The organism is Novosphingobium sp. SG751A, from assembly GCF_013149295.1.
In the GTDB taxonomy this organism is placed as follows: Bacteria; Pseudomonadota; Alphaproteobacteria; order Sphingomonadales; family Sphingomonadaceae; genus Novosphingobium.
In genome coordinates, this window is sequence record NZ_JABGCB010000008.1 from 1 (window position 1) to 57,671 (window position 57,671).

Below are 57,671 nucleotides of genomic sequence, written 5' to 3' on the forward strand. Positions count from 1 at the left end.
ATCGTGACCGGCCCGCGGCGCCAATAGGCTCCGCGATAAAGATACTGCCAGATATCCTCGGAATTGCGCGGGTCCATGCCGATAAGGCACGGAATCACATGGTCTTCCAGATAGCTGACAACCGCCTTTTCGCGGCCGTTGAGCGTCGCGTCGCCGATGCCGTAGACGCCCTGATCGGTCTCGATCTTGAGCGTGACGAAGTTGCGACCCGGGCAGGTGACGATGACGCGGGCGGAGGTGATTTTCATGGGAGCGGTGCTCATGGGGATAATGTTCCCGAATTGGTCTGCTTGTGCTAGAGAAGACTCTTGACCAATTTGAGTTGGCCTGTCAATTTCTAATTAAGCGGTAAGGCCATTTCGCGGAAGGTGACCTCAATGAATGATACCAGTCCAGTGCAGGCCAGTCCCACACAGGAACGCCTCTATCAGGACCTTGCGCGGCGTTTGATGGATGAACTTGTCAGCGGCCGCTATGAAGTGGGCGACCGACTGCCGGCCGAGCGCGAATTATCAGCGCAATTCAACGTCTCACGCCCCACCGTGCGCGAAGCGGTGATCGCCTTGGAAGTGCAGGGGCTGGTTGAGGTCCGCGTGGGTTCGGGCGCCTATGTCAAGCGCCTGCCCGGCAAGGGCGACATCCCCGGCTTCAACATTTCCGCCTTCGAACTGACCGAGGCGCGCCTGTTGTTCGAGGGCGAGGCCGCCGCGCTGGCCGCGACCACCATCACCGAGGAAGGTCTGGCAGAACTGGCCGCATTGGTCGAGGAGATCGAGAGCGAGAACAGCAACCCGCATGGCACGGAAAAGGCCGACCGCGCGTTCCATCTGGCCATCGCGCGGGCCACGCGCAATGCGGCCGTGGCCGAGGCGGTCGAGCGCCTCTGGTCCTTGCGCGCGGATTCGCCCGAGAGCGCGCTGCTGCACGAAAAGGCCCGCAGCGCCAACATCAAGCCCGTGGTCGAGGAGCACACCGCCGTCCTCGAAGCCCTGCGCGCCCGCGATCCCGCCGCCGCCCGCGCCGCCATGCGCACCCACCTCGCCTCCGTCCTCGACAGCCTCCTCTTCGCCACCGAGGAAAAGGCCATCGCCGAAGCTCGTCGCGCATCTCAGGCGCGAAGAGATCGGTATACTAAAGCTACCAGTTGAGCGTTGCATTCGGGCGGGGTGATTGTACGATATATGGATAGTAATTCCATATATCGGAGGATTCGTGACTCATCCCAACCGGCGTGAAGCCATCGCGGGGCTGGCCTTGGTGCCTTTGCTGAGCGGGGCTGCGGCCCCCGCATTGCGCATGGAGCAGGTGAGTATAAAGGCGCCGTTTCCGATGGAGCCGATTGCAGTGCCGGATTTCACTGCGGCGCCGCGCTTTTCGATCACCCGGTTCGGCGCGCGTCCTGCCGACCGGCGGCGCAACACGCAGGCCATCGCTCGCGCCGTGGCAGCGGCGAATAAGGTGCGCGGCGGGCGTGTGGTGGTCCCCGCCGGGACGTGGGATGTGGGCGGCATCCGCCTGCTCAGCCATGTCGATCTGCATCTGGAGGAGGGAGCGACCTTGCTTTTCTCGCCCGATCCGGCCGATTATCTGCCCCCGGTGTCCAGCAGTTGGGAGGGTGTGGAATGCATGAATTATGCCCCGCTGATCTATGCTTATGACTGCGAAAACATTGCCATTTCCGGGCATGGCAAGGTGCAGGCGCGCATGGATGTGTGGCAGCAGTGGGCTGCGCGGCCCAAGGCGCATCTCGACGCGCTGATCGCGCTTTACCAGATGGCGCGTTCAGGCGTTCCGACCGAACAGCGCGACATGACCAAAGGCCAGGCTCATCTGCGCCCGCAATTCATCCAGTTCAACCGTTGCCGCCATGCGTTGATCGAGGATATTTCAATTGAAAACAGCCCCTTCTGGACTGTGCACCTCTATCTTTCGCGCGACGTCGTGCTGCGCCGGGCCAATATCCGCGCGCGCGGCCATAACAATGACGGATGCGATCCGGAGATGAGCCAGAACGTGCTGATCGAGGATTGCCGCTTTGATCAGGGCGACGATGCGGTCTCCGTCAAATCGGGGCGTGAGGATGATGCATGGCGTCTGGCCACGCCCGCGCGCAACATTGTGGTGCGGCGATGCCATGTGCGCAACGGGCATCAATTGATGGCCATCGGCAGCGAGTTGTCGGGCGGGGTGGAGAATGTCTGGGTGGACCAATGCCGTGTGTTTCAGGAGGTGCGCGGCGAAACCAACAGCGATTTCAATAATCTGCTTTATATCAAGACCAATGAGCGGCGGGGCGGTTTTGTGCGCGCAATCCATATGACCAATATTGCCGCAGGGGCGATCAAGGGCGGGGTGCTCTCTATTGAGACGGATGTGCTGTATCAATGGCGCACTTTGCTGCCCACCTATCAGCGTCGGTTGACGCCGATTGAGGGCGTGCATGTGTCGGGCGTCAAGGTAGCCGGCGCGGGTTTTCGCGTGAACATTAAGGCCGAGCGCGAAGCGCCGGTGCGCGATGTCACGCTGTCCGACATTGCCGTTGAAGGCGCGGCCGGGACCACGCTCGACAATGTTATGCATTTTTCAGACCATTAAGGCCGCCAGCCAATCGCCGCACTGACATCGTCGGCGCATTGTTTGACCTTGTCGGCCAGATCGCCTGCAATGTCATCGGTCAGATAATGGGCGGCGCTGGCGATGCTGATGGCCACGCAGATCGCACCGCGCGCATTGCGCACCGGGGCGGCGATGGAGCGCACACCGTCGCCCAATTCGCTGTCATGGCGCACAAGGCCTTCTTCCTTGTAGGCGCGCATCCTTGTCAGGAAATCCTCCAGATCGGCCTCGGTCCCGCTGTCAGCGTGGGCTTGTTTCCAGAGCTTTTTCCAGCTGGCTTCGCTGTCATCCAGCATCAGTGCCTTGCCAAGGCCCGTCTCCGCAATCGGGCGGCGGTCTCCCGGCGCTGTGGCCACGCGCAGGCGCTGGCGCCCGGTCACGCGTTCGAGATGGCGCGACCAATTGCCTTCGCGGTTGCCGATGAAGACGCAAAATCCGGTCTGGGCCGATAGTGCCTCCATGCGGGGGCGGGCGATGCGGACATAATCAGTCTGCTCGCTGGCCAGCACTCCCAACTGCAGCAATTTTGGCCCCAGTGCAAAGCCGTCAGGCGTCACGGCCAGATAGTCGCGCGTGCGCAGCGCATGGGCCAGACGATGCGCGGTGGTGCGGTTCATGCCCAGTTTACGCGCCAGATCGACCGCGCGGATCGGCCCGTCGATTACCTCGTCCAGGATGTCGAGCGCGCGCATCAGCGTTTGCGCACCCTTTACGGTGTTGCTGTCCGGTGTGGTTTCCTGAGTGTCGTCGTCGGCCATGGGCTGCTTTTAGATCCTTTTGGCGCGAAAGCAATGCGGTGTGCGCAATGTGAAACATGGGGGCGGTGTGTGCAAAATGCAACAGGGGCGGATTTCCGTAAAAATTCATAGCAATGTCCCGCAATATGAAATTTGCTTGCAATATATGGATTGACGCGCTCACATATCGGACTTATCCATCATGCCAACGGGACGCCCGTTGCCGTAAATCCGGCAAGCAGAGGCAGGGCCCGCACATGGGATGATGGAGGGTACTTTGGGGCAGATTTCAGCACACTTGCGTCTGGCGACATCCGGGTTGGCGATCATCGTAGCAGGGCTTGCCGCCGGCGCGCAGGCTCAAACGCCGACAACGCCCGCGCCCGCCAAGGGTGATGAACAGACGATCATCGTCACCGGTTTCCGCACCTCGCTGGCCGCCGCGCTGAATGAAAAGCGCGCGTCGGCCGCCGCCATCGACACGATCAAGGCCGAGGACGTGGGCAAGTTTCCCGACTCCAACCTTGCCGAATCCATGCAGCGGGTGCCCGGTATCGCACTGGCGCGCGGCGATGGCGGCGAGGGCAAGAACATCTCGGTGCGTGGCCTTGGGGCGGCCTTCACCCGCGTTCGCCTGAACGGCATGGAAGGCACCGCGCAAACCGGTTCGTCCGACATTTACGGCGCGGGCAATACGGGCCGCAGCTTCGACTTCAACGTCTTCCCGACCGAGATTTTCTCCGAACTGGCCGTGCGCAAGACACCCTCGGCCGATGTGGAAGAAGGCTCATTGGGCGCGACAGTTGACCTTAAGGCCCCCCATCCGCTCGATTTCCACAAGACCTTTGTCGCCACCGTTTCGGCCAAGGGCGTGTGGAATGAGGTCAGCAAAAAGCTCGATCCGCGCTTCTCTGTACTGCTGTCCAAGCAGAATGAGGAGGGTACGTTCGGCGTGCTCGCCACGGCCAGCTATAGCCACCGCAACATCCGCGAAGTGGGCTATTCGGCGGTCAACATCCTGCCCACCTACGTCAATGGCGGCTTCTGCTCGCCGGTTGGCTATGCCACGCAGAACCCGGCCACCAATGCGGCCAAGGGCACGGATGCGGCCAATTGTTCGACCGGCAATCCGCGCACGGGGTCCACGGCGGCCTATAATCTGATCCAGTCGCTGACCGGCCCTTCGGGGCAGGCGGGCGGCGGCGTGTTCCTGCCGCGCATCCCGCGCTATCTTAATTCGCGTCAGGATGCAGAGCGTATGGGCGGTTCGCTCGCCCTGCAATGGAAGCCCGACGATGCCACGGAAATCACCTTCGACGCACTGTTCTCGCGCTATAAGGTGACGCGCTGGGACAATTATATCGACGCGCTCTCCTTTGCGCGCAACAGCAGCAACAATGGGCAGCCGATGGTGTCGGTGGTCGATCTCTCGGTCAAGCCCAATGGTTCGCTGCTCTATGGCCTGTTCAACGGGGTGGACCTGCGCTCGGAAAGCCTGCGCGACAAATTCACCACCACCTTCGGCCAAGCCAATCTGAACATCCATCACAAGTTCACCGACCATCTGACCATTGATGTGATGGCGGGCTATTCCAAGTCGATCTTTGACAATCCCGAGCGTCTGACGGTCAATCTGGATGCCATCGACACGCCCGGATATTCGATTGACTTCCGCGGCGGCGGTTCGATCCCGGTCATGAAATATGGCATCGACGTGTCGAACCCGGCCAATTTCAACTATGCGCCGGGCCGCGCGGACGGCACCGTGCTGGGCAATTTCAACACGCGCAATTGGAAGGTGACGACCGACAACTATACGTTCGAGGCCAATTCCACCTATGAATTCAACGATGCGTTCAAGCTGAAGGGCGGGGCGCAATATCGCCAGAGCGCATTCAAGAACCGCGTGCTGGGCGTGGCTCCCGCCAATCAGGCAACCACGGCGCTGCCCGCCGGCGCCTCGGTGGCCGATTTCACCTATCAGATCACGGGCCTCAACAATCTGCTGATCCCCGGCGCGCTTTCCAGCTTTATTGCCACCGATATCGACAAGTGGAAGCAGACCGTCGGCTTCAACAATTTCGCCTTCTGCGGCGTGGAATGCGGCAATGGCTCGCCCGAAGTGCGCGAAGAGGAAAAGTCGGCCTTCCTGATGGGGCAATTCAACCTGCCCGACACGCTGCCGATCCCGATCCGGGGTGACATTGGCGTGCGCTTCGTCAACACCACCCAGCACACGGTTGGTTATGTGCCGACCAATGCGGCGGCCGGTTCGGCCTATCCCACGGTGGCGATCCCGGCGATTGTGGACCGCTCGTATAATGACTGGCTGCCCTCGGCCAATCTGGTGCTGGAATTCACGCCGCATCTGCTGGGCCGATTGTCCGCGGCCAAGGTGATGAGCCGTCCGGAACTGGGCGTGTTGCCCTCGGGCGGATCGGTCAATGCCGTCACGCGCACGGCCACCATCGGCAACCCCTATCTCGACCCGATCCGCGCAACGACCTATGACGCGGCGCTGGAATGGTATTTCCGCCCCGGCTCGCTGCTTTCGGTGGCCTATTTCCACAAGGATATCAGCACCTACATCCAGTCGGTCAGCAGCCTCGTGCCCTATAACACGCTGGGCCTGCCCAATTCGCTGCTGACCACGGCGGGCACACAGCCGACCGATCTGTTCACCGTGACGCGCTCGGTCAACACCAAGGGCGGGCCGCTCAACGGGTTCGAGGTCAATCTGCAATTGCCCTTCACCTTCCTGCGCGGTTTTGCCAAGGACTTCGGTCTGCTGGCCAATTACACCCATGTTTCGTCCAAGGTGAATTACGTGCTGCAATCGAGCGGCGGCGCAGCCACGCTTTCGACCACGGCCAATCTGGTCAACATGTCGCCCGATACGGCCAGCGGCACGCTCTATTACGAAAACCGCAAGTTCAGCATTCGCGGCACGATCAACTATCGCGGCCCCTTCATCCGCCAGATCCCCTCGGGCGCAAATGACAGCGACATTCTGGGCAATCACGCCACGACCTTTGTGGACGCCTCGTTCAGCTACAATCTGATGAAGGACATCAAGTTCACCATCGAAGGTCAGAACCTGACCGATGAGCATAACACGCTCTATATAGACAGCGGCCGTCAGGATCCTTTGTTCAACACCCGCACGGGCCGCACGATCACCGTGGGCGTGAACGCCAAGTTCTAACAGTTCCTCCCTACACGCTCCCCCGCGTGTTTCGGGGCCGCCGGACGAGGCATCCGGCGGCCCTTTTTTTAATTCCCCAGCGGGCGTTGCGAAGAAGTCAGCGCACTGGGCGGGATGGCGACATTTTCCGGGCGGGCAGGATCGAAAGGGGCCGATGTGATATGCGGGGCCAGCGCAGGAATAGCGGCGCGGATGCCATCGGCGATGATGCGCGCGGTCATCCATGCGCCCCATGCGTTGTAATGCGTTTTGTCGCGGCCTTCGTCATTGAACATGGCCGGTGCGCGATCCGGCCCCAACGCTTCGTACAGAGTGACGCTGGCGCGGTTGAGGTCGATCAGGGGAACATGCATATCGGCGGCCATTTCCCGCATCACGGCCGGATAGTCGCCCAGCGAAGGGATGATCCGCCCGCCCGCATCGAAATTGCGCCGCTCCGGGCTGGTGACCAGAACCGGTGTGGCCCCCCGCCGCCGCGCCTCGGCCATATAGGCGTTGAGGTAAGCGTGGTAGGTGGTCCTCGCCTCGGCATAGGTCTGGGGCCATTGGGACTTTTGGTCGTTATGGCCGAACTGGATGAACAGATAATCGCCCGGTCTGATCAGGCTCAGCACCTTGTCCAGCCGCAGGTCGGCGAGGAAGGATTTGAGCGTCGCCCCGCTTTCGGCATAATTGGCCACCGCTACCGTATCATCCAGCATCAGCGGCAGGATCTGGCCCCAACTGGCGGTGGGCTCACGCGGGTGATCGGCCACCATGGAATCGCCGACGAGGAAGATGGTCGGCCCCTGCGCGGGTTCGACTGTCACGGATCGCACGGCGCGCGCGCCCAGAAACTCCAGCGTCAGCCGGTCGTCCCAGTTGCGTTGCGCCGCCTGATCGGGACGCAGGCGGACATGATCGCCCCCCGGCGCATTTTCGGGCACCGCGCCAAGGCTCGCATTGTGAACATGGACGATAAAGCGCCGGGTCATGCTTTGCCCCCGTGCTGTGGCGACGTTCAGCACCATGAGGCGACGGTTCTCGGCCTTGACCGTGGTTTGGCCTGCGCTTTTGTCGCTGCCCAGATCGAGCGTGATGCGCCAGTTGCCCTCGGGCACAGGCAGGGACAGGGCGCCATCGCTTTCATAGCCGGCCCCATCATAACCATCGGCGCCGGGGGTATAGGGCGCGCCGGGCGCAATCGCGCTTTCCCCGCTGCGCGCCGGGCCGTCGAGGCGCCACACGCGCGCGGTTTGAGCATGGGCGGGCGGGGGCATCATGCCGGCGCCCATTGCGGCCAGAAGCAGGGACAATCGTGCCATGGAACAAACATCTCCTTACCCATCTTGATTTTCTATATGTGAAATCTATTCTCACAATGTACGTAACATAAAGGTCAGGGAGAGACCATGATTCGTCGTTCCATCCGCCTACTGGCGTCCGCTGCACTGATGTTGGTCACAACGCCCGCGCTTCATGCCCAAACCCCCGCCGCCCTGCATGGCGAGAGCGCTGGTCCCACCATCGATCCGCGCATCTTCAGTCAGTTTGCCGAACATCTGGGCTATGGCATTTATGGCGGGATCTGGGTCGGGCCGGAATCGAAAATTCCCAATATCAAGGGCTATCGCCGCGATGTGGTCGAGGCGCTGCGGGCGCTGCATGTGCCGCTGGTGCGCTGGCCGGGCGGGTGCTTTGCCGACGAATATCACTGGCGCGACGGGATCGGCCCGCGCGCGAAACGCCCGGTCAAGATCAACACCCACTGGGGCGGCGTGACCGAGCCCAACACATTCGGCACGCATGAATTCATGGACTTTGCCGAGCTGATCGGCGCCGAAGCCTATGTCTCGGGCAATGTGGGCAGCGCGCCCGCCGGAGAGATGGAGGAATGGGTGCAATATATCACTGCTCCACAAGGCACTCTGGCCGAGGAACGCGCGCGCAATGGGCGCAAGGAGCCGTGGAAGCTGCCCTATTTCGGCATCGGCAATGAACTCTGGGGCTGCGGCGGCAATATGAAGGCGGACTATGCCGCCGATGTCACGCGCCGCTATGCCACTTTCGTCAAAGTGCCCTTTGGCACCAAGATCCAGAAAATCGCCAGCGGCGCCAATGGCCCGGATTATAACTGGACCGAGGTGATGATGCGCGAGGCGGGCGGCCTGATCAACGGCATCGGCCTGCATTATTACACCATTCCGGGCGATTGGAAATCAAAGGGTTCGGCCAGCGATTTTACCGAAACCGACTATGCCCGCACCATGGCCAAGACGTGGAAGATGGAGGAATTGCTGACCAGGCACTCCGCCGTCATGGACAAATATGACCCGGCGCGGCGGGTCAATCTGGCGGTGGATGAATGGGGCATCTGGACCGATGTGGAGCCGGGCACCAATCCCGGTTTCCTCTATCAGCAGAACTCCTTGCGCGATGCCTTGCTGGCGGGGGTGAACATCAACCTGTTCATCCGCCATGCCGACCGCGTGCGCATGACCAACATTGCCCAGATGGTGAACGTGCTCCAGTCGATGATCCTGACCAAGGACGCGCAGATGGTGCTGACGCCCACCTATCATGTGTTCGACATGTATCGCGGATTTCAGGACGCGACCGCCCTGCCGCTCGATCTGCCCAAGGTTTGGTATGGGCGCGACGAATGGGTGTCGCCCGCGCTCCATGGCGCGGCGGCACGGGGCAAGGATGGGGCGGTGCATGTGGCTCTCGTCAACATCGATCCGGGCAAGGCGCAGCATCTGGAAATCGCGCTGTCCGGCGTCCAATCCACCCGCGTTTCGGGGCGCATCCTGACTTCCGAACGGGTTCAGGATGTGAACGATTTTGCCAATGGTGCGCGGGTGCATCCGGTGGCCTTTACCGGGGCCTCGGTTGCCAATGGAAAGCTGGTGGTCGATCTGCCCGCCAAATCGCTGGTCGTGCTGGACCTGCCGTGATCGCGGATCTGGGCGCTTTTGCCGATGGGCGCAGCCTTGCCCATGGCGCGATCAATGCTGCCATCGCCGCCATGCATCAGCGTGGCGGCGGGGTGGTGGAGCTGCCTGCGGGCCGCTTCCTCTGCTTCTCGATACGCCTGCTTTCCGGCGTCCGGCTGCATCTGGGTGAGGGGACGGTGATTGAGGCGGCCGACCCCGCGCGCCACGGCGGGGCCTATGATGCGCCGGAGGACAATGGGCCGCAGCTCTATCAGGATTTCGGCCACAGCCATTGGTGCAACAGCCTGATCTGGGCCATTGGCCAGCATGACATTGCCATCACCGGGCCGGGCCGGATCGAGGGGCGGGGCCTTACCCGCAACGGCCCCGGTTCGCTCTGGCGCGCGCAGGCGGGTGAAAGGCCGCTCTCGATGGCGGCGATGAGCGAGGCCGAAGTCGGTGCGCTGGAGCAGAGCCATGCCGCGATGCGCGGCCTCGGCAACAAGGCGATAGGGTTGCGTGAATGCCGCCATGTCGAACTGTCGGGCTTTACCATCGCGGGGGGCGGGCATTTCGCCGTGCTCGCCACCGGATGCACCGATATGGCGATCCGCCACCTGTCCATCGACACCGAGCGGGATGGGATCGACCTTGACTGCGTCTCGCGCTGCGTGGTCGAACATTGCCGGGTGAACAGCCCCAATGACGATGCCATCGTGGTCAAAACCAGCCTTGGCCTTGGGCGGATCACGCCATCGGAGGATATCTCCATCCGCCATTGCACGGTCTCGGGCTATGACCTTGGCACGATGCTGGACGGCACGCGCGCGCGCGCGCAAGAATTCGCTCCCGACCGCGACCGGGTGACAGGCCGGATCAAGATCGGCACCGAAACCAATGGCGACATTCGCCGTATCACCATCAAGGATTGCCTGTTTGAACGCAGCCGGGGGCTGGCCATCGAATGCGTTGATGGCGCCACGGTTGAGGATATTACCGCCCGTCGCCTGACCATGCAGGAGGTGACCACCGCGCCGATTTTCCTGCGTCTGGGCGCGCGGCTGCGCGGGCCGGAGGAGACGCGGATCGGGGCGCTGCGCCGGGTGGAGATCAGCCAGATCCGCGCCGAGGGGATCGCCCACGAATTCCCTGCGATCCTGGCGGGCTTGCCCGGTCATCCGGTGCAGCAGGTGGTGCTGCGCGACATCGACCTGAGTTTTGAGGGCGGCGGTACGGCGCAGGACGCTGCCCGCCGACCTCCGCAGGTCGCCAATGCCTATCCCGAACCCAGCATGTTCGGCGTGCTGCCTGCATGGGCGTTGTGGATGCGCGATGTTCAGGATGTGACCATCGAACGTTTCAACGCCTGCCATGCCGGGGACGAGGCCCGCCCGCCGGTGATTGTGCAGGATGCGCAGGGCCTGAATCTGCGGGAAATGCCGCTTTGGCAGCCCGTCTGACCCATTTGGGCGATTGACGGCGATCCGACCTCTGTGTATCACAATAAGCAACAAATGTGCATAATGCGGGATTTTGGAGAGGCCAGTGCAAAGGTTCGCATTCCGGATGCAATTGAAGCCCGGCATGGTCGGGGAATATCGGAAACGCCATGACGAGATCTGGCCCGAGCTGGTCGATCTGCTGCATGAGGCGGGGATCAGCGACTATTCGATCTTTCTGGATGAGACCACGCTGGCGCTCTTTGCCGTGCTGCGGCTGGCCGAGGAGAACAGGCGCGAGAGCCTGCCCGATGAGCCGGTGATGAAACTGTGGTGGGCCGCGATGGCGCCGTTGATGGAGGTCGAGTTCGACAATCGCCCGCGCGAATGGCCGCTGGTGCCGATGTTTCACATGGCCTGATGGGGGTGGCGATGCGTTCTTGCTTGCTGGCCGGCGTTGCCGCGCTGATCGCTGTTCCGGCCATGGCGCAGGAGGCGCGCCCGACGGTCAATATGAAGGCTCCGGTCAAGAGTTTTGGCCGCGTGTCTTTCGATGGCCGCTCGCTGATGATTGATGGCAAACGCACGCCGATCTGGGCCGCCGAATTTCACCCTTATCGCCTGCCAAGCCCCGACCTGTGGCGCGATGTCCTGCAAAAGCTGAAGGCCAGCGGGTTCAACACCGTCACCTTCTATTTCGACTGGTCCTATCACAGCCCCAAACAGGGCGAGCTGGATTTCACCGGCATCCGCGACATGGAACGCGCCATCACCATGGCGGGCGAGGAGGGGCTGTATGTCATCACCCGCGTGGGTCCCTATGTGAACGCGGAATTGGCGCGGGGGGGCTTCCCCGGTTGGCTGAACAACCAGCGGGCGCGGGCAAGGACCGACGATCCGGACTATCTGAAAGCCGCCGATGAATGGCTGGCGGCCATCGACGCGATCGTGGCGCGCCATCAGATCAATGGCGCAAAAGGCCCCGTCATCCTGCATCAGATCGAGAACGAACTTTCCCAGACCAGCCCGGCCCATCGCCGCTATATGGACCACCTCTATGCCGTGACGCGTGAGCATGGCATCACCGTGCCGATTTTTCACAATGATCCGGGCCGCAATGGCAATTGGGTGCCAGATGGCTCGCCGGTTTCGGGCGTGGTTCATGGTCCGGTCGATATGTATGCCTTTGACGGCTATCCCGGCGGCACCTGCTCAGCGCAGGGGAAAATCGCGCGCGGCAATGGCGCGCCCGATTGGGGATATTACGGCATCGGCGGGGCCAAAGGCGGGGCGTCCGCATCGCCCGATACGCCGGGGTTCCTTGCGGAAATCGGCGGAGGCTGGTTCGACTATTGGGGCTCGGACGGGATCTATGCCTGCAATGCCGGACAGACCGGGCCGAGCTATGGCCGCCTGTTCTACGGCACCAATTTCGTCAACGGCATCGGCCTGCAAAGCATCTATATGGGCTATGGCGGCACCTCATGGGGCTGGCTGCCGGCACCCGTGGTGTTCACCTCCTATGACTATGGCGCGGCCATTGCCGAGGACCGATCCCTGCGTGAAAAAGCCTTGGCGTTGAAGCCTATCGGCGGCACTCTTGCGGCCGTGCCCGAGATTGCCGCGATGGTCCCGGCGGACAAATTGACGCCTTCCTCGGAGGCCATCCGCCTCTATCACAATCGTAGCCCCGAAACGGACGCCCGCCTGATCCTTGCTGCGCATCAGCCGGGGCATTTGACGCAGGACACCAGCTTTACCTTTGCCGCCGATCTGCCCGATGGGCATTATCAGATGCCGCAGGTTCGCCTCAATGGCTATGACGCCAAATGGATCGTGGCCGGGGTCAATGTCGCGGGGCAGCGGGTGGTTTACACCACCAGCCAGATCCAGACCGCGCGTGATGGCTTGCTCTTGCTGATCGGCCGCGCTGGCGAGGGGGGGCGAACCGTGCTGCGCTATACCAGCAAACCCGCGGTCAAGGCGCCCGATGGCGTTGCAGCATCATGGGATGCATCGCGCGGCGATCTGACGCTGGATTACACCCATGGCGCGTTGTCCACGGTGGAGATCAGCGGGGGCGGGCGGCCTGCGCTGACGCTCCTGCTGGGCGATGATGCGGCGGGCGGAGCGTGCTGGGATGCCGATGGCGTGCTGGCCTGCGGGCCTGCGCTGTTGCGCCATGCGCGCGCCAAGGGCGGGACGCTGGCGCTGATCGGCGATACGGTTGTGTCTGCTCCCTTGCGCGTGTGGAGCAAACAAACACGCATCACATGGAACGGCATCCCTGTGGCGATGCGGCAGGCAGCGGGCGGATCGTTTGAATCCATCGCGCCCATTCCCGGACCGGCCCCCATCGCGCTGCCCGCGCTATCCGACTGGCGCATGGCCGAAGGCACGCCTGAGGCCACCCCCGCTTTCGACGACAGCGCATGGCAGGCCATCGACCACCGCGCCGACGCCAGCCAGAGCCAGAAGCCCGCCGGTCAGCCCACGCTGACCATGGACCCCTATGGTTTCCACGAGGGCGATGTCTGGTATCGCGCCCATTTCAGCGGCGACCAGCGGGCCCAGCGGCTCAGCCTGACCTATGGCGCGGGCGGGGCAGGGATGGTGCAGGTGTTCCTCGATGGCCGGTTGATCGGTCAGCAGGACCTGCCCGCCGCCATGCCGCGCCCGATCACCACGGGCAATATCACCATTGCCATGCCCGATGCGGCGCGCACGCCCGGCGATCATGTCCTGTCCGTCATGGTGCGCAACAATGGTCATAACTGGGACCTGACCGCGATGGATGAGCATAAGGAGGGGCGGGGCCTGATCGCCGCCTCGCTCGAACCGCTGACGGGGCCTGCCTTTGCCGTGACGCTGAACTGGCGGATACAGGGCCGCAGCGGAGGTGAGGATTTTGCCGACCGCGCGCGCGGTACGCCCAACAATGGCGGGCAATATGGCGAGCGGATGGGCTGGCATCTGCCCGGTTTCGACGATCATGCCTGGCGCGCGACCGGCGCCGCTTTGCCGCAGGGCGGGGCGGGAACGAACTGGTATCGCACCCATGTCACGCTCAATGTGCCGCGCGGACAGGACGCCACCATCGGCATCGCGTTTGGCGACACCACCAAACCGCGTTCATCCGCCCAATACCGGGTGCTGATCTTTGTCAACGGCTGGAACATGGGGCAATTCATCGCCCATGTCGGGCCGCAGCGGATCTTTCCGATCCCCGAAGGCATCCTAAACCATCATGGGGCCAATACCATCGCCCTTGCCGTCACCAGCGACGGCGCACCGGCCAATGCGCCCGAGAATGTGCGCCTCGTCACCTTGCAAAATCGCCGCAGCGGGCTGGAGGTGGCGCAAGTGGCCGCCCCCGCCGGCCTTGCGCCAACCCATTGATCCATGGAGAATACAGTGTCCGCAACTCTTCCTGCACGCGCCGATCTGATCGGGCTGATCCATCGCCTGATGGACAATCTGATTTCGATCCATGATGAAACCGGCGAATTCCTTCTGCGGCTTGAGGATGGCCGCGTGATCGACACCAAGGGCTGGAACGGTTGGGAATGGACCCATGGTATCGGCCTGTTCGGCATGTGGCGCTATTATCAGCAGACCGGCGATGACAAGGCGCTGACCATCATCCGCCAGTGGTTTGACGATCAATTGCCGCGCGGCACGACCAAGAATATCAACACCGTCTCGCCCTTCCTCACGCTCTCCTATCTCTATGAGCGCGAGCCGAATGCCGAATGGCTGGCCCAAATTCAGGAGTGGGCCGACTGGCTGATGGCGCCTGATGGCCTGCCCAAGACCGAGGAGGGCGGTTTTCAGCACATCGTCTATAATGACGAAAACCCCGGCGAGATGTGGGACGATACGCTGATGATGTCGGTCCTGCCGCTGGCGCGCTTTGGCCTGTTGCTGGATCGCCCCGATTATGTCGAGGAGGCCAAGCGCCAGTTCCTCGTCCATATCAAATATCTGTTCGATACCAAGACCGGCCTGTGGTTCCATGGCTGGGACTTCAACGGACGGCATAATTTCGCGGGCGCTCTGTGGGCGCGGGGCAATTGCTGGATCACGATTGCTATCCCTGAAATCATCGAATTGCTGGGCCTGCCCGAGGGGGATGCGTTTCGTACCTTCCTCGTTGATACGCTGGCCGCGCAGGTGAAAACGCTGGCCGCGACGCAGGCGGACAATGGCCTGTGGCATACGCTGGTGATGGACCCGACCTCATACCTTGAGGCCTCGGCCACGGCGGGTTTTGCCTATGGCATCCTCAAGGCTGTGCGCATGGGCCTGCTTCCCGCCGAATATGAGGCGGTGGGTCTGAAAGCCGTGCAGGGCGTGATCGAGCATATCAACCCGGAGGGCGAATTGACGCAGGTGTCTTTCGGCACGGCGATGGGCGACACGATGCAGTTCTATAAGGATATTGCGCTGACCTCGATGCCCTATGGGCAATCGCTGGCCATCTGCGCTTTGGCCGAGGCGCTGCATCGGCGTTAAGCGTAAGGCGCGCAAAGAAAAAGGGGCGGTGGACCTTGGTTGGTCCGCCGCCCCTTTGCGTTTGGGCCTTCAATGACAGGCGTATTTGCCCAAGGGTGTTGTGCGCTCCAGATCGGGCCGCTGCGCCAGCACGGCTTTGGCGGCGGGTACGGACAGGCCCGAGAGCTGTTCGGCCACCAGATCGGCCATGGTCCGCGCGCCAACCTCTGTAAAATGCGTGTCATCCTTGAGCCCGGCGGCAAAGGCGGGATAGGCGCCGGGCGCTAGGTTCATGTAATAGACAACCGCTCTATCCGCCCCCATCCGGTCGAGCAGATTGCGCGATGCCCCCTCCAGATCAATCAAAGGCGTGGCCGTGGTCGCGGCCAGTTCGCGCATCACGGCGGAATATTCGGCAAAATCGGCCCGCGCCTTGCCTGCCGTGTCAAAGGATCGCCGCGCCACCGGCGTCACCAGCACCGGGAAGGCTCCATGTCCGCGCGTTTCCCAGATGAAGCGCAGCAGATTGTCGCGATACATCGCCGGATCGGCAAAGCGCTCGGGCTTGGCCTTGGTGGCGTCATTGTGGCCGAACTGGATCAGCACGGTGTCGCCGGGGCGCACTTCACTCATCATCCGGTCCCATCGGCCTTCGTTGATGAAGCTCTTGGTCGATCGCCCGCCGATGGCGCGATTAATCACTAAAGCATCTCCCGACAGGCCGCAGGCGAGGAATTGTCCCCAGCCGCCCTGCGGATAGCGTTCGGCGGCATAGGTCTGGACCGTGGAATCGCCCGCGATCAGGATGCGCGCCGGTTCGGGTTTGGGCGCAGGTTTAGGCGTGGCCGCCACCGACAGGCTGGCGGCGGCCAGCAGCAACAGATGCTTCACAATTTTCCTCCCACCGGATTGTTGCCCCACAGGCGTTCGTATTCCCAGCCTGTCAGGTCCTGAACCACATCGCGGGCGGTGGGCGAAGTCGGCTCGCGCCCGCCCCCGCGCAGATGTTCGATCTCGCCCATCAGCACATCATGCGTGGCGCGGCTGAGGCGGAAACGGGCCGAAACGGCCACGCCAAAGCCCAGCATCACCCATGTGCCTATGCCCATTACCAGCACCAGCGTCAGCACCGCGCCGTGGCTCTGCACATCGGCCTTGGGGGCAAATCCGCCTGCGTCCATCAACAATCCCACCAGCGCCACGGCGGCGGCCTGCGTGGCCTTGCGGATAAAGGTCATCACGCCCGCAAAGGAGCCTTCGCGGCGGCGGCCCGTGACGATCTCGTCCACATCAGCCATGTAATTATAGGTAGCCCACGGAATGTAATTGAGCGCCCCGCGCCCAAGGCCGACCAGCCCCATGCCGATCCAGATCCAGCCCGATGTGACCGGCAGCCCCGCCCACCACAGGCCGATCAGCGCCGCCACGCCCAGCGCAAAGCACACCGCCGCCATGCGATAAGCCCGCGAAGGGCTGGAGCGCAGTGCCATGCGAATGGCGATCATCACCGCAAAGAGCTGGACGATATACATCGTCCCCAGCAGGCCCGATGCCACCTGCGTCGATCCGGCCAGAGCGAAGATGACAAAGAAGGTGAAGGCCGCGTTGAAAATGTCCTGCGAGATATAGCCGCCCAGATACATGCCCAGATGGAGCCGGAACGCCCGGATGCGCAGCGTCGAGGACAGGTTGCGCCACAGATGGAGCAGCGGGGATCCGGCGGCGGGCCGGGGCGGGACGGGGCGCTGCCGCTCCCAGCTGAAGGCATAGAGGAAACCGGCCGTCGCCATGAACAAGGCGGCAAAGATTGCGCCCATGATGAGGAACGTGTTTGCGCTGTCGCGCCCCAGCCAGTTGATCAGCCAGAGCGGCAGAAAACCCGCCAGAATGGCCGACCCTTGCGCAAACAGGATGCGCACCCCGGCCAGCCGCGCCTTGGTGGCAAAATCGCTGGCCATTTCGGCTGCCAGCGTTTCATAGGGGATGATCTCCAGCGCATAGGTCAGCTCGAACAGCACATAGGAGACGAGATAGTACCAAAAGGTCTGACCCGGCAGCCACATCAGCGCGAAACTGGGCAGCAGGGGAATAGCGGCCAGCACGAAAAACCGCCGCCGCCCGAACCTTTGACCCAGCCAGTGCCGGTCGAAATGGTCCGAAATATGCCCAATCGTGGGCGAGACAAAGGCGTCGAGAATGCGCGCCACGGCAAAGATCAGCGCGGCCTGTCCGGCGGACAATCCGCAGAATCGCGTGTAGAAGATCAGCACCCATGCCGAGATCACCGCCATCGACCCCGCGCCCAGCACGTCATTCGCGCCATAGGCCAGGTAATTGACCAATCGGACCGGTCTTGCCGCCGGTTGCGTCATCACGCCATCCTTTTCCCTTGGGGCCGATTGGCGTTTCACCATGCGGCGCAATTATTCATATTGTGGACTTCGTTTATACTATGTAAAACCGCATCGACAAGCGGCAATAATAGGGCCGCAGCCTTCATGGGAGATTTTCGGATGCGTTTCCGCCTTTTGACGGGCTTAATCGCCGCCTCGGTATTGGCCGCCCCCGCCATCGCCAAACCGGCAAAGGAATGGATCGACCCGGCCACCGGCCACCGCATTGTGCGCATCAGCACGCAGGGCGGAACCTCCAATCTCTATTTCACGCAAAGCGCCTTTACCCCCAAGGGCGACAAGATGGTCATCAAGACCCCCGATGGCATCAGTGTGGTCACGCTCTCGGACTGGTCGGTCAAACTGCTGGTGCCGGGGCCGCATCTCAACCTGCTGTTCACCGGGCATATCAGCCGCAACGCCTATTACGCCACGCGCGCGCGCGATGATGCGGGCGGGGCGTTCGAGGTCTATGCGGTCGATGTCGATACCGGCAAGGCGAAGAAGGTGGCCGATGTGGCGGGCGGCTCGATCGGCTCGATCAATGCCGATGAAACGCTGCTGCTGGGGCAATATACTTTGCCCCCCGCCAAGGTGAACCCGGACGGCACGCTGATCCGCGCCGATCAGGGCAATAATGCCGTGCCCGGCGGCAATACCTATGCCGAAAACCGCCCCGACGGCACGCCCTACACCTATGCCGATGCGAAAACCCGCTCGCTGCATCGCCGGTTGCATGCCGGTTTCCCGATGGAGGTGTTTACGCAGAACCTCGTCACCGGCGAGCGCAAGACCATCGTGGCCAGCAATGACTGGCTCAACCATGTGCAATTCTCGCCCAAGGATCCGGGCCTTATCATGTATTGCCACGAAGGGCCGTGGCATGAGGTGGACCGCATCTGGACCATCCGCACCGATGGCACGGGCAAGAAACTGGTTCACGCCCGCACCATGAACAATGAAATCGCGGGGCATGAGTTCTTTTCCCCTGATGGCGAGACGATCTGGTACGATCTGCAAACCCCGCGGGGGCAGGTGTTCTGGCTGGCTGGCTATAATGTGCGCACGGGGCGGCGGACCTGGTATCATCTGGAGCGCAACCAGTGGTCGGTGCATTACAACCAGTCGCCCGATCTCAAACTCTTCACCGGCGATGGCGGAGACAGCGAGATGGTAGCCCATGCGCCCGACGGCAAATATCTCTATCTGTTTACCCCGCGCATGATCCCCGACGATGCCGAAATCCCCACAGCCGATGCGGAAAAGCTGATTGTGCCGGGCACATTCGATCAGGAAAAGCTGGTCGATATGCGCGCCAACAATTACAAAACCGAACCCAACATGACCTTTACTCCGGATGGCAAATGGATCATTTTTCGCGCGAATTTCGAAGGAACCACTCACACCTATGCGGTGGCGACCGCCAAGTGAGGTATGCTTTGTTGCTGGCTGCGCTGCTGGCCGCCGCCCCGGCCCATGCGGGCGTGGCGCGAAGCTGGGGCGTGGCGATGCAGGTCGCACCGGCGGCGGACGCGCCCTACGCGCCGCCCTCGATTGCCGATGCCACGGTGCGCCAGACCTTGCGCCTTTCGGCGGGCGGGGATCGGCTGCGGCTGGTGCTCGATAATCAGGACAGCGCGAGCGCCCTGACCATCGACCGTTTTGCCGTGGCGCTGGTCGATGCGAAGGGGGCGGTGATCCCCGGTTCCACCCGCAGCATCAGCTTTGGCGGGCGGCCCGGCGTGACCATCCCGGCCCATGCCCCGATGATCAGCGACTGGCTGCGCATGCCGGTCAGACCCCTGACGCGGATAGCGGTGTCCTTCCATGTCGCGCCGGGTCAGGTGCTGGGCGCGTTCCATTCCTTTGGTGCGGCCAAGACGCAACTGGCGCCGGGTGATCAGGTGGAAAAGCCTGAATTGTCGGAGGCCGCCACCGTCGAGCGGCGCTTTGTCATTTCAGGCGTCGATGTGGAGGCCAAAACGCCTTTGCGCACCATCGTCACCTTTGGCGATTCGATCACCGATGGCGTGCGCGCCACGGTCGATTCCGACCTGCGCTGGCCCGATCAATTCGCTGCCCGGCTGCAAAAATCGGGCTTGAATATAGGCGTGGCCAATGTCGGCATTTCGGGCAACCGGATGCTGGCCGATGGGGCTGGGCTGAATGCTCTGGCCCGGTTTGACCGCGATGTGCTGGCCATTCCCGGCGCCAGCCATGTGATCGTGCTGGAGGGCGTCAATGACATTGGCGCTGCATGGCGCGAAAAACGGCATGATAGTTTCGACACCGAGGCCGTGATCAACGCCTATCGCCAGATGATCACCCGCGCGCATGACCATGGCGTCAAGATCATCCTGGCCACGATCCTGCCCTATAAGGGCGCGGGCTATTGGTCCGAATGGGGCGAGACGCAGCGCCAGAAGATCAACACATGGATTCGCGAGCAAAAGCAGAGCGACGGCATGGTCGATCTGGACTCGGCAATGCGGGATAAGGCCGACCCGCTGGTGATGAACCCTGTTTACGATTCAGGCGACCACCTGCACCCCAATGACAAGGGCTTTACCGCAATGGCCGATGCCGTGCCGTTGGCGCTGCTGGCTCAGCACCCAAAGGTTCAGCGCAGGATGCCCACTCGATAGACCATCACATGCAGATAGGGTCGGCCCGGATCGATGCGGGCCGACCCGAATTGCGGGAAATGCGGCGTATCGGGCGGCAGTCCCGGCTCCAGCGCCACACCGTCGCCCATGCGATAGAGATGCCCCGCCTTGCCCGGCTTGCTGCCGTCGAAATAATTACCGGTGTAAAGCTGGACTGAGGGCTGGGTTGTCCACATTTCCATCCAGCGGCCCGAGGCGGCATCCGTCATGCGCGCGGCCAGATGGGGCAGGGCGGTCAGCCCTGCGTCCAGCATGAAACTGTGATCGAACCCGCGCGCCTGCACGATTTGCGGATCACGGCCATCGCGGATCACGGATTCGATCGTGCGCCCGCGCCGGAAATCGAACGCCGTCCCGCCCACATCGCGCAATTTCCCCGTGGGCAGGTTACCCCGCGCCACCGGCACCATGCGGCTGGCCGGGATCATCAGCCGTGCCATGGTGGCGGTCCGGCCATCGCCTTCGCCCGACAGGTTAAACAGCGCATGGTTGGTGATGTTGACGATGGTGGGCCGGGTCGTTTCCGCCTCAAACCGGATCGTCAGCGCACCCTTGGCGTCCAGCCGATAGGTGACCGACACGTGCAATTGCCCCGGATAGCCGCTGTCGCCATCGGGGCTGGTGTGGGTCAGGCGGACCATCGCGTCCTTGCCGCCATGCACCTCGGCCACCTCGAAGACTTGCCGGTCGAAACCCAGCCCGCCGCCATGCACCGAATTCGGCCCCGCGCCATTGCGGCGCAGATGATAGGTCACGCCATCGAGCGCAAATTCGGCCCTGGCGATCCGGTTGGCATACCGGCCCACCGTTGCGCCCAGATAGTCCTGATGGGCTTCATATTCCGCCGCCGTATCGTGGCCAAGCACGATGTCTGCCCGGCGGCTATGGCGATCCGGCGCGATCAGGCTTTGCAAGGTGGCGCCATAGGCCAATATCCGCGCCGAAACCGCGCCGTTGCGCAGGACAATCGCCGCCACATGCCGCCCATCGGCCAATGCCCCGCTATCCTCCATCCGCGCGGTGGCGGCATGGGCCGGGGCGCTGGCCAGTATCAGGGCCAGAGCGATCCTCAATGGCGCGGTTCCTGCGGGCTGTTGCGATGGACGGGGACATGGGCAGAGTCGATTTCTGCACCTGCCAGCGCCAGCATCTGGATCGCGGCCAGCCCCCATTGCGCGGCGGCATTGGTGGACAGGCGCGGCCATTCGATCTGATTGCCGATATGCACGCGCGGGTCATGATCCCATGTGCCAAGCCCTTCATCGCCCGAGAAGAATTCCTCCACCGCGCGGTTCATGAGCGACCGGTCATGGCGCGCCCGTGCCGCATAGGCGGTCATGCGCGAATAGGCCTCTCGCAAATTGCGCGCGCCAAAGGGCGGGCCGAATTTGGCAAGGAAGTCGGGCTTGGGCGCATTGTACCACTGACAGAATGTGACCCATGCCTGCGCATAGGATGGTACGTCGATCAGACTGATGATCTCGGCGTTGATTTCCGTCGCGCCAAAGACGGAGGAGAGGTGGCTGATGCCGATCATGTCACCCTTGCCAAGGAAACGATGCGTGGCCGGATCATAGGGCGCGCCGCCCGCCAGCCAGCCATATTTCATCGCCCCGATACTCTGCATCCCCGCCGCAATCCGGTCGCGCCATTGCGGGTCGCCGGTGCGCTCCCACTGGGTCAGCCATGCGCCCACAACTGCGGTCCAACTGGGGCCGAAACCCATGTCGAACGTGCCCTTTGGCCCGGCATAGGGTTTCGCGCCCGGCACCTTGCGACCGATCTCGACATGGTCCAGCGTCCGGTCGCTGTCCACCAGATCGGCGATCAGATCGCCCACGCGGTCATCCGCCGTCAGATAGAAATAGATCCGGCGATAGATGGCATTGGACACGCGCGGCTGCTTCGAACTGTCGCCCCAATGCTGTACCCCATGGCGCGTGCCCAGCCCCTTGAACCGGCCAAGGTGATAGGTGTCGACCTCGCTGGTATGCCGCGTCATCGCTTCGGCCAGACGGAAGGGCTGGGCCGAACCTGTGCGCAGCGCCTGATACCACAGCCACAGGTCGGGCGAGAGTTCGCTGTTGTCCCATGCAAAGCCGCCGATGTCATAGCGCCACTGATGCCGGTCGGCGTCATAGGTGTGCATGATGTCGCCATGGTTCCAGAAGCCGTACCAGCCGCGCCGGTCCACTTCGCCCGCATAGAAATCGACGAGGCGTTCGAGTTGGTCTTCGACAATCGCGCGGTTGCGGCTGGAGCGGTCGGGCAGCGACCAGTCCCCAAACACGCCCGCCTTGTTCAGATGTTCGGGCGCGGCCATCAGGCGCGGAGACGCGGCATTGGCGGCGGACATCGCCTCGATCGCGCTATTCTCCGGCGTCGCCTCACAGGCCCAGAGCGTCAGCTCATGCGTCTTGGCAATGCCGGTCGCGCTGCCCCAGCCGGGTTCGTAATCCTCATAGGTGATGTCCAGCCCGGCGTTCTGCGCGTCATAGGACTCCATCCCGTTGACCCCGCGCCATGGGCGCAGGTCCATCGGCTCGGCGCGCGGGCTCCACAGCCATGCCGTCAGATGCGCGGTATCGGAGGCCGCATCGCGCACCGACAGGGCGCTGGGGCAGGTCTGCCAGAACCAGCGCTGGGCGATGGCCGCGCCACCGCCGGGGCCGCCGACATAGGCCAAGCCCGGCGCGCGGTGGCCCGAGGCGGAGGCCACCCATGCCATATCGGCCTGCGTGCGCTTTTCGATGCGGAAGCCATCGGCATTGACCTGTTCCAGCCAGAAGTCGGACCATGTGGGGATGTACTGCAATTTGTCGCGCACCGCCGGGGCCATTTGCGCGATGGGAGGCGTGGCGCGGCCCTCGATCTGCGCGGCGCGGAAACTCGCGCCCGGATCGCGGCGCAGGCCGGTCAGCGGACGAACGGCCTCGGCAAACAGGGGGCCATCGCTGGCCATGCGGATGTGGCGGTCATGGGGCGCATCGCGCATCGGCACGGCCACCGACAGGCCCAGCGCGGCAATCGCATCGCGCGCGGGATCGCCGTCATAGATGAAGCTGTGAACGATGCGTAGATGCCGTGCCCCGGCATAGGCGTAAAAGCGCAGGACAAAGGGCAGGGCGGCCTCTTGCCCCTGCCGGTGGAGGCCCTCGACCTTGATCACGGCGCGCACCGGGCCGCTTTGCTCAAGGCTGAGGCGGGTGATCGTTCCGGCAAAGGCGGCGCCCATCTGGCCCACCAAGGATACCGGCCCCATCACGGCGCGCCCGCCGATGGCGGCCGAGCGGATCACGGCATCGCCCGATTTGGCAAAATCCCATGTCACCCCGGCGCAGGTCAGACGGATGCCGTCGGCGCTTTGCTCAATGCGGATCGGATCGGCGGGGCCGGGGCCGGGCACGCCGGGCGTAACGGTGATGCCGTCGGGCACCGCCTCGCCCATGCTGGCGGGCAGGGCGTGGGCGCTCCATTTGACCGAGCCGTCGGGCCAGAAGGCGGTGGGCCAGCTTTGCGCCGGGATGGCCGCGCTGCCTGCGGCCAGCGTGAAACCGGAACGCCGCGACACCGCCCCGCGCGGCCATGCCACACCGAAACTGTGGCCCAGATCCGAGGTCGGGCGGCCCTCCAGCCAGTGCGCGGGGGCGGGAGATGGCGTGGGCGCGGCTTGGCCGATGCGCGGGGCAAGCGCGGCGGCGGGGATCAGGCCGGCCAGTTTGAGAGCATCGCGGCGGATCATCATCGTTGAGCCTTTATGCTGATATGGCGGAAGGCCCAGTGGCTCCATGTGGTGCGCAGGCCAAACCAGCCGGATGTGTAGGGGGCAGAGTCGGTAAGGGTAAAGAGGCGCGCGCCGCCGCGCTCCACGGCGATGGTCGCGCCATCTGCGGTCAGGGTGATATGCGTCCAGCGTCCCGGAAGAAGGCGCGCATCGCCCCGGTCATGTTCGGGCAACAGCGGGCGAACTCCCGGCGTTGCGACATAACGGCGCAGGCGGGTGGTGGTGTTGCGATTGCCGCCGATGCCGACGTAATAGGTTTGCAGCGTGTCATAATCCTCGAACCGGCCGGAGCGGGGGGCGGGATCGGAACCATCCTTTTCGCGCGCCATCCAGAAGGCGTTGAGGTCGCTGACCGTATCATTGGGGCCGCCATCGGCGATGGACATGGCGTCAAAGCTGATGCGGACCGGGCCGGAGAGGCGGCGGCGATACCAGAGCGTCAGGCCGCGCGGCGTGTCGATTTCGATATCGATATCGCCATGGGCGAAGGTAACGCGGGCGGGGGCCTCCGTTTCGATGCGCCAGTCATCCGGGTGCAACGCGGCGGGGCGGGCAAACGCCACCCCGCCGCCAAAACAGAAGGCGGCGCAGAGCAGGAGAGGAAGTCTCACGCGCCGCCTCCTTGGCATCACATCTCGCCCCGGATCACATCTTGGCCCGGACGCCGAAGTATACCCGGCGACCATAGGTTTCGACGGTGGAGACGCGATAGGCGCTTTCCTCGTCTTCGATGCGCTGGGCGCCGGTGATGTTCACCAGATCGACAAAACCGGTGAAATGATCGCCGATCTTATAGCTGAACGAGGCGTCCCATTGGCCATAGGGTCGACCAAAGGCGTTGAGATTGTCGCGTTCTGGCCCGATGTTATAGCGCGAGCGCCAGTTATACGAGACGCGCGCGTTGAGATGCCCATCGTCATAGAAGGCGGACAGGTTATAGCTGTGGCGCGACAGGCCGGGGAAGCCCAGCGCCTGACCGCTGTAATAGCCCGCCGTGGTAAAGCCCTTGTCCTTGGCATAGGTGTAATTGGCCTGAAGCCCCATGTTCTTGAACACACCGGGCAGGAAGTCGAAGCCATAGACAAGGCCCGCCTCGAACCCGTTGATCTGAACCGGGGCGGCGCTGTTGTAATAGGTCGAGATGGTGAAATCGGTGCCGTTGTAATTCTCGGTCGTGGCCAGCTTATAGGGGAAGCCCTGAATATCCTTGCGCCAGAACGTGGCCGACAGATAATTCACCCGCGAGATATACCATTCCAGCCCAAGGTCATACTGCTGGGCGGTATAGGGGCTGAGCTTGGGATTGCCGCGCGATCCGGTGAGCGCAATCGTGTTGAGCGACATGGACGGCGCGATTTTGGCCAGATCGGGGGCCGCGGCCACTGACGTGGCGGTGGCGCGCAGGATCAGCTTGTTGGGCACCAGTTCATAGCGAAGATTGGCGGATGGCAGGACATAGGTGTGGGCGCCGGTGAAGGTTACGGGGGCAAAAGTGCCCGCGCTGGTGTTGATATTATAGCCCGAAGCGATGGTTTCCATGCGGATCAGGCGCGCCCCCACCACCACGGCCAGACTGCGGTCAAACGGGGTAAAGCCCCATTTGGTCGAGACATATCCGGCCCAATTCTTCTGCTTCACATCATAGGTGTCGCCCGGCGACCAGTTGCTCGTGCCATAGGTGGAGGGGATGCCTGCCGCATTGGCGATAGCCATGTTCATGTTCAGCCAGCGCTGAATATTGGTCGAGCCGATATTGCCGGTCGAAAAGAAGTTGTGATCGCCAAGATCGGCATATTTCACGTAGGACTGGATCTGCGAGAGGATCGCGGCATTGGTGCCGGTTGAGGTGACGGCATCGACCGCCGTGCCGGTGACCCATGTGCGGGTCTTGATGTCGCCTACGCCGCTGGTGGCGGTATAGCCTTCATAGGTGACGGTGCCGTCGTGATAGATCGAATTGAGATCGGTCACGCGGCGCTGGACGCCGAACTTGATCTGTTTCAGGAAGCCGCCGACGTCATAATCGCCGTCGAACTGGAAATTGCGCTCGGTCTGGACGTTGAGGCGCGGCTTGTGCTGGATTTGCAGATTGTTGATGCCTGCCGGGTTGGTGGGGTCGGTCGACAGACTGATGTTGGGGGCGCCCGCCGGATTGCGATAATCCACCGTTACCGAGGTCAGGCCATATTGCGTGCCCACCACGTCGATCTCATCGTTGAAGGCACGCGCCCAGGAGTAGCCGCCCCGCGCGCGCAGGGTCAGCTTGGGGCTGACATGCCATTCGCTGCCCAGAGTGCCGGTATAGGTCTGGCGGTCGATTGTGCCATTGATGTTGCGATAGGATACGCCAAGAGCATTGGTGCTGTTGGGATTGGCCACCGGGGTTTGCTGGAACTGCACATAACTGGCCGCGTTTCCGGCGTTGACACTGGTGTCATTGCCAAGCGTCAGCGCCGAGGTCAGGGCCGAGAATGTGTTGATCTGCATAAGCTGCGAGTTCAGCGTCTGCTGGCCGCGCGTATAGGTGTTGTCAAAGAACAGGCGGAAATTGTCGGACGGCCGCCATTCGACAATGCCGTTGAAGGCATAGCGTTCGGTGCGTTCGCGATACATCGCATAGCGCGGAATGTCGGGATAGAAATCGCCCGTGCCGTCATGGTTGAGATCGACGCAGCCGGTCTGCACCGTCTGGCTGCACGTGGCCGCCGCCGCGCCCACCTGGCGGATCTGGCGCCAGCCTGTCGTCTTGGCCTGATCGTACCACAGGCTGCGCTTTTCATAGGTGGCCGAAAGCAGCACGCCCAGCGTGTCATGCGCGAAAAGATGGCTGCCGATCAGCGCGAATTTGGGGTCGAGCCGGTCACCCAGCGTGCCGTAAACCCCCTGAACCGATCCGGCCAGATAGTCTTTTTTCGTGTCAAACGGGCGGCGGGTGATGATGCGCACCGTGCCGCCCAATCCGCCCTCGGTCATGTCGGCGGTGGCCGATTTGACGACTTCGAGGCGGCTGATGAATTCGGCCGGGATGTCGCGGAATTCGACCGCCGGGTTGGTAGCCGACCCTGCGGCGGGGCCTGCGGCGGTGGAAAGGGTGGATTGCCCATTGATTTCAACGCGGATCAGGCCCGGATCGACGCCGCGAATGGAAACCGCAGAACCCTCGCCGCCCGCGCGCTGGATCTGGACCCCGGTGATGCGTTGCAACGCTTCGCCCACGTTCTTGTCCGGGAACTTGCCCACGTCCTCGGCAGAAATCGCATCGACCACTTGATCGGAATTGCGCTTGGTGTTCAATGCATTGGCAAGGCTCTGGCGAATGCCGCTGACGATGATGTCAGGGTTGCTGGGCGCGCTTTGCGCGCGGGCCATGGTGGGGGCCAGAGCGGGCGCGACAAGCGCGATGATGAGCGCGGCGGACGCAGACGAACACCGCCAAAGGTGAACCTTTGAAGCCATGGTGGACAACCTTCCCTGTTATCATTTTTAATGTTGCTCAATATGAACTTATCGAGCGCATTATGAACCTATCGCCAAGATAATCACTTGGCAAGGCGGATTGCAAAATATTGCTGATTGGTCATTAGCTACTGAAATATAGCGATAAAGATATGTCGTGATGGCAAATGGCAATGCAGTTTAACGGTCGTTATGTGGGAGTTGATCCCACTTTGTGAAACGAATGGTGTAAAAGATTCGCGCCTGTGCCCAAAACAAAAGAACCCGACAGTTGCCTGCCGGGTCCTTTCATGATGTTGCTCTGCCCTCTATCGCAAAACTGTCGGCGGCAATCCGGCCTTTCCCCCAATCGCCTCAATATAGGCCAGCACCGCTTGGGCCCGCTCGCCCGCCGGAACAGGCCGCCCGGGCGGTTCGAACCAGATCGGGATGACCCCGTAATCCACCCGGCCATCCTCGTGCCAGATCACTTCGCCGATCATGCCGTTCACCGCCTCGGGATGAAACGGGGCGATTGGGTAGGCCGGGTCTGGTTCAAACCCGAACATCTTCTTGCGCCGTTCCACCCATTCTGCCCGCGCGGGATGATCCTGCGCGGGCGAGAGCGCATGGGTGACGACACAGCCATTGCCAAGCCCATGAAACACCGGCGAGCCTGCGATCACCTCGATCCCGCGCGCGATATGGGCATGATGGCCCACCACTACGCCCGCGCCCGCCGCCACTGCCGCCGCTGCAAGGGGCCGCTCATAGGGCGCCAGATCGGCGGGCCTATGCGTGATCCCCTTGTGCAGCGCGACGATCACCAGATCGGATGCGGCCCGCGCGCTGCGAATATCGGCCTCCATCGCGGCCTGCGATGCCGGGTCAATATGCACCAGATCGGCCTGAGGGCGGCTGGCGCTGCCATCCTCAGGCGTCACGCGGACATAGGCGCAGCCGGGCCTGCCCGGTCCCGCCCAGCTCAATTCCGGCCCCACGCAATTATAGCTGAGCAAGGCGATCCGCCTGTCGCCCGCCGCGATGAACACCGGCGCGCGCGCCGCGTCCAGATTGACGCCCGCCCCGGCATGGGCGATCCCGTTGCGATCCAGCCCTGCCATCGTCTCGGCCAGACCCACTGGGCCGCAATCCATCATATGGTTGCCCGCCATGCTGACCGCCGTAATCCTGGCGCGGGCCAGCGCGTCGAGATGGGCCGGATCGGCGCCGGGTGCGGGCACATCGCCGGGCACTTCCTCCTGACAGGTCGTATAGGGCACCTCCAGATGCCCGATCACCACATCGCCCCCGCACAGGATCGGCGCAATGCCTGACAGCCAATGGTCCGGCTCGGGCACATCAAGGATGAGATCGCCCAGCAGCAATATCCGCGTTGCGCTCATCCGATCACCCCTTCCATGCGCAGGATGGCAATCGCTGCCGCGTCCATCCCCATCTGTTCCAGCACAGCATCGCCATCCGCGCCCAGCACCGGCACCGCACCGGCATCGCCCCCAGCGCAAAAATCCGGCCCCATGCCCAAGCCCAGCACCGCCAGAGGCCGATCATGGCCCGGCAGTCGCGCGCGCGAAATCAGCCCCCGCTGCGCTATATGGGGGGTGCTCAAAATGTCGCCGATCTCGCCGATCCGCGCGGCGGGAACGCCCGCCTGCGTCAAGCGATCATCCAATTCCTGCGCCGAATATTTCAACATCTCCTGCGTCAGCCAGCCCTTGAGCGCGGCATAATGCTCCACCCGGGCGCGGTGATCGACAAAGCGCGGATCGTGGATCATTTCGCCCGCGCCAAGGGCGGCGAACAGCGCTTCGATCTGATGCTGATGATTGGCGCCAAGGGCAATCCAGCCATCGGCGCAGGCGTAATATTCCGAGGTCGCCACAAGGCGAAAGCCGCGATTGCCCGTCCCCTTGGGCGAGGCCCCGGTATAGTCCCAGACTGAGGCCGAAGCGCCCATGATTTTGAGCGCCGCATCGATCATCGCCACATCCAGCTTCTCGCCTGTGCCGGTCATATCCCGCCGCCGCAAGGCCGCCAGCACGCCCATCGCGCCAAGGTATCCGGTGAAACTGTCCACCACCGGAATGCCGATTTTCAGCGGCCCATCGGCGGTGGCATTCATCATCGCCATGCCCGATGTGGCCTGCGCTATATGGTCATAGGCGCCGCGATCCTTCAAATCTCCGCTTTGGCCAAAACCGGAGAGCGAGAGCCAGATCAGGCGCGGATTGAGCGCGGACAAAGCCTCAAACCCAAGCCCCAGCCGCGCCATCACGCCGGGGCGGAAATTCTCCACCACCACATCTACCTGCGCCGCCAGATCGCGCGCGATTGCCACTCCGCGCGCGTCCTTCAGGTTCAGCGCCAGACTGCGCTTGCCCGCATTGACCGCGGCAAAGGGCACCGACATGCCCGGCAAACCGGCATGTTCGGTGTAGTGGCGGAAATCATCGCCCTTTTGCGGCGGCTCGATCTTGATGACCTCGGCCCCCAATTGCGCCAGCGTCATCGTGGCGGTCGGCCCGGCGATGGCATGGGTGAAATCCAGCACGCGAATGCCCGAAAGCGGCATCATTGTCTCTCTCCTGCATCCAGCGCCCCGCTGGCGGCAATCAAGGCCGGGTCAAAGCCCAGCTCGGTCAGGATCGCCTGATTGTCGGCCCCGGCGTGTCCCGCAGGACGCGGCGGCACGCTGCGCGTTTCGGACAGGCCGAAGGGCAGGCTCAATTGCGTCACCGGTTCCTGCCCCGGCACGTCCACCTCCATGATGCGCCCGCGCGCGCGGTGGTGGGGATGGGCAATCGCTTCGGCCATGGAATAGACCGGCATGGCCTGCGTATCGGCTTGCGCCAGAATGGCCGCCCATTCGTCGCGAGGGCGCGTTTGCATGATGGCGGCGATCTGCGCCTGCATCATCGGATGCTGGTCGGTGCGGTGCTGCATCCCGGCGAAATCGGGCCGCCCGATGGCTTCGCAAAAACGCCGCCAATAGGCCGGCTCCATATCGGTGGTGCAGAGATATTGCCCATCGGCGCATTCCCAGACCCCGCCCTTTGGGTGCCATTGCCCCGGCGGCGGCGCTGCATCGGGATCGTCATAGCGCCCCATCGACACGGCCAGCAGCGGCAGGCAAGCATCCGCCATCGCCACATCCACATGCTGCCCCCGCCCGCTGCGGTCCCGCGCGGCAAGGGCCAGCAGCATGGCGATCGTCCCCTGCGCCCCGGTCAGCACATCGGCCACCTGCAAGCCGGGCAGGGAAGGGGTGGGCAGGCCATTGATACGCGACAAAGCCCCCGCCAGCGCCAGCGCCAGCGGATCATGCCCCGCGCGCCCCGCCATCGGCCCGCTTTGTCCGGCAAAACTGACCGAGAGATAGACAAGCTCGGGGTTGAGCGCGAGCATCCGCCCCGCGCCAAACCCCATGCTTTCCATCACGCCGGGGCGGTAATCCTCGATCAGCACATCGGCCCCGGCGATCAATTTTTCCAGCACGGGCCGGGCCGCCTCATGGCCGGGGTTGATCTTCAGGCTGCGCTTGCCGCGCGTATAGGAGGGGCGGGCGCGGCGGCGCAGGGCGGCGGCCTCATCCTCGTCCTTGCCAAACATCGCCTCGGCCTTGGCCAGTTCGCGCGGGTGTTCGATCCGCACCACATCCGCGCCCATATCGGCGGCCACCCAACTGGCATAGGCGGCCGGGAGAAAGCGGCTGAAATCGACCACTTTGAGGCCGGTTAAAGCGGTCATCTTTGCGCTGCCCGCTTGGCAGCTTTTTGGCCCGCCGCGCCCTCGATAAATGTGGTGATCGCCGCCTCAATCGCCGCGCCATCCTCGCCCTCGCGGTTGAAATTGTCGGCTGTCAGCTCCAGCACCGGAAAGCCCGCCTCGCGCAAAGCCCGCACTACAAAGGGATCGGCGTCCGACAAAGCGACCACCCCGTCGATGGTGTGGGTCTGCGCCTCATGCACATGCCACGGCCCGGCCCATGTCGGCATCCGCAGCTCATCGCCCATAGTGATACAGCGCGAGGCCAATGCGCGCAGGGCGTCCTTACCCTCGATATCGCGGATATAGCCATCGGCGGCCAGCGCCAGATACATTGACCAGACGAAGACCGCGCCATGGCTCTCTTCCCACTTCTGGTAGAAGCCCATCTCGCTCCACAGACCCCGGCCCACCCACATCAGACGGACCTTTTCGCCTTCGCAGGCGGCCAATCCGGCATCGACCCGCGCTTTGACCTCTTCATAAAAGGCCCGCGCCGCATCGCGCGCCCATTCCGTACCGCGATGCCATTGCGGCACCATCGTGGCAGGCATGGAGTCGACAATTCCGATAGGGGCCGGGACAGTCCGCGCGATCAGGTCGCGGGTCTTGCGGTAATAATCCTCCTGCTCATTCACCAGATCCATCACGGCGCGAAAGCGGGCCTCGTCAAAGCGGCGCCCGGTCTTGGCCTCGATCCCGGCGATCACCTCGCGCAATTCCGCTGTCATCAGGTCGATGCGTTCAGGTTCGAGCGCTTCCTCCCAATGGTCGGGCAGGCGCGCCCACCAGTCGCCGTAAAGATCCATGCGCGGATCATTGCTCTTTTCATAGACGAAGGGCGTGGCCCCGGTCACCTGCGCCCATTGCGCAAAGATGCGCGCGGTCGGCTCGCTGGTGGCGACGGCATGGACGAAATCGGGCCGGGGCAATCCACCCCAAGGCGCATTTTCGGCGTCCTCGTCAAAGGCGGCGGCAATGCCTTGCGCGGAATAGGCCTCGACATTGGCGGGATAGTGATGGTCGCGCAGAAGGGTTTGGTATCGGCCAGATTGCTGCTTGGCCGCGACGATGGAGGCCCACCATTGGTTGACGACAAAGGGTATGTCGAGCGCGCGCAGGATCTCCTGCGGGGCATTGGCGTTGACCATGGCAAAGGGGCTGCCCGCCGCGACTTTGGCGCGCAGATCGGCAAACCATTCGCGCTGATAAGCATTGAAACTGGCGACGGATTCCAGTGATTTGCGGCTGCGCTTTTCGCCTTTGGGCGGCGGCGCGGCGCGGGCCGGTTTGGGCGCGCGGGGCGGTTCTGCCTCGCCGCGCAGCGCGCGCAGGAAGCGCGCATCAGGCAGCGCATCGCATCGCAGCGCGGTGAATGCGATGTCGGGTAATGCGCGGCGGATCGCGGCCTCCTGCCAAGGCGCGGCCTCATCGCCGCCGATGGACAGGTGCAGCACAGCCTGCGCCCCGCAGGCGGTCGCGGCGGCGGCGATGCGGCGGCCCCCCTCCATGTCGATGCGCGGGGGGCATGGGGCGTGGGCAAAGGGTTGGCCCCATGCGTGATCCTCGCCCACGATGATCCAGCCTGCGGCCTCGATGGCCGTGTAAAGTTCGAGGCCTTCATGCGGCGTGCCGGTGATGAACAGACGGCGGCCCGGAATTTCGGGTGCGGCCACAAGGTCCACCAGCAATTCCTGAAGCGCCGAATTGTAATCGGCCGGATGCAGGATGGCGCTTGCGCCGATCACGGCCAGCGCGTCGGTCCCGCTGATCCGCCGCCGCCGCCGCGCCTCGCCCAGCGCGTCGAGCAGATGGGCCTGATGGGCGAGCAGGGCCTGCGCATCCTCGGTTGAAAAACCGCCGATGCCCGCCAGCCAATCGTCCATCTGCGCCATGCGCGCTTCATTATAGACCATGGATGCCATGCGCGGCAGGTGCAGCAAATCGAGGAAGTGCATGGGCCGGGGCACAGCCTCGCCCTGCCGCCCAAGTTCGCGCAGGGCGGCGAAGATTTGCGGCTGTTCGCCATCGGCGGCGGTGATGAGCAGCGGCGTGCCATCCCATGACAGCAGGCTTTCCAGCAGGCATTTTCCGCGATGGCCCATGGTGGCATGGCCCATCACCGCATCGGCGCGGGGCGTGGCGGCATGGCGGGCGGCAACCAGCCGCACCGGCTGAAACCCGGCGGCCAGAATCGCGGCGCGCGGCGCGTCAAAGCCCAGCGTGCGGATGATCGGCGCGCGTGCGGGTGTGTTCAATGGATCGGCATAGGCCTGATGGAATAGCGAGAGCATCAGATCACGCCTTCGCTTTTCAGCCGCGCGACATCCTCTGGCGTCAGGCCGAGATACTCTGCGTAAACATCCTCATTATGCTGACCGATATGGACGGGCAGGGCATCGTCGAACCCGGTGCTGGCGGCGGAGAACTGGATGGGGATGCCCGCCGTGCGCAGATCGACATTCGAGCCATAGGTGGGATGTTCGACCGCCATGGTTTCATGGCGCTCGACCACGCGGGGATCGACCAGAGCGTCCTCCGGATGGCGAACCGGGGCGACAGGGACGCCGCGTTCTTCGAGCAGGCGGCAGACCTGCGCTACGGGCAACTGGCGGCTCCAGGCGTTGATCGTGGCTTCCAGCACTTCGGCATTGGCCACGCGGGCGTCACGGTTGGCGAAGCGCGGGTCATCGCCAAGCTCGCGCGCGCCCATCGCGTCGAACAATCCGCGCGCCAGCGGTTCATGCACCGCCACCACCGCCACATAGCCATCGGCGCATTCAAACACGCCAAAGGGCGAGAGGCGCTGAACCGTAAGGCCCGTGCGCGCGGGCATCCCGGCGGCGGCCATCGCGGACCAGTTTTCAATCGCCACAAACGAGGTTAAAGCCCCCAGCATCGACACGTCCACATGCTGGCCAACGCCCGTGCGATGGCGCTGTTCGATGGCGGCAAGGATGCCGATCACGGTGAACACCGGGGCCAGCATATCGGCAATCGGAATGCCGATGCGCACGGGCGGATGGCCCGGCTCGCCGCTGGTGAACATCGCGCCCGAAAGCGCCTGAATGATGACATCCATCGCCTTGCCCGAACGGTCATTCGCGCCAAAGCCCGAGAGCGAGGCAAAGACGATGCGCGGGTTGACCTGCGCGCAGGCCTCATAGCCCACGCCAAGCCGGTCCGCCGTGCCTGCGGTGAAATTTTCCACCACAATGTCGGCCTTGGCCACCAGATCCATGAACAGCTTCTTGCCCTCGGGACGTTTCAGATTGAGCGAGACGCCATATTTGCCCCGCGCCCGCGTGAGGTGGGACAGCGAAATGTCATCCTCATGCGCGCGCTCGACCATGATGCCGTCGCGGCCCAGATAGGGGCTGTTTTCGCGGGCAAGGTCGCCGTCCTGTGGTTCCTCGATCTTGATGACCTTGGCGCCAAGCCCCGCCAGCAGCAGCGTGGCATAAGGCCCGGCCAGCGCGCGGGTGAGGTCAAGAACGGTCAGGCCTTCAAGCGGGCGCGTGGTATCAGTCATGGGGCATATCCTTGGTGCAGCGGGTCTGGCCGCCGGCAATGAGGGCTTGGGCGGCGCGGAACACCGGCTCGCCATCGATGCCGACGGCCGAAAGGCGGCGGGCCTGATCGAGGGCAAAGCGGTTATAGAGCGCATCGAAACGGGTCTGGTCGGCGGCGGGCAGGGGGATGATGGTCACCCCGTGGTCCTGTGCAAAGGCGATGCCGGCCTTTTCCGCCTTGGCATTGTTGGCGTTCAATTGCGCCTCCCACTTGGGCTTGGCGGCGTCGAGCAGGGTTTGCAGATCGGGCGGCAGGCGGCGCCAGGCGATGTCGGACATGGCGCGCGCCGGGTATCCGCCACGGCTGAGGCGCAGCGTGGTGAAATAATGGGCGACCTCGGAGAAATGCAGGCTCTTGATCGTGTCGGCGGGCGCGACAACGCCGTCGATCACACCCTTGGCCAAGGCGGAATAGACCTCGGCCATGGGCATGTTGACCGGATCGGCCCCCAGCGCGCGCAGCACGTCGATGCTGTCGGTCTGGGCGCGCAGACGCAGGCCCTTGAGATCGGCCAGTGTCCGCACAGGACGATTGCGCGTCATGATGCCGGGGAAATTCCCCCCTTGAACCGCCAGCACATGAAGGCCCGACAGTTCATTCGACAATTGCGGAAAGCGCGCGGCCAGACAGTCATAGACCCCGACCTGATCCTCCATGGTTTTCACGCCGCCGTAAAAGCCCGCCTGCGCGCGTTGCAGATGGACCCCGCCGCGCGTGTAAATTGGCGTGATCAGGCCGACGTCGGCAAGGCCATGGCGGATCTCGCTGATGCTCATGTCCGAGGAAATCAGCGCGCCTGACCAATAAGGCTTGAAGGCGATACGCCCGCCGCTGTCCTTTTCCACCTGATGCATCCAGGCGATGTCGGCTTTGCTGAAAGGATGGGTGGGCGGATAGGGGCTGGCATAGGTCAGCGTATATTCCGCTTTGGGTGCGGACGAGGAGCAACCCGACAGCAGCGCGGCCATAGCGATAACGAGTGTTTTGCGCATGGGATCAGGCCCCCATCATCTTGGGCAGCCACAGTGCCATGGCCGGAAAGGCAATGATCGCGGCCAGATGGAAGAAGTCGGCAACGAGGAAGGGGATCACCCCCCGGAAAATCGTGCCCAGCGAGAGATCCTTGGCCACGCCCTGCAACACATAGATGTTGAGGCCCAGCGGCGGGTGGACAAAGCCCAGTTCCATCGTGCGGACAAGGAAGATGCCGAACCAGATCGGGCTGTAGCCCAGATGCTCGGCAATCGGCAGGAAGATGGGGGTGGTCAGCAGCATCAACGCCACGCCGTCAAGGAAGCTGCCCAGCAAAAGCAGCACCAGCGTCATGACCACGATGGCCAGAACCGGGCTGGCATGCAGGCCGATCACCGCGCCCGACATTGCCTCGGTGATGCCGGTGATCGAGATGAAGGTGGCGAACAGCATCGCCCCGATGATGATGACATAGATCATGCCCGCCGTGCGCAAGGTGGCATGGGCGGACTGACGCAGCGCCGCAATGGTAAAGCCCCCGCGCAGGGCCAGCAGGCCGAGTGATGCCACCACGCCGACCGAGGCGGCCTCTGTCGGCGTGAACCACCCGATCATCAGCCCGCCGATGACGAAGGTGATCATCGTGACAATATCGGCGATCTTGGCCAGCGCGCGCAGGCGCTCGCCCCATGTCGCGCGGGTGCTGGCCGGGCCAAGCGCGGGGTTGATGGTGCAGAGAATGATGATGGTGATGAGATAGGAGATCGCTTGCGTCGCCACCGGGATCAGCGAGGCGGCGAACAGTTTGCCGATGGATTGTTCGGCAATGATGCCAAACACGATCAGCGCCCCCGACGGCGGCACCAGCGAACCCAGCGTGCCCCCCGCCGCCAGAGCGCCCGCGGCAAAACCGGGGTTATAGCCCGCCTTGCGCATTTCGGGCAGGGCGACGGAGGAAATCGTGGCGACCGTGGCCAGCGACGAGCCGGAAATCGCGCCAAACCCCGCGCAGCCGCCAATCGAGGCGAGCGCCAGACCGCCCCGCCGATGCCCGACAAAGCGCGCCGCCACGGCAAAGAAATCGCGGCTGGCCCCGGCGGCGAAACAGATATGCGCCATCAACAGAAAGAGCGGCAGCACACCCAGTTCGTATTTGGAAATCACCTCATAGGAAACGACCCCGGCCTTGATGAGCGCGGCCTCGGGCGCGATCATTACTGCCATGCCGCCGATCCCGGCCAGCATCAGCCCGATGCCGATCGGCACTCCGCCCGCCAGCATGGCCAGCAGCAGGACAATGCCAATGCCGCCAATCAGTTCCGGGCTCATGCCTCGCCTCCATCATTCTGGAAGGCCTGGCGCAGGAAAAGCGCGGCGATGGCGAAACTGGCCACCAGCCACAGCGCGCGCAGCCAGCGGATCGGGATCTGAAGCAATTCGGTCATTTCATACCCGTTCCACAGGTCGCTCATCACCCATGCCGTGCCGATGGCTATGCCCAGAAACACGGCTGCGCTGACCACTGACATGATCCGGCGCAGCAGGGCCGCGGTTTGGGCGGAGAGGCGCGAAGTGACCATGTGAACGCTTGCATGATGGCGCTCAAGCGTGGCGTAAAGCATGGCTCCGGCGCCCAGAAAGACGATTCCCGTCTGCGTCAATTCGATGGAGCCGAGCAGATGCAGCCCCAGATGGCGCCCCGCCACGGCAATGAAATCCGACGATGCTGTCAATCCCAGCCCGATCGCGCCCAATCCATAGGCGATGGGGCGCAATACAGAAGGTCTGGCATCATCGCCATCGGGAATGCCATGCGGCGGTGGTGCGGGCATCTTGTTCTCTTCCCTTGGTGCCGGCTTGCTTGAATGGCCGGGTCTTTGCGGCGGTGGCCGGTATTGACATCACGTTGACATCACCTTGCGTCAGGCGTCTAATAGCCGAGTCACCGAGAAGGTAGATTAATTCAATCGTTGAATATGTCAACTAAATGGGATCGGGCTTGAGAATGAGTAAGGCAGAGACGGCAACTGGCGTGAAACTGGGGCGGCTGGGCGATTATGTCGGCTTTCGCCTGCGCCGGGTGCAAAATCAGCTCTCGCGCGATTTCGTCAATGCCACGGCCAATCGCGGCCTGCGCTCGGGCCTGTTTTCCTCGCTGGCGCTGATCTCGGCCAATCCGGGGATTTCACAGGCCGAACTTTCGCGCGAAATCGCCATGGATAAGTCGGTAACCGTGAGCTTGTTGGATGATCTGGAGCGCCGGGGCTGGGCCGCGCGCAAGCGTTCAACCCAGGATCGGCGGCGCCATGCGCTTTATATCACGCCCGAGGGCGAGCGCGAACTGGAGGAAATTTTCGCGGTTGTTTCGACCACAGAGAATGCCGTGCTGCACCAGCTTTCTCCTGCCGAATTGATGTTGCTCAGTGAATTGCTCGACCGGATGTATGCGGTGTGCGTGCGCGAAGAGTGAGAGGTGGAAACGCTGCAGCGCGGCAAATTGATCCATAAAAAATATAGTTGACTCATTCAACCAATTTGCGCATCTTCATCCTCAAGAACGCATAAGTTCCGTCTGGCAAGGCCGAATCCGGCCACCGGCTTGTGAGGAGAGGAAAGGTGCCCACCATCACGCGGCATTGTGCATTCATCTCGCTCAGCGGACTGCAACTGTAATCGCTTGCAATTCTTGGGAGGATGCCATGAACCATCGTAAGTTCCGCGCAGCCGTGCTTGCCAGCACGGTTCTGGCCGGGGCGCTTTCTGCTCCTGCCGTATCGGCGCAGGAAGCCAATAACGCCGACATCATCGTCACCGGCAGCCGCGTGCGCGGCGAGGCGCCCATCGGTTCGACCGTCACCGCCCTGTCGAATGCCGACATCGCCGCCACGGGCCGCGTTACCATCGATCGCGCGATCCGTGATCTGCCGCAGGTGTTCGACCTTGGTGTTTCGGAAAATTCGCGCGGGCAATCGGGCGGCGCAGGCAATATCGTCTATTCAAACTCGATCAACCTGCGCGGCATCGGGCCGAACGCCACGCTGATCATCGTCGATGGGCACCGCGTCACCAACAACAGCCGGTCGATCGACCCTTCGACCCTGCCGACGCTTGGTGTTGAACGCATCGAGGTGGTGGCCGACGGCGCCTCGGCCATTTACGGTTCGGACGCGGTGGCGGGTGTGGTCAATCTGATCCCGCGCCGCAGCCTCAACGGGCTGGAAGTCACCGCGCGCGGCGGCATCGCGTCGGACGGGGCGTATAATGAAAAGATGGCGGGCGCGGCCTATGGCCATAAGTTCGACCAGGGCCAGTTCATGGTCGCCTATGAACATGTCGAAAAGTCGAACCTGAGCGGTTCGGATCGACCCTTCTTCACCTCTAACCAGACGCGCTTTGGCGGCAATGACTATTCGGTCACGCGCTGCAACCCCGGCACGATTACGGCGGGCGGCGTCAATTACGCCATTCCGGCGGGCGGCGTCACCAGCCCATCACAATTGACCGCAGGCACCAGCAACAAGTGCGACGACCTGCAGGGGCAGGACCTGATCCCGCGCCAGAAGTATGATTCGGCCAACATGACCGGCAATTTCAAGGTCACCGACTGGCTCGAATTCTTCGTCGACGGCTTCTATTCCTATCGCTCCTTCTACCGCCTGCCGGCCTACAGCAGCGCAACGCTGACCGTGCCGCAGACCAATGCCTTCTTTGTGCGGCCCACAGGCTTTACCGGCACGTCCTATACGCTGGGCTATAATTTCTCGGGCGATGTGGCGCGCAATGCCAGCTATGGTCATTCGGAAAGCTGGCAGATCACGCCGGGGGTGAAAATCAAGCTGCCCAAGAACTGGCAGTTCGAGGCATTGGTGGGCAAGGGGCGCACCTATGACATTTCGATCAGTACGCTGGGCACGAACAATGGCGCGCTGAACGCTGCGCTGGCCAGCAGCAATCCGGCCACCGCCTTTGACCCCTATGGGCTTGGCCGCACGTCGGCCGCTACGCTGGCGGGCATTTTCAATCAGGTGTTCTATGCGCCCACCATCGGCCATTTCGTCGGTTACGAGGCGCGGGTGAATGGGCCGCTGTTCAATCTGCCGGCCGGACAGGTCAAGCTGGCCGCCGGTTATGAAGGCCAGGAATTCAACGTCTCGTTGGGCAGCCAGCGCGGCAATCCGGGGGTGGCCTATACCTGGACCAATCCGGGGCGGCGGGTGGATTCGGCCTATGCCGAAGTGGTGATCCCGGTGTTCGGGCCGGACAATGCGGTGCCGGGTCTGCGCAAGCTGGAGATTGATGCGGCGATCCGTTACGACAAATATTCCGATGTGGGTTCGACCCATAATCCCAAATTCGGCGTCAACTGGAAGCCGGTGGACAGTCTGACCCTGCGCGGGTCCTACGGCACCTCTTTCCGCGCGCCGACCTTGCCGCAGATCTACGGCAATTCGAACGGCCTTTTCGTTCAATCCTATCAGAACCCCACCGGAGGCGCGCCGATCACGGGGGTGGCGCTGTCGGGCGGCAATATCAACCTCAAGCCGGAAACGGCCACAACATGGTCGGTGGGCGCCGATTTCCAGCCGACGCGGCGGACCAAGTTCTCGCTGACCTATTTCAACGTGGATTACAAAAATCAGGTCATCGCGCTGCTTTCGGATCTCTCGCTGCTCAACCGCGTGTCGCAATATGACGGCACCGGCCTGATCACGCAGGGCGCGGCGGCGGGCGCGCTGGCCGCGCAATATGTGGCGCAGGGGCTGACGGTTTCGGGCGCTTTCCCCGGCGGCAGCCCGAGCAATGTGACCCTGTTTGTCGATGGGCGCAGCCAGAATCTGGGTCGTTCGATCACGCGCGGCCTCGATTTCACGGCCAGCCATGTGATCGACACCGACAAGGCCGGTCGCTTCACTCTGTCTGCCAGCGGCACCTATAATCTGGGCTTCAAGACGCAGCAGGCGCCCGCCGCGCCATTCATCAGCCAGCTCAACCTGATTTTCCAGCCGCTCAAATTCCGCGCCCGCGCCAGCGTGAACTGGGAAATGGATCGCTGGGGCATCCTGCTGCGCGCAACGCATGTGGGCGGATACACGAACAATGCGATCAGCACGCCGCAGGCGGTGAAGAGCTATACTCCGATTGATGCGGTGATCAATTTCAAGGTGGGCGAGATGGACAATCCCTTCAATCTGGGGCTGGAAATCCGCAATGTGTTCAACATCAAGCCACCCTATGTGAACATCGCGCCCAGCTCGAACGGCAGCGGCGGCTATGACGCCACCGCGTCCGACCCGATCGGCCGCCTGATCGCGGTCAGCGCGCGGAAGAAGTTCTGATGCGGTCCGCGTTCCTTGCCGGCGCCATGGTGCTGGCCGGAGCCGGGTCTGTTGTGGGGGGAGTGGCGGGGGCGCAGGCTCCCGCCACTCTGGCTCCTGCGGCAGCGGCATCCAGCTTTGGGTACTATCAGCCGCCCAAGACCTATACTTCCCAGATCAAGCAGAGCTTCTATGTGCGGATGCGCGACGGCACGCGACTGGCCGTTACGGTCGCGCGACCTGCGGTGGATGGGCGGCCTGTCGAGGGGCGCTTCCCCGTCATCTGGCACCACACTCTGTCCGCCACGCAGGAGGCTGCCGATGGCACCGGCCCGCGTGCGGCGGGGTTCCGCTCGATACCGGGCCTGACCGATTACGGCTATGTCGTGGTGCAGGTCGCCCGGCGCGGCAATGGGCAGAGCTTCGGCACGATGCGCGGCTATCACGAGCGCAACGAGGATGCCGATGCCTATGAGATGATCGACTGGTTGGCCGATCAGCCATGGTCGAACGGCATCGTCGGCCAATATGGTTGTTCAAACACCGGCGATGCGGCGGTCCATGCGATGACGGGGGGCAACCCGCATCTCAAAGCCGTGTTTGCCGGATGTTTCAGCTGGAACAAATATGACGCGATGCGGCGCGGCGGGATCTTCGCCCAATGGGGCACCGGCCCCACCCGCACGATCGAGCAGGACATGGCCATCACCCCCATCGAGGGCGATGAAAACAAGGCCCTGCTGCGCGAGGCCGCCGAGGAGCATCAGCGCGCCACGCCCTTGTTCGAACTGTGGAAATCGCTGCCCTATCGCGACAGTTGGGCGCCCAGTGTCCAGAGCAATTTCTGGGCCGAGGGCAGTGCGTCATCCTATGCCAACCAGATGCGGCGTTCCGGCACCGCGCTCTATGTCGTGGGCGGATGGCGCGATGAATTGCGGGATCAGGGGCTGATCACCTTCCTCAACATTCCCGGCACGCGTATCCTTATCGGTGACTGGCTGCATTGCCAGAACGACGGCTTCGGCCTTGTCGAGGAGGCGCATCGTTTCTTTGACCGGCATCTGAAGGGCATCGACACCGGCATCGACCGCGATCCGCCGATCCATTATTTCACCGACGGCACCGGCGAATGGCGCAGCGCGACCGGATGGCCGCTGGCCCAGGCCGCGCAGACCATTTTCAACATCACGCCCAAGGGGCTGGAAACGGGCGCCATCAAACCCGCCCCGCTTACCACCAGCTTTCCCGTCGATTATGCAACGCCCTGCGTGGGCGAGGGCGGTGGCCCCACGATGCAGCCATGCCATCCCAAGGGTGCCGGTTTTTCCGTGGCGGGCAAGGCGCTGGCCGCGCCGGTGGAGGTGACGGGCCACGGGCTGGCCGATGTGTGGATCGCGGCCGATACGCCCGATGCCAACCTCTTCCTTCTGCTGGAGGATGTCGCGCCCGACGGCAGCGTCAAGGTCGTGACCGAGGGCCGCCTCAAGGCATCGCTGCGCAAGACCGACAAGGCACCATGGGCCTTGCCCGGCCTGCCGTGGCATCGCGCCTATGCCGAGGATGCGCAGATGCTGAAACCTGGCGAGCCGGTGCGGATGCAGTTCGACCTCATGCCCACGTCCTATGTCTGGGCCAAGTGGCATCGCATCCAGTTCAGCTTTGCCGGATCGGATTATCGCGAAAGGGCGCGCAACGCCAATGCACAACCCGCGCGCATCACGCTGATCAGCGACGCTGCCCACCCATCGACCGTCAGTTTGCCGGTGGTGAGGCCTTAATTCCTTGTTGGGGCCGGAATGCAAATCCGGCCCCTTCTTCTTGCAGGACCTTTCTATGCATCTTCGCCATGCCTTGCTTGCCACGACTTTGGCCGCTGCCCTGATTGGCCCGCAGGCCGCCGCCCAGCCCTTGCGCTGGAGCGCGCCGGTGCCGCAAACCGCGACATCGCGGATCTTCGCCCCGCTGGTGCTGAACGGCACCAAAGAGGCCGAGGCTCTTGCTCGCGCAGGCTATGTGCAGGAGGAATATTTCATCAACGGCAAGGGCGCGATCTATTCAGAAAAAGAGGATGGCTCGCTCGCCTTGCGTCAGGGCGATGTGCCCTATGCCACGCGCGTCATCCTGATCCGCCCGCGCGATCCCAAGCGTTTCAACGGCATCGTCCATCTGGCGCTGTCGCACCCCAATCTGGCGGGCACGCAATGGGGCCGCATCGACAGCCTCGTGCTGCGGTCGGGCGCTGTCTATGCGCTGGCCATCAACGGCAGCGACGCGCCCAGCCGCAAGGCATCGACTCCGGCCACGCCGATCGCCACCACTGACCTGCCGCAATGGTTCGATGCGCGGCGCTATGCCGGTTTCAACATCCCCAAGGATGACGGCATCCGATGGGACATTATCGGGCAGGTGGCCAGCGCCCTGCGCGATCCGGCCAAGGGCAGCCCGCTGGCTGGCTGGAAAGTGCGCCGCGTCTATGGTTCGGGCTGGTCTTTCCTTGGCAGCCAGTGGCGCAGCTGGATCAATTTCGGTTTCCATGACCGCTATCGTCGCGCCGATGGCTCGCCGGTGATCGACGGCTATCTGATCGGCATTTCGGCGGGCGCGGTGGATGCAGGCCATGTGCCTTTGAACTCGACCGATCCGGTGAAAGACCGTCACCAGCAAAAGCTGAAAATGATCGACGCGCCCGTGATCGAGCTGACCAGCGAGATGGAGGCGATCACCAATATATATCCCCTTCGCGAACAGACAGATGCGGCCAAGGGCGGCTATCGCATCTATGAATTGGGCGGGGTCAGCCATGGCGACAGCGGCGTCACGGGGCAGGTGCGCCCCTCGACATGGCAATTGCTGGAGCGTCGCCATGGCGGGGTCGAGCCGGTGCCGGTCTGCTCGGTCGAGGACAGCGACAGCCCGATGCGCGATGTGGCGCAGGCCGCCCTGGTCAATATCGACCGCTGGGTTTCCACCGGCGTGCCTGCTCCGCGCGCGGAGCGGATGCAGGTGACGGGCAAAGATTACGCCCGCGATGCCTTTGGCAACCCCATCGGCGGGGTGCGCGTGGCGCAACTGGACGTGCCGCTGGTCCGCTATGCCGAACCGCCCGCTTCCATGTGCGGGGGCAAGATCCCGCGCCGCAATCTGAAACGCCTGCCGGTCGATCCGGCGCTGATCGCCCGGACCTATCCGGGCGGGAGGGCCGAATATCTGGCCAAGTTCGACGCGCGGGTGGATGCTTTGGTGGCGGGCCATTGGCTGCTGGCCCCCGATGCGGCGGCGCAAAAGCGCGAGGCGCGCCGTTTTGCCGATCAGGCCTTTGGGCCGGGGCGCGGCACAAAGCCTGAGACCGCCGAGGGTACGTTGCCATCGGGCGCGAAATGGGCGGCGCAGGTTCCGGCCAACTGGAACGGTACGCTGCTGGTCTGGGGCCGGGGCTATTCGGCCAAGCTGGGCGCGCCCGAACTGGCGCCCGCCAATGCCAAGGCGCTGTTGCTGGAAAAGGGTTATGCCTTGCTGGCCAGCGATTATGGCGCGGCAGGCTGGTCGCTGGCCGAGGCGGCGCCCGCACAAGCACAGGCCATCGCCGCTTTTGCCCAGACCTATGGCAAGCCGAAGCGCACCATCGCATGGGGCAATTCGATGGGCGGCCTCGTCACCACGGCTCTGGCCGAGGCGGGCAAGCCAGCGGTGGATGGGGCGATTGCTTTCTGTCCCTCGATTGGCGGCGCGGTGGGGATGATGAATATGGCGCTGGACGGGGCCTATGCGTTCCGTACCCTGACGGCCGACAATGGCCTGCAATTGACCGGCATTGCCGATGATATGGCCAATGGCCAGAAGGCGCAGGCCGCCGTGCAGGCCGCGCTGACCACACCGCAGGGTAGGGCACGTCTGGCGTTGGCGGGCGTCTTGGGCGGCATTCCTGGCTGGACCCGGCGAGACCATTCCCGCCCCGCCGATGGCGATGTTGAGGCGCAGGTCGATGAAATCGGCGCGGCTTTCACCATGGGCATCTTCCTGCCCCGCGCGGATCAGGAAAAGCGCGCCGACGGGGTGTTCTCATGGAACACGGGCGTCGATTACACTGCGCAATTGGCCCAATCGGGCCGCCGCGGCTTTGTTGAGGCACTTTATGCCAAGGCTGGGCTGGATCTCAAGGCGGATCTGGCGCGGCTGGCTGCGGGCGCGCGCGTTTCGGCAAAACCGGCCGCCGTCCAATATATGATGGCCCATTACACGCCGACTGCCAAACCCTCGGTGCCGCTGCTCTCGGTTCAGGCGATGGGGGATGGGGCCACCTCGCCATCCTTGCAGCGGGCCTATGGCGAGGCGGCCAATCCGGGCATGTTCAGCGCCATGTGGCTGGCTCAAGCGGGCCATTGCGGCTTTTCGGGCGAGGTGCTGGTGGCGTCTCTGCGCCAGATGGAAAAGCGTCTGGACAGCGGCGTATGGGATAATCCGGCGACCGGATTTGTTGCCCATACGCCCGCGCCGATGCTGCGGCCCTGTATCCGGGGCCGCAACTGTCGCTGATTAATCCATATGCTTGCGCTCAATGCTCCATCCGGGCGCAACGCAAAGGCGACAGGCCGGGCCGGTAAAGGTCCGGCCTGCGCTTTTATCCCCGCGCAATTGCCATTCCAGCCAATCGACCGAAACCTGCGCCACCGGGCCGCCATAGGGCTTATAGAATGTCCCGCCATGGCCCACCGGCAGGTTGACCAGCGCGGCGGGAACATGGTCGATCCGGGCGAAATCGTCGGTGCCGTTGGGATAGGCAATGTCGCCCGGCCCACCCAGAATATAGATGATGGGCGTGTGAATATCCTTCAGCAGCGCCTTGGTCACATTGATCCCGGCAATGGGGTTGCTGCCATCGGCAAAGACGCCGCTGTTATGGATCAGCACGGCATGGATACGCGGATCGCGGGCCACTTCCAGCGCTTGCAGGCCGCCGCAGCTATGGCCTGCCACGGCGGTCTGCTTCGGGTCGATATGGCCCTTATAAGGGCTGCCCGCCCGCATATTTTCCTTCAGCGCCCAATCGAGCCCCGCCAGTACATCGGCGCTCTTTGTGGGCGAATCCAGACGGCGCGGCGCGCCCGGTACAGGCTCAGGCAATTTCTCGGTGGCGGTGGGGCCCGACATGATGCGGCCCGGCGCGATCACAACATAGCCATGGCTGGCGATTTCCAGCAGATGCTGGCGCGCACTGGCGCCATCCTCCTGACACCCGCCATTGCCCCAGACCAGCACGCCCAGTTTGGCCGCAGGCAGGGTGGCGGGCCGATAGATGACATGGGCAGGCAGGCTGGGGTTGACCTCCATGATGGCGGGATAGGGGCCGGAACCGGGAATATTGGGCAAATTGCGTGCGGCGATCCGCTCTGCCTCTTGCTCTGGCGTCAAGGCGGGGGCGCGGGGCGGCGTTTGTGCAATGGCGGCGCTGGCCATCGCAATCAATGCGGCGGTTAAGGGCAGGCGGTAACGGGGCATCCTTGTCTCCTGTTATTTCGCGAGGGATGGTCGCTGATTTTGCTGTGGATGACAACGCTTGCATCGAATGTTCCCTGTGGCAAAACCACTTTTTTGCAAGGATGGTGGCGGCAGGGTGCTTGCACCGTGCGGGCAGATATAATATTGCTATCAATAATAGCAGAATGTCAGGATGCTTTGGAGGCTGGACGCATGAACTTCACACGATTGAACCCGATGACGGGCGATGTAGCCTCGTCGGCGGTAGCGATGCAGGCGGGCGATATGGCGGCGATTGCGGCGAAGGCTGCTGCGGCGCAGCCTGCTTGGGGCGCCATGGGCCCGAATGCCCGCCGCGCGGTGCTGCAGAAGGCGGCGGACGCACTGGCGGCCAAGAAGGACGATTTCGTCGCCGCGATGATGGGCGAGATCGGCGCGACCGCCGGTTGGGCGATGTTTAACCTTGGCCTTGCCGTGTCGATGGTGCGTGAAGCGGCCAGCCTGACCACCCAGATTTCGGGCGAAGTGATCCCCTCGGACAAGCCCGGCTGCCTTGCCATGGCGCTGCGTGAGCCGGTGGGCGTGATCCTTGGCATTGCGCCGTGGAATGCACCGATCATCCTTGGCGTGCGCGCAATTGCAACGCCCTTGGCCTGCGGCAATGCGGTGATCCTCAAGGCTTCCGAGCAATGCCCGCGCACCCATGCGCTGATCATCGAAGCCTTTGCCGAGGCCGGTTTCCCCGAGGGCGTGGTCAATGTCGTGACCAATGCACCTGCGGACGCCGCCGATGTGGTGGGCGCGCTGATCGACGCGCCCGAGGTCAAGCGCATCAATTTCACCGGCAGCACGGCGGTCGGCCGCATCATCGCCACCCGCGCCGCGCAGCAGTTGAAGCCCTGCCTGCTCGAACTGGGCGGCAAGGCGCCTTTGGTGATCTGCGCTGACGCTGATCTGGACGAGGCGGTCAAGGCGGCAGCGTTCGGCGCCTATATGAACCAGGGCCAGATCTGCATGAGCACCGAGCGGATCATCGTGGTCGAAGCCGTGGCCGATGTTTTCGCCGAGAAATTCGCCGCCAAGGTCAAGACCTTGACCGCAGGCGATCCGCGTCTGGGCAACACGCCGCTGGGCGGGGTGGTCGATGCCAAGACGGTGGCGCATTGCCTGTCGCTGGTCGATGATGCGGTAGCCAAGGGTGCTGAACTGCTGACGGGCGGGGAAACCACGCTCAACGTCGTCATGCCCGCGCATCTGGTGGACAAGGTGACGCCGGACATGAAGCTGTTCCGCGATGAAAGCTTTGGCCCGGTGGTCGGCATCATCCGCGCGCGCGACGAAGCGCACGCGATCGAACTGGCCAATGACACCGAATATGGCCTGTCTGCTGCGGTCTTCACCAAGGACATCGCCAAGGGCCTGCGCCTTGCCAAGCAGATCAAGAGCGGCATCTGCCACGTCAACGGCCCGACCGTCCATGACGAGGCCCAAATGCCCTTCGGGGGCGTCGGCGCTTCGGGCTATGGCCGCTTCGGCGGCCGTCAGGGCATCGACAGCTTCACCGAAACGCGATGGATCACCGTCGAAACGCAAGACGGGCATTTCCCCATTTGATGCGCAAGGGTTTGATCGCGGCGGGCCTTGGGCTCGCCGCTTCGCCCGCACTGGCGCAGGCGCCTGCCGCGCCTGCTCCTACGCTCGATTATGCGTTCACCGCGCGCATCACCCTTGCCGCTCCGGTTGAACAGGGCGAGGTGGCCGGTGGCCGCAAGCGCTTTATTGCCATCACCGGCGGCACGGTCGATGGGCCGATGCTGAAAGGCACGGTTCTGCCCGGCGGCGGCGATTGGCAGGTGATCATGCCCGGCGGCCTGACCAAAGTTGAGGCGCGCTATTTCCTGAAAAGCGCCGATGGCACGGTGATCGAGATCACCAACCCCGGCGTTCGCGTAGCCAGCCCAGAAGTGACTGAGAAACTGGCCAAGGGGGAAAAGGTTGATCCCTCGGCTTATTATTTCCGCACAACGCCGCGTTTCGATGTGAAGGCGGGGTCGCAGGAATGGCTGGCGCGCTCGGCTTTTGTCGCGCGGGGCATTCGCATGCCGGATCATGTCGTCATCGACTTTTATGTCGTGCGATAAGGGGCTGTCGGACCGGCTTTCCGCCTTTGTCGCGGATTGCCGGTTTGACGATCTGCCGGCCGCCACGGTGCGGGCCGCGCGCTGGGTGCTGCTCGATGCGCTGGGCGTGACGCTGGGGGCCAGCGGCATGGCGGGCGAGGTGGCCCCCTTTGTCCGTGTGGCGGCGGGTGATGGTCCTTGCCGTATTCTTGGCATGGGGATAAGCGCAACTGCGCCGATGGCCGCGCTGGCGAATGGGGCGATGGCTCATGCGCTCGATTATGAGGATGCGCTGGACGGCGCGCCGATCCATCCCAATGCCAGCCTTGTTCCCGCCTTGCTCGCGCTGGCGCAGGCCGAGGGGGGCGTTGATGGACGGCGTTTCCTGACCGCGCTGGCGGTGGGGTGCGATGTCGGCTGCCGGATGGCGATGGCTTTGCGGCAGAGGATGGAGGCGGGCGGGTGGTATCCGCCGCCGATTCTGGCCGGGTTTGGCGCGGTGGCGGGGGCGGCATCGTTGCTGGGCCTTTCGGCGGGGCAGGTTCGCGATGCTCTCTCGCTGATGCTGTGCCAGAATGTGATGCCCGGCGAGATCAAACATTCCCAAGGCACCGTGATCCGCGCCGTGCGCGAGGGCTTTCCGGCGCAGGCGGCGGTGCTGTCTGCCTTGCTCGCGCGTGAGGGCGTGGTCGGGTTTGAGCAGCCTTTGGAAGGCAAGGGCGGCTTTTATGCGCTCTATGCCGGAGGTCGGTTGGATGCGCACGATCTGCTCGACGGGTTGGGGCAGCGGTTCTGGATCGAGGCGCTGACCTTCAAGCGCTGGCCATCATGCCGGGGTACGCATGCGATGATCGAGATGGCGCGGGCGATGAATGTTGCACCCGGCGATATCGCGCGCATCGAGGTGGGCGTGGATACGATACAGACTATGCTGTGCGAACCTTTGGCGCGTAAACAGGCGCCCGTCACGGCGATTGATGCGAAATTCTCGATTCCCTTTACGCTGGCGCTGGCGCTGGTGCGGGGTGATGTGGGTCTGGATGACTTCGATGCGGGGGCGTTGAACGATCCGGCGGTGTTGGCCATGGCGGCGAAGGTTGTGCCGCATGTGCTTGAGGGCGCCGACTGGCATGGCGCGGGCGGGCATCTGACGCTGCATTTGCATGATGGGCGCCGCATCAGCGCGCAGCAGGAGGATGCCTTGGGATGCCCCGCGCGGCCTTTGGGGCAGGAGGCGCTGGTGGCCAAATTCATGGATGGCGCGGCGCGGGCGAAAGTGCCGCCCGCCGATCCGCAAGGGCTCGCGCGGGCGATCCTGTCGCTGGAGGAATGCGCGGACGTGGGCGCGCTGGTTTAGAACAGCGCCCGGATTTCCACGCGACGGCGGGACTGGTCGGGCAGACCGTCGGCGTCTTTGTCGGCCGTCTCGCTGCCGCTGGTGTCGGCGGCGGTTTCGATTGGAATGCCCGGCATCAGGCGGCGCAGCGTTTCGGCAATCGTTTCGGCGCGCTGGGCGGCCAAATCCGCCGGTTCGGCCATGGCGCGCCCGGAAATCACCTCGGGCTGTGTCGCGGCAAAGCCGGTGACGATCAGCTTTTTGGGATGGGCGGCATTGATCCAGTTGCTGGCCTGCTCGATCAGATAATCGCTGTATTGATAGACCAGAAAGTCATTGTCGAATTCGAAATAGACCGGAAACACACGCTCGGCATAGGGGCCGGGGGGCACAGGGCGCGCCACCGATGAGGGCGTGATATTGCGCTTGGGCAGGACGAAACGGCGGCCCGGAAACCCCTCTGCGGGCAACATATGGCGGGTGCAGGGTGTATCATACAACCGACTGGTGCGTACCGCGTCCAGCACCGTGCCGCCGCAGGGCGTGGACGGGACGGCGGACACGGTCCCCTCCACCATCACCGCATAGTTCCAGTCGGGCTTGTGCGGGCTTAACGACACATCATAGCGCGTGCCTGTCGCCGGATCGTCGGAAAGCCAGCAGCCCGATTTCTTGCCGCTGTCGGCATCACGATAGATCGGGCAGGCGATGAAGCGGACGGTTTCGGCGGCGGCAGCCGAAAAAGGCGCGACCAGTGCGGCGGCGGTGAGGAAAAAGCGTAACATCACAATGCACTCATCATATTGGTGAGATCCTGCTTTTCCTGCTCGGTATAGCCGATGTTGTAGCGGCGGTCGTAATAATCGACGATGCCGCGCAGATCCTTGGCCAGACCATTGGAGAAATAGGGCGCGCGGGCGGCCAGCCCTCGCATGGATTGCAGCGTGATCTTACCCACATCGGCGCAGCGGCCCGTGGTCATCGCAAAGCCGGGGTCCATCGTGTAAATCACGCGACCATAATGGGGATGCGGCGCCTTTAGGCATGTGACGCGGAACAGCGGCAGATCGCGCCACGGGTCGGCAAAGGGCATGGTCGTGGTGCCAAGATCGACTTGTCCGGGGGCCACATCATTGCCCATCTGGCTCATATTATGGCAGAAAACGCAGGAGTTGCGGACAGGATTGCCAAAGCCGATGCGCGAATTGATGCCCGCCGTATCGGTGATAAGGAACATTTTGTCGCGGAACACACGCGCCCCGCGCGCCACTGATTGGCGGAAAGCCAGTTGCTCCGGCGTCAGCGTCTTGGCGTCATCAGGGCTGATTTTTTCCCATTTGGCAAATTCGCTCCACACCGGGATACCGATGCTGCCCAATGCGCCGGGCTGGGAATTTTTCAGCTTCATCGGCCCGCCCTCGGCGCCCATGCTGTCGAGCGCGCCCGCCTGCTTGCTCACCTGCTGCGCCGTATAGACCCGCATCTCAAAATCGCGGATCCGGGCGATCTGCTTGGCGTTCAAACCTTTGGCAAATTGCAAATGGCCATGCGCTGCATCCTCCATCTGAATCCGCAGGTTGCCCGCGCGATTGTCGCCCATGATATTGCCCGACATCATCGAGCCATCGTCGGGATCACGGGGCAGGGCAAAACCCTGTTTGGGATCGAAAGGAAAGCCGACGGCCAGCAGATATTTCATATTCGCCACCGGCCGCGCCCGCCGATAGACCGAGATATTGCCCGCCCCCGGCCCGTAATTTGGCCCCGAATTGCAACCATTCGGGTCGCGCATCACCTCGATGGTGAAATCGGGCGTGACGGGCTTGCCGTTCCATTGCTTGACCGGCCATGGCAATTGGATGCGGAACAATCCGCGCTCGATCAGCAGCGAGTGGGATTCCCGCTTGTCCTGCGGCAGACTGGGGCAATTGGCACCGTCGATGGCGGCGAACAGGGGGTCTTTGCCCTGCGTCTCGGTCCAGCGCCGCGCCGCGCTTGCCGCTGACAGGCTCATCGCATCGGAAGGCTGGTGACAGGTGACGCAGGCGCGGCCATTGGCGCCAAGGGGCTCGAAGAAAGGATGGCCCTTGGTCGCCATCGGCCCGCCATCGACCAGCACGCGCAAGGTGCCATGCTCATTGGCATAATCGAGGCTGGCGGGGAACACGCGCCCTTCGCCCGGCGCCCACCAGCGTTCAGGCGCGGCGGCGCTCAACTGGCCAAAAACCGCCGCCCCCGCGACACCGGCCACCATCAGGCTGATCTTGCGCATATCCCCGCTTCCTTTTGAATTACTTGCCGAACACGGCTTTCAGGCGAACGCCCCAGGTGCGCGGCGCGCCATAGATGATCCCGCCATCCGCGCTGGACGAATTTTGGATCTGCGAGGCGATGTAGAGCTTGTTGGTCAGGTTTTGCACAAAGGCCTCCACCTGCCAGCCATGATGGAAATCGAACGTCACGCGCGCATCCAGCAAGTCGCGCCCCGGCACCAGCGTGTTGATGCTGGGGAAGGGGGTGGCGTTCTGGCTCGACACATGGCTCCATTGCAGGCGCGGGGTGGCGGTGATGGCGCCGATGGGAATGGCATATTGGATGCCGCCATTGAGCGTCAGCTTGGGCGAGAAGGGCAGATTGCGCCCCTGCGGCACAAAGCGCAGGTTGGTCGGGCAACCGGCGTCCGTGCCCGCCGCGTTGGTGTCGGAAATACAGGCCGCATTGCTGAATTGCGCGTCCAGAACGCCTGCGCCCATGTTCAGCCCCAGCGCGCCAAACTGGCCGGTCACTTCCAGTTCGGCGCCCTTGGCATGGCCGCCCAGCGCGTTTTGCGTGACTGGCAATCCGCCCACTAGGCTGGAGAGCTGGATGTCCTTGTAAACCGAATAAAACACATCGCCATTGACCCGCAGGTGGCGGTCGAGGAACTGGGTTTTGAAGCCTGCCTCATAGACGAAATTGCGTTCGGGGCTGAAATTGGGCGTATTGGGCGTCAGGTTGACGCCGCCCGCCTTATAGCCCTTCGACGCCGAGATATAGAGCAACCCGTCCCGGTTCAGGTGATAATTCACCCCCACTTTGCCGGTCAGCTGGCTGGTCGAAATCGAGGACGTGTAGGGCAGGGTGAAGCCCGCCCCCGGCACGGCAAAGCGCGTATAGACCTGACTGTCCCAGCTATAACGCCCGCCCACGACGAGTTCGAGCTTGTCATTGAAATGATAGTTCACCTGGCCAAAGCCGGAATAGGTGGTGTTCTTGGCCGTGGTGATGATCGTGCTGGAGCTGCTGACAAAATCGCGCACGTTATTGTTGTCGCGCAGCAGCGTGACCGGCACCTTTTCGTCCATGAAAAACGCGCCCACAACCCATTGCAGCGGGCCCTTGTCGGTGGAGAGCAGGTTGAATTCCTGAAGGAAGGTCTGGAACTGGGTGCTCGACTGGCTGACGCGGCCGACATTGGCGGCGGGCGGGCGCGGGGCGGCCGTCGCGGTGCGGTCGCCATCGGTTTGGTCCAACGTCTTGCCATCCTGCCAAGAGGTTAGCGTGCGGAACTGTACGCGGTCGGTCAGATCGACACGCGCATCCATCGCCAGACGATAGCCGTGCTGATTAAGGAAGGAGCGCGCGTCCTCTTCGATCTGGAAGGGATTGCTGGTGACGGCGTCATTGCGGTTTTTGACGGCGATATTGTCGCTGCGTGAATTGAAATATTCGGCGCGCAGGTTGAGATCCAGCGTCCCGTCCATGCCGCGCACGCGCAGGTTTGCGCGCACAGCGTCCATCTTCAGATTGCCGGGCTGGCTCTGCGCATTGGCGGCGATGTTTTTGGTGTAGCTGTCGCGCTCCTCATGCACATAGGCCAGACGCAGGGCGACATTCTCGCCGCCGATGTTCGCCGCGGTTTCCGCGCGATAGCGGCCGTAATTGCCCGCCGTCAGGTTGGCCATGGCCGAAAGCGAGTCAAATTGCGGCTTGGGCGTGCGGACATAGATGGCCCCGCCGGTCGAATTCTGCCCGGTCAGCGTGCCCTGCGGCCCGCGCAGAACCTCGATGGAAGCGATGTCATAAAAGCTCATGCCGATGAATTGCTCATGCGGGATAAGCTGTCCGTCGATGTAATAGGCAACGCCGGGGTTCGAGGTGGGCGCGCTTTGTACAATGCCCACGCCGCGAATGTTGACGAAGGTCGAGCGGTTGACCGTGTTGATCGCGATGGATGGCGCAACCTGCTGAATATCGGCCAGATTGCCCACACCCTTGCGTTGCAGATCCTCTGCGCTCAACACCGTGGCCGAGATCGGCACCTGTTGCAGGCTTTGCTCGCGGCGTTCGGCGGTTACGACAATGTCGGCCAATCCGGTGTCCTTGGGCGCGGTTTGCGCCAAAGCGGGGCTGGCCGCGCTGGTCAGCAAAAGTGCGAAGATGGGCGCATGGCGCCGACGAAAATGGATCATGACATCCTCCCTTTATCTCTTTGCCGGATATTTATGAAAGGGCTTGCATTATGTCAAGATTGTTCTGCTTCATACGCTTTTGCCGCCCTCGATCCCCGCCATCCTGCGCTTGCGCAGACCGCCGCTGTGGCCAGCATCGCCAGCGCCAGACGCCATGGCGACATCGGCGCGATCAGTCCCAACGCCAGCGTTGCCCCGGCGCTGGCCAGCATTTGTGTGGCGCCCGCGATGCTGGTGGCGGTGCCGGCCATGCTTTCTTCGGCAAAGACGATGATGGCCATGGCCGATGGCCCGGCCACCCCCGCGCCAAGCCCCACCAGCACAACCGGCCCGATCAGCGCGACCGGCGAATGCAGCCCCATTCCCGCCAACAAACCGGCCCCGCAGCTCCCGGCAAAAATCAGCCCCGTCCCAATCGCCAGCCCATGGCCGCCGCGTGACACATGGCGCACCATCCGCGTGCCCCCAATCGAGGCCGCAGCCACCACCAGCAGCGCGATTCCGATCCTGCGTGGATCAAGCCCTTCATCGCGCAGCAAAAAGGGCGCGGAGGCCAGAAACATATACAGCGTGCTGCTGGCCGAGGCCATGGCCAGCGTGGCCAGCGTAAAGCGCGCATTGCTCAGCAAACGCCCAAGATCGGGCGCGGCCTTGGCCGTGGCAACCTCACGCGCGCCATGCGGCAATCGCGGCCCCACCAGCGCCAGCACCCCCAACGCCACCACCGCTAGCACCGCAGGTATCGTCCGCCACCCCGCCAGCGCGGTCAGAAACCCGCCCACAACCGGCGCCAGCGCGGGCGAGATCAGCACGATGGTCATCAGCGTGGCCTGCCGCGCGGCAGCCTCTTCGCGTCCGAACAGATCGCCCACCATCACACGCGCCGTTACCACGCCCGCCGCGCCGCCTGCCGCCTGCAGCGCGCGCGCCGTAAGCAGCATCGGCAAGGACCCGGCCAGCGCGCAGCCCAGCGCCCCCAGCCCATAAAGCGCCAGACCGCACAGCAGGACCGGCCTGCGCCCCATCCGGTCCACCGCAGGCCCCGCCACCAGTTGCGCCGCGCCAAGGCCGATCATGTAGATGCTGATCGCCAGTTGCGCGCCATGGGCATTGGTGGCGAAATCAGCGGCCAGTTGGGGCAGGGCGGGCACCAGCATATGGATCGCCATCGAGCCCAGCGCCGCCACCATGGCCAGCGCCAGCATCGTACCATTCATGCCGCGCGCGCCATCTGACGCCGCGCCAGCATCACCAGCCCGGCGCACATCACCGCAAGCCCCAATAACAGCAAAGTCGGCGGGAGAAACGAGCCGGTCGTCTGCTTCAAAACGCCCATCAGCGGCGGCACGGTCGCGCCCGCAAGGCTGCCCGCCATGTTGATGACGACAATGCCCATGGCCAGACTTTGCGGCGCGAGCATCCGCGTGGGGATCGCCCAGAAAGCCGCCACCGTGCAGCCCGTGCACGCCCCGCCAAGGATCAGGCACAAAAGCCCCGCGCCGCCCGGGCCCAGCCACCACGCGCAGACCAGCAAGATCCCGCCCAGCAAAGCTGGAATGGCAACATGCAGGAACCTTTCTCCGGTGCGGTCGGAATGGCGAGCGTTGAGGATCAGGCCAATCGCACTGGCTGCATTGGGTAGGGCGACGATGATGCCTGTCTCGGTCGAGGTCAGGTTGCCCATGCCTTTGACCACCTGGGGCAGCCAGAACATGATGCCGTAATTGCTGGCCAGAATGCAGAACCAGATGGCCGCGCAGGTCCAGCCCACCTTGCTGCGCAGCACCGCCCAGCGTTCGCCGCCGTCGGGGGTCTTTTTCGCGCCGCGCACATTGGCGCCGATCCATGCCCTTTGCTCACCGTCCAGCCAGCGCGCATGATCGGGCGTATCGGGAAACCACAGGTAAGCAAACACCGCCAGCGCCAGCGCGGGGATTGCCTCGACGATGAACATCGTCCGCCACGGCGCGATGCCCCAAGGGTTGGCCCAATCGAGCAGCAGGCCTGACACCGGCGCGCCGATCACCTGCGCCACATTGATCGACATGATCGGGATCGCCAGAATCGCCGCGCGGTGCCGTTCGCTGGCCCAAAGGCTGAGATAGAGCATCAGGCCTGAGGAAAGGCCCCCTTCGGCAAAACCGATGGCGATGCGCAGCGCGTAAAGCTGGCCATTGGTGTGGACCAGCGCCATTGAGGCCGAGCAAATCCCCCAGATCGCCGTGATCGCCGCCAGCCAGCGGTGCATGCCGATGGCCTCATAGAGCAGCACGCTGGGATATTTGGCCAGCATATAGCCGATGAACAAGACCCCCGCGCCAAACCCATATTGCGCGGGCGAGAGGCCCAGATCATGGTTCATGCTCAGCGCGGCAAAGGCGACATTTGTGCGGTCTATCGCCCCGATGAGGATATAGAGCGCGCAGGGCACCACCAGCCGCGCGATAACTTTGGCGCTGATGGTCTGTTCCAGCGCGCTGTTGGTGGATTGCTTCATCTTCTCTCCCCGATGGCTTTGCTGGAATTGATAGCGCTTGCATTGTCCCGCGTCGAGCCTCTTTGCGCCCATCATGCCTGCTTGTGAGAGGCGGTGCGCCCGGCTAAGTGTAAGCGCATGAACGAGCCTTCCACCCGCAATCCCACGCTGGATGATGTTGCCGCGCTGGCATCGGTTTCCACCGCCACGGTCAGCCGCTATCTCAACAACCCCAAGGTTGTGGCCGCCGCCACGGCTGAACGCATCCGTGAGGCGATTGCTCAGACCGGCTACATTCCCAATATGCTGGCGGGCGGGCTGGCTTCGTCGAAGTCGAAGATGGTGTCGGTGTTGATCCCGCATCTGACGGATTCGATCTTCAACGACACGATCCAGACCATGGCCGAGGAATTGGCGAGCGCGGGAACCACGGTGATGTTGGGCCTGACGGGGGTGGCGCCCGAGCGGACCGATGAGATGATT

At 63.4% G+C, this 57,671-nt stretch carries 40 protein-coding genes and 1 pseudogene (1 of these 41 running past the window's edge); 18 read left to right on the top strand and 23 right to left on the bottom strand.

Annotated features, from left to right (window positions below; translation table 11 throughout):
- Positions 1-248 (bottom strand): annotated as a pseudogene (locus tag FHW96_RS12020) (bifunctional D-altronate/D-mannonate dehydratase); the annotation flags it as partial.
- 129 nt (positions 249-377) lie between these two features.
- On the opposite strand from FHW96_RS12020, the gene FHW96_RS12025 reads away from it, so the two are divergent.
- Both FHW96_RS12025 and FHW96_RS12030 read left to right on the top strand, forming a co-directional pair.
- Positions 378-1,148: a FadR/GntR family transcriptional regulator gene (locus FHW96_RS12025; RefSeq protein ID WP_172340828.1), complete on the top strand. Its 771-nt coding sequence runs from the start codon at positions 378-380 to the stop codon at positions 1,146-1,148.
- 64 nt (positions 1,149-1,212) lie between these two features.
- On the top strand, positions 1,213-2,595 hold the full coding sequence (locus FHW96_RS12030; protein WP_371815698.1) for a glycoside hydrolase family 28 protein: 1,383 nt from the start codon (positions 1,213-1,215) through the stop codon (positions 2,593-2,595).
- On the opposite strand, the gene FHW96_RS12035 is transcribed toward FHW96_RS12030, so the two are convergent.
- The gene (locus tag FHW96_RS12035; RefSeq protein WP_253950907.1) at positions 2,592-3,374 is read right to left on the bottom strand and encodes an IclR family transcriptional regulator; all 783 of its coding nucleotides are present in this window, start codon (positions 3,372-3,374) and stop codon (positions 2,592-2,594) included. The two genes, FHW96_RS12030 and FHW96_RS12035, sit on opposite strands and share 4 nt — an antisense overlap.
- 298 nt (positions 3,375-3,672) lie before the next feature.
- On the opposite strand from FHW96_RS12035, the gene FHW96_RS12040 reads away from it, so the two are divergent.
- A complete protein-coding gene (locus tag FHW96_RS12040; RefSeq protein ID WP_253950908.1) occupies positions 3,673-6,558 on the top strand; it encodes a TonB-dependent receptor in 2,886 nt (961 codons plus the stop codon).
- A gap of 68 nt (positions 6,559-6,626) precedes the next feature.
- Here the strand turns inward: FHW96_RS12040 and FHW96_RS12045 are convergent, their stop codons facing one another.
- Positions 6,627-7,862 (bottom strand): rhamnogalacturonan acetylesterase, encoded by a 1,236-nt coding sequence (locus tag FHW96_RS12045; protein ID WP_253950909.1) that lies wholly within the window; start codon positions 7,860-7,862, stop codon positions 6,627-6,629.
- An 87-nt stretch (positions 7,863-7,949) separates the two neighbouring features.
- Here FHW96_RS12045 and FHW96_RS12050 point away from each other — a divergent pair, with 87 nt between their 5' ends.
- The 5 genes from FHW96_RS12050 to FHW96_RS12070 all read left to right on the top strand — a co-directional run bounded on the left by FHW96_RS12050 (position 7,950) and on the right by FHW96_RS12070 (position 15,427).
- On the top strand, positions 7,950-9,494 hold the full coding sequence (locus tag FHW96_RS12050) for an alpha-N-arabinofuranosidase (RefSeq protein WP_172340829.1): 1,545 nt from the start codon (positions 7,950-7,952) through the stop codon (positions 9,492-9,494).
- Positions 9,491-10,933, top strand: coding sequence for a glycoside hydrolase family 28 protein (locus FHW96_RS12055; protein ID WP_172340830.1), 1,443 nt, complete (start codon positions 9,491-9,493; stop codon positions 10,931-10,933). The genes FHW96_RS12050 and FHW96_RS12055 overlap by 4 nt, the downstream gene beginning before the upstream one ends.
- 85 nt (positions 10,934-11,018) lie before the next feature.
- Positions 11,019-11,333, top strand: a complete 315-nt coding sequence (locus FHW96_RS12060) for an L-rhamnose mutarotase (protein ID WP_172340831.1) — start codon at positions 11,019-11,021, stop codon at positions 11,331-11,333.
- 11 nt (positions 11,334-11,344) lie between these two features.
- A complete protein-coding gene (locus FHW96_RS12065) occupies positions 11,345-14,311 on the top strand; it encodes a beta-galactosidase (RefSeq protein ID WP_172340832.1) in 2,967 nt (988 codons plus the stop codon).
- A gap of 69 nt (positions 14,312-14,380) precedes the next feature.
- On the top strand, positions 14,381-15,427 hold the full coding sequence (locus tag FHW96_RS12070; RefSeq protein ID WP_253950930.1) for a glycoside hydrolase family 105 protein: 1,047 nt from the start codon (positions 14,381-14,383) through the stop codon (positions 15,425-15,427).
- A 69-nt stretch (positions 15,428-15,496) separates the two neighbouring features.
- Here FHW96_RS12070 and FHW96_RS12075 read toward each other — a convergent pair whose 3' ends face one another.
- Positions 15,497-16,297, bottom strand: a complete 801-nt coding sequence (locus FHW96_RS12075) for a rhamnogalacturonan acetylesterase (protein ID WP_371815699.1) — start codon at positions 16,295-16,297, stop codon at positions 15,497-15,499.
- Positions 16,294-17,778, bottom strand: coding sequence for an MFS transporter (locus FHW96_RS12080; RefSeq protein ID WP_172340834.1), 1,485 nt, complete (start codon positions 17,776-17,778; stop codon positions 16,294-16,296). The genes FHW96_RS12075 and FHW96_RS12080 overlap by 4 nt, the downstream gene beginning before the upstream one ends.
- A 141-nt stretch (positions 17,779-17,919) precedes the next feature.
- Between FHW96_RS12080 and FHW96_RS12085 the strand changes: the two genes are divergently transcribed.
- Both FHW96_RS12085 and FHW96_RS12090 read left to right on the top strand, forming a co-directional pair.
- The gene (locus FHW96_RS12085; protein ID WP_172340835.1) at positions 17,920-19,230 is read left to right on the top strand and encodes an oligogalacturonate lyase family protein; all 1,311 of its coding nucleotides are present in this window, start codon (positions 17,920-17,922) and stop codon (positions 19,228-19,230) included.
- The gene (locus tag FHW96_RS12090; protein ID WP_371815700.1) at positions 19,227-20,444 is read left to right on the top strand and encodes an SGNH/GDSL hydrolase family protein; all 1,218 of its coding nucleotides are present in this window, start codon (positions 19,227-19,229) and stop codon (positions 20,442-20,444) included. The genes FHW96_RS12085 and FHW96_RS12090 overlap by 4 nt, the downstream gene beginning before the upstream one ends.
- Here the strand turns inward: FHW96_RS12090 and FHW96_RS12095 are convergent.
- The 12 genes from FHW96_RS12095 to FHW96_RS12150 all read right to left on the bottom strand — a co-directional run bounded on the left by FHW96_RS12095 (position 20,420) and on the right by FHW96_RS12150 (position 37,847).
- Entirely contained in the window at positions 20,420-21,478 is a 1,059-nt protein-coding gene (locus FHW96_RS12095) for an aldose epimerase family protein (protein WP_371815712.1), read from the bottom strand. The genes FHW96_RS12090 and FHW96_RS12095 overlap by 25 nt on opposite strands.
- Before the next feature lie 56 nt (positions 21,479-21,534).
- Entirely contained in the window at positions 21,535-24,210 is a 2,676-nt protein-coding gene (locus FHW96_RS12100) for a Tat pathway signal sequence domain protein (RefSeq protein WP_253950911.1), read from the bottom strand.
- Entirely contained in the window at positions 24,207-24,860 is a 654-nt protein-coding gene (locus tag FHW96_RS12105; protein ID WP_172340838.1) for a DUF6250 domain-containing protein, read from the bottom strand. Before FHW96_RS12105 ends, FHW96_RS12100 begins: the two co-directional genes overlap by 4 nt.
- Before the next feature lie 34 nt (positions 24,861-24,894).
- Complete coding sequence (locus tag FHW96_RS12110) at positions 24,895-27,705, bottom strand: TonB-dependent receptor (RefSeq protein WP_172340839.1); 2,811 nt, start codon at positions 27,703-27,705, stop codon at positions 24,895-24,897.
- Between the two features lie 308 nt (positions 27,706-28,013).
- Positions 28,014-29,090, bottom strand: coding sequence for a CapA family protein (locus tag FHW96_RS12115; RefSeq protein WP_172340840.1), 1,077 nt, complete (start codon positions 29,088-29,090; stop codon positions 28,014-28,016).
- Positions 29,087-30,280, bottom strand: a complete 1,194-nt coding sequence (locus tag FHW96_RS12120) for a CaiB/BaiF CoA-transferase family protein (RefSeq protein WP_172340841.1) — start codon at positions 30,278-30,280, stop codon at positions 29,087-29,089. Before FHW96_RS12120 ends, FHW96_RS12115 begins: the two co-directional genes overlap by 4 nt.
- Positions 30,277-31,452 carry a CaiB/BaiF CoA-transferase family protein gene (locus FHW96_RS12125; RefSeq protein ID WP_172340842.1) on the bottom strand — a complete coding sequence of 392 codons (1,176 nt, stop codon included), beginning with the start codon at positions 31,450-31,452 and terminating at the stop codon, positions 30,277-30,279. Before FHW96_RS12125 ends, FHW96_RS12120 begins: the two co-directional genes overlap by 4 nt.
- Positions 31,449-33,764, bottom strand: a complete 2,316-nt coding sequence (locus FHW96_RS12130) for a 2-hydroxyacyl-CoA dehydratase family protein (protein WP_172340843.1) — start codon at positions 33,762-33,764, stop codon at positions 31,449-31,451. The genes FHW96_RS12125 and FHW96_RS12130 overlap by 4 nt, the downstream gene beginning before the upstream one ends.
- Positions 33,764-35,002: a CaiB/BaiF CoA-transferase family protein gene (locus FHW96_RS12135; RefSeq protein WP_172340844.1), complete on the bottom strand. Its 1,239-nt coding sequence runs from the start codon at positions 35,000-35,002 to the stop codon at positions 33,764-33,766. Before FHW96_RS12135 ends, FHW96_RS12130 begins: the two co-directional genes overlap by 1 nt.
- A complete protein-coding gene (locus FHW96_RS12140) occupies positions 34,995-36,035 on the bottom strand; it encodes a TRAP transporter substrate-binding protein (protein ID WP_172340845.1) in 1,041 nt (346 codons plus the stop codon). Before FHW96_RS12140 ends, FHW96_RS12135 begins: the two co-directional genes overlap by 8 nt.
- A 4-nt stretch (positions 36,036-36,039) precedes the next feature.
- Positions 36,040-37,344 carry a TRAP transporter large permease gene (locus tag FHW96_RS12145; RefSeq protein WP_172340846.1) on the bottom strand — a complete coding sequence of 435 codons (1,305 nt, stop codon included), beginning with the start codon at positions 37,342-37,344 and terminating at the stop codon, positions 36,040-36,042.
- Positions 37,341-37,847, bottom strand: a complete 507-nt coding sequence (locus FHW96_RS12150; protein ID WP_172340847.1) for a TRAP transporter small permease — start codon at positions 37,845-37,847, stop codon at positions 37,341-37,343. Before FHW96_RS12150 ends, FHW96_RS12145 begins: the two co-directional genes overlap by 4 nt.
- Before the next feature lie 173 nt (positions 37,848-38,020).
- On the opposite strand from FHW96_RS12150, the gene FHW96_RS12155 reads away from it, so the two are divergent.
- The 4 genes from FHW96_RS12155 (at position 38,021) to FHW96_RS12170 (ending at position 45,863) form a co-directional block, all read left to right on the top strand.
- A complete protein-coding gene (locus FHW96_RS12155) occupies positions 38,021-38,485 on the top strand; it encodes a MarR family winged helix-turn-helix transcriptional regulator (RefSeq protein ID WP_172340848.1) in 465 nt (154 codons plus the stop codon).
- A 229-nt stretch (positions 38,486-38,714) separates the two neighbouring features.
- Complete coding sequence (locus FHW96_RS12160) at positions 38,715-41,351, top strand: TonB-dependent siderophore receptor (RefSeq protein WP_172340849.1); 2,637 nt, start codon at positions 38,715-38,717, stop codon at positions 41,349-41,351.
- Entirely contained in the window at positions 41,351-43,108 is a 1,758-nt protein-coding gene (locus tag FHW96_RS12165; protein WP_172340850.1) for a CocE/NonD family hydrolase, read from the top strand. The genes FHW96_RS12160 and FHW96_RS12165 overlap by 1 nt, the downstream gene beginning before the upstream one ends.
- A gap of 55 nt (positions 43,109-43,163) precedes the next feature.
- Complete coding sequence (locus FHW96_RS12170; protein ID WP_172340851.1) at positions 43,164-45,863, top strand: alpha/beta hydrolase domain-containing protein; 2,700 nt, start codon at positions 43,164-43,166, stop codon at positions 45,861-45,863.
- Here the strand turns inward: FHW96_RS12170 and FHW96_RS12175 are convergent, their stop codons facing one another.
- Positions 45,864-46,826 (bottom strand): hypothetical protein, encoded by a 963-nt coding sequence (locus tag FHW96_RS12175; RefSeq protein ID WP_253950912.1) that lies wholly within the window; start codon positions 46,824-46,826, stop codon positions 45,864-45,866.
- 192 nt (positions 46,827-47,018) lie between these two features.
- Here FHW96_RS12175 and FHW96_RS12180 point away from each other — a divergent pair, with 192 nt between their 5' ends.
- The 3 genes from FHW96_RS12180 to FHW96_RS12190 are packed head-to-tail and all read left to right on the top strand — an operon-like array spanning position 47,019 to position 50,282.
- Positions 47,019-48,419 (top strand): aldehyde dehydrogenase, encoded by a 1,401-nt coding sequence (locus FHW96_RS12180; protein ID WP_172340852.1) that lies wholly within the window; start codon positions 47,019-47,021, stop codon positions 48,417-48,419.
- A complete protein-coding gene (locus FHW96_RS12185; protein ID WP_172340853.1) occupies positions 48,419-48,946 on the top strand; it encodes a DUF3237 domain-containing protein in 528 nt (175 codons plus the stop codon). The genes FHW96_RS12180 and FHW96_RS12185 overlap by 1 nt, the downstream gene beginning before the upstream one ends.
- Complete coding sequence (locus FHW96_RS12190) at positions 48,933-50,282, top strand: MmgE/PrpD family protein (RefSeq protein WP_172340854.1); 1,350 nt, start codon at positions 48,933-48,935, stop codon at positions 50,280-50,282. Before FHW96_RS12185 ends, FHW96_RS12190 begins: the two co-directional genes overlap by 14 nt.
- On the opposite strand, the gene FHW96_RS12195 is transcribed toward FHW96_RS12190, so the two are convergent.
- Genes FHW96_RS12195 through FHW96_RS12215 form a run of 5 tightly spaced genes read right to left on the bottom strand, consistent with a single transcriptional unit; the run spans position 50,279 to position 57,209 of the window.
- Positions 50,279-51,046 (bottom strand): hypothetical protein, encoded by a 768-nt coding sequence (locus FHW96_RS12195; protein WP_172340855.1) that lies wholly within the window; start codon positions 51,044-51,046, stop codon positions 50,279-50,281. The two genes, FHW96_RS12190 and FHW96_RS12195, sit on opposite strands and share 4 nt — an antisense overlap.
- Complete coding sequence (locus FHW96_RS12200; protein WP_253950913.1) at positions 51,046-52,533, bottom strand: hypothetical protein; 1,488 nt, start codon at positions 52,531-52,533, stop codon at positions 51,046-51,048. Before FHW96_RS12200 ends, FHW96_RS12195 begins: the two co-directional genes overlap by 1 nt.
- A 19-nt stretch (positions 52,534-52,552) precedes the next feature.
- A complete protein-coding gene (locus tag FHW96_RS12205) occupies positions 52,553-54,712 on the bottom strand; it encodes a TonB-dependent receptor (protein ID WP_172340856.1) in 2,160 nt (719 codons plus the stop codon).
- Between the two features lie 53 nt (positions 54,713-54,765).
- Positions 54,766-55,929, bottom strand: coding sequence for a Bcr/CflA family efflux MFS transporter (locus tag FHW96_RS12210; protein WP_172340857.1), 1,164 nt, complete (start codon positions 55,927-55,929; stop codon positions 54,766-54,768).
- The gene (locus FHW96_RS12215; RefSeq protein WP_172340858.1) at positions 55,926-57,209 is read right to left on the bottom strand and encodes an MFS transporter; all 1,284 of its coding nucleotides are present in this window, start codon (positions 57,207-57,209) and stop codon (positions 55,926-55,928) included. Before FHW96_RS12215 ends, FHW96_RS12210 begins: the two co-directional genes overlap by 4 nt.
- 117 nt (positions 57,210-57,326) lie before the next feature.
- On the opposite strand from FHW96_RS12215, the gene FHW96_RS12220 reads away from it, so the two are divergent.
- Positions 57,327-57,671, top strand: the start of a protein-coding gene (locus tag FHW96_RS12220) for a LacI family DNA-binding transcriptional regulator (protein ID WP_172340859.1). 657 nt of this gene lie beyond the right edge of the window; only the first 345 of its 1,002 coding nucleotides appear in the window; the start codon lies at positions 57,327-57,329; the stop codon falls past the right edge of the window.

Coding starts and splice junctions, on each gene's coding strand:
- FHW96_RS12145 (WP_172340846.1), bottom strand. CDS start 37,344: ATGAGCCCGGAACTGATTGGCGGCATTGGCATTGTCCTGCTGCTGGCC.
- FHW96_RS12140 (WP_172340845.1), bottom strand. CDS start 36,035: ATGCGCAAAACACTCGTTATCGCTATGGCCGCGCTGCTGTCGGGTTGC.
- FHW96_RS12045 (WP_253950909.1), bottom strand. CDS start 7,862: ATGGCACGATTGTCCCTGCTTCTGGCCGCAATGGGCGCCGGCATGATG.
- FHW96_RS12120 (WP_172340841.1), bottom strand. CDS start 30,280: ATGATGCCGCTTTCGGGCATTCGCGTGCTGGATTTCACCCATGCCATC.
- FHW96_RS12190 (WP_172340854.1), top strand. CDS start 48,933: ATGTCGTGCGATAAGGGGCTGTCGGACCGGCTTTCCGCCTTTGTCGCG.
- FHW96_RS12135 (WP_172340844.1), bottom strand. CDS start 35,002: ATGACTGATACCACGCGCCCGCTTGAAGGCCTGACCGTTCTTGACCTC.
- FHW96_RS12085 (WP_172340835.1), top strand. CDS start 17,920: ATGCGTTTCCGCCTTTTGACGGGCTTAATCGCCGCCTCGGTATTGGCC.
- FHW96_RS12185 (WP_172340853.1), top strand. CDS start 48,419: ATGCGCAAGGGTTTGATCGCGGCGGGCCTTGGGCTCGCCGCTTCGCCC.
- FHW96_RS12165 (WP_172340850.1), top strand. CDS start 41,351: ATGCGGTCCGCGTTCCTTGCCGGCGCCATGGTGCTGGCCGGAGCCGGG.
- FHW96_RS12195 (WP_172340855.1), bottom strand. CDS start 51,046: ATGTTACGCTTTTTCCTCACCGCCGCCGCACTGGTCGCGCCTTTTTCG.
- FHW96_RS12155 (WP_172340848.1), top strand. CDS start 38,021: ATGAGTAAGGCAGAGACGGCAACTGGCGTGAAACTGGGGCGGCTGGGC.
- FHW96_RS12170 (WP_172340851.1), top strand. CDS start 43,164: ATGCATCTTCGCCATGCCTTGCTTGCCACGACTTTGGCCGCTGCCCTG.
- FHW96_RS12175 (WP_253950912.1), bottom strand. CDS start 46,826: ATGCCCCGTTACCGCCTGCCCTTAACCGCCGCATTGATTGCGATGGCC.
- FHW96_RS12210 (WP_172340857.1), bottom strand. CDS start 55,929: ATGAATGGTACGATGCTGGCGCTGGCCATGGTGGCGGCGCTGGGCTCG.
- FHW96_RS12050 (WP_172340829.1), top strand. CDS start 7,950: ATGATTCGTCGTTCCATCCGCCTACTGGCGTCCGCTGCACTGATGTTG.
- FHW96_RS12200 (WP_253950913.1), bottom strand. CDS start 52,533: ATGCGCAAGATCAGCCTGATGGTGGCCGGTGTCGCGGGGGCGGCGGTT.
- FHW96_RS12110 (WP_172340839.1), bottom strand. CDS start 27,705: ATGGCTTCAAAGGTTCACCTTTGGCGGTGTTCGTCTGCGTCCGCCGCG.
- FHW96_RS12150 (WP_172340847.1), bottom strand. CDS start 37,847: ATGCCCGCACCACCGCCGCATGGCATTCCCGATGGCGATGATGCCAGA.
- FHW96_RS12160 (WP_172340849.1), top strand. CDS start 38,715: ATGAACCATCGTAAGTTCCGCGCAGCCGTGCTTGCCAGCACGGTTCTG.
- FHW96_RS12065 (WP_172340832.1), top strand. CDS start 11,345: ATGCGTTCTTGCTTGCTGGCCGGCGTTGCCGCGCTGATCGCTGTTCCG.
- FHW96_RS12205 (WP_172340856.1), bottom strand. CDS start 54,712: ATGATCCATTTTCGTCGGCGCCATGCGCCCATCTTCGCACTTTTGCTG.
- FHW96_RS12070 (WP_253950930.1), top strand. CDS start 14,381: ATGGACAATCTGATTTCGATCCATGATGAAACCGGCGAATTCCTTCTG.
- FHW96_RS12095 (WP_371815712.1), bottom strand. CDS start 21,478: ATGGAGGATAGCGGGGCATTGGCCGATGGGCGGCATGTGGCGGCGATT.
- FHW96_RS12100 (WP_253950911.1), bottom strand. CDS start 24,210: ATGATGATCCGCCGCGATGCTCTCAAACTGGCCGGCCTGATCCCCGCC.
- FHW96_RS12025 (WP_172340828.1), top strand. CDS start 378: ATGAATGATACCAGTCCAGTGCAGGCCAGTCCCACACAGGAACGCCTC.
- FHW96_RS12115 (WP_172340840.1), bottom strand. CDS start 29,090: ATGAGCGCAACGCGGATATTGCTGCTGGGCGATCTCATCCTTGATGTG.
- FHW96_RS12130 (WP_172340843.1), bottom strand. CDS start 33,764: ATGCTCTCGCTATTCCATCAGGCCTATGCCGATCCATTGAACACACCC.
- FHW96_RS12080 (WP_172340834.1), bottom strand. CDS start 17,778: ATGACGCAACCGGCGGCAAGACCGGTCCGATTGGTCAATTACCTGGCC.
- FHW96_RS12125 (WP_172340842.1), bottom strand. CDS start 31,452: ATGACCGCTTTAACCGGCCTCAAAGTGGTCGATTTCAGCCGCTTTCTC.
- FHW96_RS12035 (WP_253950907.1), bottom strand. CDS start 3,374: ATGGCCGACGACGACACTCAGGAAACCACACCGGACAGCAACACCGTA.
- FHW96_RS12215 (WP_172340858.1), bottom strand. CDS start 57,209: ATGAAGCAATCCACCAACAGCGCGCTGGAACAGACCATCAGCGCCAAA.
- FHW96_RS12180 (WP_172340852.1), top strand. CDS start 47,019: ATGAACTTCACACGATTGAACCCGATGACGGGCGATGTAGCCTCGTCG.